General features: G+C 66.6%; 54 protein-coding genes (1 of these 54 only partly in view). 24 read left to right on the forward strand and 30 right to left on the reverse strand.

Translation table 11 applies throughout. The annotated features are described in order from the left end of the window. Window positions 1-140 precede the first annotated feature (140 nt). Window positions 141-890, forward strand: coding sequence for a hypothetical protein (locus P2G67_RS06175; RefSeq protein WP_275821103.1), 750 nt, complete (start codon window positions 141-143; stop codon window positions 888-890). A 3-nt stretch (window positions 891-893) separates the two neighbouring features. Here the strand turns inward: P2G67_RS06175 and hisI are convergent, their stop codons facing one another. Further along, window positions 894-1,301, reverse strand: a complete 408-nt coding sequence (gene hisI, locus P2G67_RS06180) for a phosphoribosyl-AMP cyclohydrolase (protein ID WP_275821105.1) — start codon at window positions 1,299-1,301, stop codon at window positions 894-896. 112 nt (window positions 1,302-1,413) lie between these two features. On the opposite strand from hisI, the gene P2G67_RS06185 reads away from it, so the two are divergent. The 3 genes from P2G67_RS06185 to P2G67_RS06195 are packed head-to-tail and all read left to right on the forward strand — an operon-like array spanning window position 1,414 to window position 3,519. Further along, window positions 1,414-2,145: a hypothetical protein gene (locus P2G67_RS06185; protein WP_275821107.1), complete on the forward strand. Its 732-nt coding sequence runs from the start codon at window positions 1,414-1,416 to the stop codon at window positions 2,143-2,145. Between the two features lie 22 nt (window positions 2,146-2,167). Then, window positions 2,168-2,887, forward strand: coding sequence for a TIGR04283 family arsenosugar biosynthesis glycosyltransferase (locus tag P2G67_RS06190; RefSeq protein ID WP_275821109.1), 720 nt, complete (start codon window positions 2,168-2,170; stop codon window positions 2,885-2,887). After that, window positions 2,884-3,519, forward strand: a complete 636-nt coding sequence (locus tag P2G67_RS06195) for a TIGR04282 family arsenosugar biosynthesis glycosyltransferase (RefSeq protein ID WP_275821111.1) — start codon at window positions 2,884-2,886, stop codon at window positions 3,517-3,519. The genes P2G67_RS06190 and P2G67_RS06195 overlap by 4 nt, the downstream gene beginning before the upstream one ends. Here the strand turns inward: P2G67_RS06195 and P2G67_RS06200 are convergent. Continuing rightward, window positions 3,491-5,479 carry an acetoacetate--CoA ligase gene (locus tag P2G67_RS06200; RefSeq protein ID WP_322099648.1) on the reverse strand — a complete coding sequence of 663 codons (1,989 nt, stop codon included), beginning with the start codon at window positions 5,477-5,479 and terminating at the stop codon, window positions 3,491-3,493. The genes P2G67_RS06195 and P2G67_RS06200 overlap by 29 nt on opposite strands. Before the next feature lie 147 nt (window positions 5,480-5,626). Here P2G67_RS06200 and P2G67_RS06205 point away from each other — a divergent pair, with 147 nt between their 5' ends. The 3 genes from P2G67_RS06205 (at window position 5,627) to phbB (ending at window position 8,345) form a co-directional block, all read left to right on the forward strand. Continuing rightward, window positions 5,627-6,577 (forward strand): DMT family transporter, encoded by a 951-nt coding sequence (locus P2G67_RS06205; RefSeq protein WP_275821113.1) that lies wholly within the window; start codon window positions 5,627-5,629, stop codon window positions 6,575-6,577. Then, window positions 6,570-7,523, forward strand: coding sequence for a DMT family transporter (locus tag P2G67_RS06210; protein ID WP_275821115.1), 954 nt, complete (start codon window positions 6,570-6,572; stop codon window positions 7,521-7,523). The genes P2G67_RS06205 and P2G67_RS06210 overlap by 8 nt, the downstream gene beginning before the upstream one ends. A 99-nt stretch (window positions 7,524-7,622) precedes the next feature. Beyond that, entirely contained in the window at window positions 7,623-8,345 is a 723-nt protein-coding gene (gene phbB, locus P2G67_RS06215) for an acetoacetyl-CoA reductase (RefSeq protein ID WP_275821116.1), read from the forward strand. 174 nt (window positions 8,346-8,519) lie between these two features. Here phbB and uvrB read toward each other — a convergent pair whose 3' ends face one another. Further along, window positions 8,520-10,715, reverse strand: a complete 2,196-nt coding sequence (gene uvrB / locus P2G67_RS06220; protein WP_275821118.1) for an excinuclease ABC subunit UvrB — start codon at window positions 10,713-10,715, stop codon at window positions 8,520-8,522. A gap of 282 nt (window positions 10,716-10,997) precedes the next feature. On the opposite strand from uvrB, the gene P2G67_RS06225 reads away from it, so the two are divergent. Then, window positions 10,998-11,546: a peroxiredoxin gene (locus P2G67_RS06225; protein ID WP_275821120.1), complete on the forward strand. Its 549-nt coding sequence runs from the start codon at window positions 10,998-11,000 to the stop codon at window positions 11,544-11,546. A gap of 94 nt (window positions 11,547-11,640) precedes the next feature. Beyond that, entirely contained in the window at window positions 11,641-12,192 is a 552-nt protein-coding gene (gene ahpD / locus P2G67_RS06230) for an alkylhydroperoxidase, AhpD family (protein WP_275821122.1), read from the forward strand. Between the two features lie 82 nt (window positions 12,193-12,274). Here ahpD and P2G67_RS06235 read toward each other — a convergent pair whose 3' ends face one another. The 15 genes from P2G67_RS06235 to P2G67_RS06305 all read right to left on the reverse strand — a co-directional run bounded on the left by P2G67_RS06235 (window position 12,275) and on the right by P2G67_RS06305 (window position 24,793). Continuing rightward, window positions 12,275-13,009 (reverse strand): ABC transporter permease, encoded by a 735-nt coding sequence (locus tag P2G67_RS06235; protein WP_275821124.1) that lies wholly within the window; start codon window positions 13,007-13,009, stop codon window positions 12,275-12,277. Window positions 13,010-13,013: 4 nt separating this feature from the next. Then, window positions 13,014-13,706: an ABC transporter permease gene (locus tag P2G67_RS06240; RefSeq protein WP_275821126.1), complete on the reverse strand. Its 693-nt coding sequence runs from the start codon at window positions 13,704-13,706 to the stop codon at window positions 13,014-13,016. A 111-nt stretch (window positions 13,707-13,817) separates the two neighbouring features. Beyond that, entirely contained in the window at window positions 13,818-14,609 is a 792-nt protein-coding gene (locus tag P2G67_RS06245) for an ABC transporter substrate-binding protein (protein WP_275821128.1), read from the reverse strand. Window positions 14,610-14,636: 27 nt separating this feature from the next. Continuing rightward, window positions 14,637-15,473, reverse strand: coding sequence for an ABC transporter ATP-binding protein (locus tag P2G67_RS06250; RefSeq protein ID WP_275821130.1), 837 nt, complete (start codon window positions 15,471-15,473; stop codon window positions 14,637-14,639). Between the two features lie 160 nt (window positions 15,474-15,633). Continuing rightward, window positions 15,634-16,845, reverse strand: coding sequence for a c-type cytochrome biogenesis protein CcmI (ccmI, locus tag P2G67_RS06255; protein WP_275821132.1), 1,212 nt, complete (start codon window positions 16,843-16,845; stop codon window positions 15,634-15,636). Beyond that, complete coding sequence (locus P2G67_RS06260) at window positions 16,842-17,315, reverse strand: cytochrome c-type biogenesis protein (protein ID WP_275821135.1); 474 nt, start codon at window positions 17,313-17,315, stop codon at window positions 16,842-16,844. The genes ccmI and P2G67_RS06260 overlap by 4 nt, the downstream gene beginning before the upstream one ends. Beyond that, on the reverse strand, window positions 17,312-17,854 hold the full coding sequence (locus tag P2G67_RS06265) for a DsbE family thiol:disulfide interchange protein (RefSeq protein WP_275821136.1): 543 nt from the start codon (window positions 17,852-17,854) through the stop codon (window positions 17,312-17,314). The genes P2G67_RS06260 and P2G67_RS06265 overlap by 4 nt, the downstream gene beginning before the upstream one ends. A gap of 9 nt (window positions 17,855-17,863) precedes the next feature. Then, on the reverse strand, window positions 17,864-19,849 hold the full coding sequence (locus P2G67_RS06270) for a heme lyase CcmF/NrfE family subunit (RefSeq protein ID WP_275821138.1): 1,986 nt from the start codon (window positions 19,847-19,849) through the stop codon (window positions 17,864-17,866). Window positions 19,850-19,852: 3 nt separating this feature from the next. Further along, window positions 19,853-20,320 carry a cytochrome c maturation protein CcmE gene (ccmE, locus tag P2G67_RS06275; RefSeq protein WP_275821140.1) on the reverse strand — a complete coding sequence of 156 codons (468 nt, stop codon included), beginning with the start codon at window positions 20,318-20,320 and terminating at the stop codon, window positions 19,853-19,855. Continuing rightward, window positions 20,317-20,514, reverse strand: coding sequence for a heme exporter protein CcmD (ccmD, locus tag P2G67_RS06280; protein WP_275821142.1), 198 nt, complete (start codon window positions 20,512-20,514; stop codon window positions 20,317-20,319). The genes ccmE and ccmD overlap by 4 nt, the downstream gene beginning before the upstream one ends. After that, window positions 20,514-21,236 carry a heme ABC transporter permease gene (locus P2G67_RS06285; RefSeq protein ID WP_322099660.1) on the reverse strand — a complete coding sequence of 241 codons (723 nt, stop codon included), beginning with the start codon at window positions 21,234-21,236 and terminating at the stop codon, window positions 20,514-20,516. The genes ccmD and P2G67_RS06285 overlap by 1 nt, the downstream gene beginning before the upstream one ends. Window positions 21,237-21,432: 196 nt before the next feature. After that, window positions 21,433-22,098, reverse strand: coding sequence for a heme exporter protein CcmB (gene ccmB / locus P2G67_RS06290; protein WP_275821146.1), 666 nt, complete (start codon window positions 22,096-22,098; stop codon window positions 21,433-21,435). Next, window positions 22,095-22,751, reverse strand: coding sequence for a heme ABC exporter ATP-binding protein CcmA (gene ccmA / locus P2G67_RS06295; protein WP_275821148.1), 657 nt, complete (start codon window positions 22,749-22,751; stop codon window positions 22,095-22,097). Before ccmA ends, ccmB begins: the two co-directional genes overlap by 4 nt. 355 nt (window positions 22,752-23,106) lie before the next feature. Next, a complete protein-coding gene (mnmE, locus tag P2G67_RS06300; protein ID WP_275821150.1) occupies window positions 23,107-24,459 on the reverse strand; it encodes a tRNA uridine-5-carboxymethylaminomethyl(34) synthesis GTPase MnmE in 1,353 nt (450 codons plus the stop codon). Window positions 24,460-24,514: 55 nt separating this feature from the next. Beyond that, window positions 24,515-24,793, reverse strand: a complete 279-nt coding sequence (locus P2G67_RS06305; protein ID WP_275821152.1) for a DUF6489 family protein — start codon at window positions 24,791-24,793, stop codon at window positions 24,515-24,517. Between the two features lie 113 nt (window positions 24,794-24,906). Here P2G67_RS06305 and P2G67_RS06310 point away from each other — a divergent pair, with 113 nt between their 5' ends. The 3 genes from P2G67_RS06310 to P2G67_RS06320 all read left to right on the forward strand — a co-directional run bounded on the left by P2G67_RS06310 (window position 24,907) and on the right by P2G67_RS06320 (window position 28,767). Further along, window positions 24,907-26,967 carry a thioredoxin domain-containing protein gene (locus tag P2G67_RS06310; protein ID WP_275821154.1) on the forward strand — a complete coding sequence of 687 codons (2,061 nt, stop codon included), beginning with the start codon at window positions 24,907-24,909 and terminating at the stop codon, window positions 26,965-26,967. A gap of 109 nt (window positions 26,968-27,076) precedes the next feature. Then, on the forward strand, window positions 27,077-27,778 hold the full coding sequence (locus P2G67_RS06315; RefSeq protein WP_275821156.1) for a dienelactone hydrolase family protein: 702 nt from the start codon (window positions 27,077-27,079) through the stop codon (window positions 27,776-27,778). Between the two features lie 14 nt (window positions 27,779-27,792). Next, entirely contained in the window at window positions 27,793-28,767 is a 975-nt protein-coding gene (locus P2G67_RS06320; RefSeq protein ID WP_275821158.1) for a quinone oxidoreductase family protein, read from the forward strand. 102 nt (window positions 28,768-28,869) lie between these two features. Here P2G67_RS06320 and rho read toward each other — a convergent pair whose 3' ends face one another. The 4 genes from rho to hemE all read right to left on the reverse strand — a co-directional run bounded on the left by rho (window position 28,870) and on the right by hemE (window position 33,033). Beyond that, entirely contained in the window at window positions 28,870-30,126 is a 1,257-nt protein-coding gene (gene rho, locus P2G67_RS06325) for a transcription termination factor Rho (RefSeq protein WP_275821160.1), read from the reverse strand. Between the two features lie 250 nt (window positions 30,127-30,376). Next, a complete protein-coding gene (hemJ, locus tag P2G67_RS06330; RefSeq protein WP_275821162.1) occupies window positions 30,377-30,817 on the reverse strand; it encodes a protoporphyrinogen oxidase HemJ in 441 nt (146 codons plus the stop codon). A 51-nt stretch (window positions 30,818-30,868) separates the two neighbouring features. Next, a complete protein-coding gene (hemH, locus tag P2G67_RS06335; protein WP_275821164.1) occupies window positions 30,869-31,921 on the reverse strand; it encodes a ferrochelatase in 1,053 nt (350 codons plus the stop codon). 17 nt (window positions 31,922-31,938) lie between these two features. Continuing rightward, window positions 31,939-33,033 carry a uroporphyrinogen decarboxylase gene (gene hemE, locus P2G67_RS06340; RefSeq protein ID WP_275821165.1) on the reverse strand — a complete coding sequence of 365 codons (1,095 nt, stop codon included), beginning with the start codon at window positions 33,031-33,033 and terminating at the stop codon, window positions 31,939-31,941. A gap of 392 nt (window positions 33,034-33,425) precedes the next feature. Between hemE and P2G67_RS06345 the strand changes: the two genes are divergently transcribed. The 5 genes from P2G67_RS06345 to dnaQ are packed head-to-tail and all read left to right on the forward strand — an operon-like array spanning window position 33,426 to window position 37,019. Continuing rightward, window positions 33,426-34,271: a pyruvate, water dikinase regulatory protein gene (locus P2G67_RS06345; protein ID WP_275821166.1), complete on the forward strand. Its 846-nt coding sequence runs from the start codon at window positions 33,426-33,428 to the stop codon at window positions 34,269-34,271. Continuing rightward, the gene (locus P2G67_RS06350; protein WP_275821168.1) at window positions 34,268-34,888 is read left to right on the forward strand and encodes a Maf family protein; all 621 of its coding nucleotides are present in this window, start codon (window positions 34,268-34,270) and stop codon (window positions 34,886-34,888) included. The genes P2G67_RS06345 and P2G67_RS06350 overlap by 4 nt, the downstream gene beginning before the upstream one ends. Beyond that, window positions 34,885-35,721, forward strand: coding sequence for a shikimate dehydrogenase (locus P2G67_RS06355; protein ID WP_275821170.1), 837 nt, complete (start codon window positions 34,885-34,887; stop codon window positions 35,719-35,721). The genes P2G67_RS06350 and P2G67_RS06355 overlap by 4 nt, the downstream gene beginning before the upstream one ends. Window position 35,722: 1 nt before the next feature. Beyond that, window positions 35,723-36,352 carry a dephospho-CoA kinase gene (gene coaE / locus P2G67_RS06360; protein WP_275821172.1) on the forward strand — a complete coding sequence of 210 codons (630 nt, stop codon included), beginning with the start codon at window positions 35,723-35,725 and terminating at the stop codon, window positions 36,350-36,352. Next, window positions 36,345-37,019 carry a DNA polymerase III subunit epsilon gene (dnaQ, locus tag P2G67_RS06365; RefSeq protein ID WP_275821174.1) on the forward strand — a complete coding sequence of 225 codons (675 nt, stop codon included), beginning with the start codon at window positions 36,345-36,347 and terminating at the stop codon, window positions 37,017-37,019. The genes coaE and dnaQ overlap by 8 nt, the downstream gene beginning before the upstream one ends. Before the next feature lie 15 nt (window positions 37,020-37,034). Here the strand turns inward: dnaQ and moaB are convergent, their stop codons facing one another. The 3 genes from moaB to P2G67_RS06380 form a co-directional block, all read right to left on the reverse strand. Further along, window positions 37,035-37,580: a molybdenum cofactor biosynthesis protein B gene (moaB, locus tag P2G67_RS06370; protein ID WP_275821176.1), complete on the reverse strand. Its 546-nt coding sequence runs from the start codon at window positions 37,578-37,580 to the stop codon at window positions 37,035-37,037. A gap of 108 nt (window positions 37,581-37,688) precedes the next feature. Beyond that, window positions 37,689-39,398 (reverse strand): lytic transglycosylase domain-containing protein, encoded by a 1,710-nt coding sequence (locus tag P2G67_RS06375; RefSeq protein WP_275821178.1) that lies wholly within the window; start codon window positions 39,396-39,398, stop codon window positions 37,689-37,691. Window positions 39,399-39,626: 228 nt separating this feature from the next. After that, the gene (locus P2G67_RS06380) at window positions 39,627-40,514 is read right to left on the reverse strand and encodes a uracil-DNA glycosylase (RefSeq protein WP_275821180.1); all 888 of its coding nucleotides are present in this window, start codon (window positions 40,512-40,514) and stop codon (window positions 39,627-39,629) included. A 211-nt stretch (window positions 40,515-40,725) separates the two neighbouring features. Here P2G67_RS06380 and P2G67_RS06385 point away from each other — a divergent pair, with 211 nt between their 5' ends. The 3 genes from P2G67_RS06385 (at window position 40,726) to P2G67_RS06395 (ending at window position 45,203) form a co-directional block, all read left to right on the forward strand. Next, window positions 40,726-42,378: an electron transfer flavoprotein-ubiquinone oxidoreductase gene (locus tag P2G67_RS06385; protein WP_275821182.1), complete on the forward strand. Its 1,653-nt coding sequence runs from the start codon at window positions 40,726-40,728 to the stop codon at window positions 42,376-42,378. Between the two features lie 201 nt (window positions 42,379-42,579). Beyond that, a complete protein-coding gene (locus tag P2G67_RS06390; RefSeq protein WP_275821184.1) occupies window positions 42,580-44,322 on the forward strand; it encodes a tetratricopeptide repeat protein in 1,743 nt (580 codons plus the stop codon). Continuing rightward, on the forward strand, window positions 44,319-45,203 hold the full coding sequence (locus tag P2G67_RS06395) for a 4-(cytidine 5'-diphospho)-2-C-methyl-D-erythritol kinase (protein WP_322099649.1): 885 nt from the start codon (window positions 44,319-44,321) through the stop codon (window positions 45,201-45,203). Before P2G67_RS06390 ends, P2G67_RS06395 begins: the two co-directional genes overlap by 4 nt. An 18-nt stretch (window positions 45,204-45,221) precedes the next feature. Here P2G67_RS06395 and P2G67_RS06400 read toward each other — a convergent pair whose 3' ends face one another. Next, window positions 45,222-45,770 carry a TlpA disulfide reductase family protein gene (locus tag P2G67_RS06400; protein WP_275821186.1) on the reverse strand — a complete coding sequence of 183 codons (549 nt, stop codon included), beginning with the start codon at window positions 45,768-45,770 and terminating at the stop codon, window positions 45,222-45,224. Between the two features lie 25 nt (window positions 45,771-45,795). Between P2G67_RS06400 and argH the strand changes: the two genes are divergently transcribed. The 4 genes from argH (at window position 45,796) to P2G67_RS06420 (ending at window position 51,243) form a co-directional block, all read left to right on the forward strand. After that, entirely contained in the window at window positions 45,796-47,211 is a 1,416-nt protein-coding gene (gene argH / locus P2G67_RS06405) for an argininosuccinate lyase (protein ID WP_275821188.1), read from the forward strand. Beyond that, complete coding sequence (locus P2G67_RS06410) at window positions 47,208-47,390, forward strand: lipoprotein (protein ID WP_275821191.1); 183 nt, start codon at window positions 47,208-47,210, stop codon at window positions 47,388-47,390. Before argH ends, P2G67_RS06410 begins: the two co-directional genes overlap by 4 nt. After that, entirely contained in the window at window positions 47,387-48,673 is a 1,287-nt protein-coding gene (gene lysA / locus P2G67_RS06415) for a diaminopimelate decarboxylase (RefSeq protein ID WP_275821193.1), read from the forward strand. The genes P2G67_RS06410 and lysA overlap by 4 nt, the downstream gene beginning before the upstream one ends. Before the next feature lie 83 nt (window positions 48,674-48,756). Continuing rightward, window positions 48,757-51,243: a TIGR02302 family protein gene (locus tag P2G67_RS06420; RefSeq protein WP_275821195.1), complete on the forward strand. Its 2,487-nt coding sequence runs from the start codon at window positions 48,757-48,759 to the stop codon at window positions 51,241-51,243. Between the two features lie 9 nt (window positions 51,244-51,252). Here P2G67_RS06420 and P2G67_RS06425 read toward each other — a convergent pair whose 3' ends face one another. The 4 genes in view from P2G67_RS06425 to mnmG are tightly spaced (at most 31 nt apart) and all read right to left on the reverse strand, a layout consistent with a single transcriptional unit that may run on beyond the window. Next, a complete protein-coding gene (locus P2G67_RS06425; RefSeq protein ID WP_275821197.1) occupies window positions 51,253-52,182 on the reverse strand; it encodes a ParB/RepB/Spo0J family partition protein in 930 nt (309 codons plus the stop codon). A gap of 31 nt (window positions 52,183-52,213) precedes the next feature. Then, entirely contained in the window at window positions 52,214-53,068 is an 855-nt protein-coding gene (locus P2G67_RS06430) for a ParA family protein (RefSeq protein WP_275821199.1), read from the reverse strand. Next, window positions 53,065-53,700 carry a 16S rRNA (guanine(527)-N(7))-methyltransferase RsmG gene (rsmG, locus tag P2G67_RS06435; RefSeq protein ID WP_275821201.1) on the reverse strand — a complete coding sequence of 212 codons (636 nt, stop codon included), beginning with the start codon at window positions 53,698-53,700 and terminating at the stop codon, window positions 53,065-53,067. Before rsmG ends, P2G67_RS06430 begins: the two co-directional genes overlap by 4 nt. 4 nt (window positions 53,701-53,704) lie before the next feature. Continuing rightward, a protein-coding gene (gene mnmG, locus P2G67_RS06440; protein ID WP_275821203.1) for a tRNA uridine-5-carboxymethylaminomethyl(34) synthesis enzyme MnmG crosses the window boundary here: on the reverse strand, window positions 53,705-54,933 show its 3' portion. The gene runs 655 nt beyond the window's last position; only the last 1,229 of its 1,884 coding nucleotides appear in the window; the start codon falls outside the window, past its right edge — the gene reads right to left on this strand; the stop codon is at window positions 53,705-53,707.

Below are 54,933 nucleotides of genomic sequence, written 5' to 3' on the forward strand. Positions count from 1 at the left end.
GGCATCTCCTTCCTGTCCTCACTCATAGCATGCGTCGGAAAGGCGCGCAGCAGCCGTGCAACCACTTTGCCTTGCTTTGGCACTCTCCGTTATTCTACGGCATGTTTAGGCTATTTCTGATTGCTTGTCTGTTTGGCGGGATGACGGGTGCGCCGGAGGCCGCTGCGCCGAACTGGCAGGAGGCCGAGACTGCCCAGGTCGCAGCGGTCCTTTCCGCCACCGAACTGCGCCTGGAAGATGGACGCACGCTGCGGCTGGCCGGCGTGCGGGGCCCAAAGCCCCCGCTCGCCTATGACGATCATAGCCCCTGGCGGCAGGCTGAAGCGGCGCGCGCCTGGCTGGAACGGCTGGCACCGCCCGGCAGCGCGCTCAGTTTCCTGGCAGTCGCGCCAGGCAGCGACCGGCACCGGCGCCTGCTAGTCCAGGGCGCAGCCGAAGGCGCTTGGCTGCAGGAACGTCTGCTGCGTGAGGGGGCGCTGCTGCTCGACCTGCGCGGAGCCGAGTCGCCAGCGCCGGCCCTGGCTGCGGCGGAGCGGCTGGCGCGCGACGAGCAGCGCGGCCTCTGGGCCGATCCGGCGCACCAGCCGCTGCATCACAGTGAGGCGCGGCGCGCGCTGGGGCGTTTCGCGCTCATCGAGGGCCGGGTGCTGGCGGCCGAGGACGTGCGCGGCACCGGCTACCTAAACTTTGAAGTGGACTGGCGCCAGGATTTCACCATCCGATTGCCCAGCACCGTTATGCGCCGCCTGACGCACCAGGGACAGCTCCTGTCCTCCTTCGAGGGCCGACGCGTACGCGTACGCGGGTGGGTGTTCTTCAGCGGCGGCGCGATGATTGAGCTGGCGTCCCCGCAGGAGATCGAGCTCCTGGAACGCGCTCCACTGCCGTGACCCTCAGGCGCCAGTCTCAGGCTCAGTGATCACCGTCGGCGCGCCACCGCGCAACGCGTTGTAAAAACAGCTGCGCCGGTTGGTGTGGCAGGCCTGGCCCGTCTGCTCCACCAGCAGCAGCAGGCAGTCGGCATCGCAGTCCCAGCGAAAATCGACCAGCTGCTGTACGTGGCCGGAACTTTCCCCCTTGCGCCAGAGCGCGGCACGCGAACGCGACCAATAGCACACCCGGCCGCTGCTAAGCGTTTGGCGCAACGAGTCCGCCGACATCCAGGCCAGCATCAGCACTTCACCGCTGTCATGCTGTTGCGCAATGGCGGGAATCAGTCCGCGCTCGTCGAAACGCAAAGCCGCCAGAACGCTTTCGATGCTCTGCGGGCGCTCTACCTGCCATTGCATTTTCTTGACCATAGCTTGATCTCCTGTGCAGCGGTGCTTGCCCTATCGTCCAACAGCGGGCAAAAGTCCGGGCAACTGTGTCCTGCGGACAGGCTCACGGACGAGGAAAACGGACCAACTCGCCATGTCACTCGGATTAAGGGACCCTCTCGAAAGGCGCAAGCGTGAGCGCCGCTGGGCCCTCATCAAGACACTGCTGGTGCTGGGCAGCATCGCTGTGGCGGCCTGGATGGCCTATGGCGCCGGGCGCCAGGTGGGCCAGGCTCAGATCGACGCCCTCGCGCATCAGCTTGAAGAAACCCGCGGACGACTCGATTCGATCCAGGCCGAGAACGGCCAGCTGGCCGCCGACGCGGCAAGCGCCCGTCAGGCGGAAGCCGAGGTGCGGGAGCGCTATGAGCAGGACGTTCCTACCGGCGAGATGGCCGAACTGCTCGACCAGGCGCAATCCCGGCTGGCAGACGGGGTGGAGCTTTCCCGCCTGACCTTCGTGATTTCTGCGGTCGAGCCCGAGCGCGAATGCCGCGGCGAGCCGGTCACCCGGCGCTTCCTGGTGCGCACGCCGCTTCATCGCGGCGGCAACGATGTCGCCTCCTTCGGGGATGGCCTCTTCACCGTTACGGCATCCGGCCCGACGGCCATGAACGCCGATGGCAACCCGGAGGCCTGGTTCGACCCCGGAGCGGTGCTGCGGCTGACCGTCACGCGCCTGGGCGGAGAGACGCAGGAGTTCGAAGGCGAGCTGCCGCTGCATTTCTCGGTCGTGCATGATGGCAGCGAACATCTCTTCGCCGCGCAGCAGGGTGAGAACCGGGGCTTCCTGCAGGTCACCCACGACCTCTGCGCCTTTCCCTGAGGCAGTGGCGGGGCCTGAGGCGGTGGCGAGGAACGCGCCGCGGCTGGCAGTGGTCATCCCGGCGCTGAACGCTGCCGCCTGCCTTCCCGCCACGCTCGCGGCCCTGCGCGCCGACTGGCTAGCGCTTGAAATCTTCGTGGTCGACGGCGGCTCCAGCGATGACACAGCTGGCATTGCCGAGCGCTTCGGCTGTCGTTCTTTGACCAGCCCCGCCGGCCGCGGCCGGCAGCTCGCCGCCGGGGCCGAAGCCGCGATCGCGTCCGGCGCCGAGTGGCTCTTCTTCCTGCACGCGGACAGCTTCCCCGCCGGCCCCTGGGTCGAGGCGTTGCGAAGCTTCATCGACGATCCGGCCAATCGCCGGCGCGCCGGCTACCTGCGCCTGCGCTTTATCAGCCCGGCGCCGCAGGCCCGGCGGGTCGAGCGGCTGGCCGCCTGGCGTGCGGCTTGGTTCGGTCTGCCCTATGGCGATCAGGGCATGGTGATAGCCGCCGCCTTCTACCAGGACCTGGGCGGCTACCCGGACTGGCCCCTGATGGAGGATGTGGCGCTGGTGCGGCGCATCGGCCGCAAGCGCTTGTTCGCCCTTCCGGCCACGGTCTGCACCAGTGCGCAGCGCTATGAGCGCGAGGGCTGGTGGCGCCGGCCCTGGCGTAATCTCACCTGCCTCGGGCTCTACCATCTCGGCGTGCCGCCCGAGCGACTGGTCCGCCGCTATGAAGGCCGCCGCAGCGCGCCGCCATGATGGGCAGCCGCAACCGCCTGATCGTAATGTGCCGGCAGCCCCGCTTCGGGCAGGGCAAGCAGCGACTGGCGCGCGAAGCAGGCCAGCTTGCGGCCTGGCGCTTCCAGAAGATCGCCCTGGCGGAGCTGCTGCACCGCCTGCAGGCACCGCGGGAGTGGAGGCTGGTGGTGGCGGTGACGCCGGATGCCGCGGCGCGGGGTTCGGGCCGCTGGGCATCCAACCACCCGCGACGCCCGCAAGGGCACGGCGACCTGGGCCAGCGCATGCTGAACCTGCTGGCACCGCCACCGGGGCGAAAGGGCGCGGCGCTGCTGGTCGGCTCAGATGTTCCTGGCATCGACCCGGCCACGGTGCGCCGGGCCTTCTTCCTGCTGCGCCGCCACGACTGGGTGCTGGGACCAGCCGACGACGGCGGTTTCTGGGCCATCGGCGCCCGCTGCCGGCCCTGGCGGCGCCCCGATTTCAGCGGTGTCGCCTGGGGCAGCAAGAGCGTGCTGCAGGATACCCGGGCACGATTGCCCGAGAGCCTGGTGCTGCTGGAGCAACGCTATGACGTGGACGACGCCCCGGCGCTGCAGCGCTGGCAGGCGGAGCGGCTGAAGATCAGCTCTGCAGTTCGTCACGCCCCTTGAAGTGATCCAGCGCCTCGGGGTTGGCCAGGGCTTCCTGGTTTTTCACCACCCGGCCGTGGACCACGTCGCGCACGGCCAATTCGACGATCTTGCCGGACTTGGTGCGCGGGATGTCCGGCACCGCCAGCACCCTGGCCGGCACGTGGCGCGGGCTGGCGCCCTGGCGGATGGTGGTCTTGATGCGCTTGGTCAGCTCCTCGTCCAGCACCGCACCCTCGGCGAGGCGCACGAAGAGCACGACACGCACGTCGTTGTCCCAGTCCTGGCCGACGACGATTGACTCCAGAACCTCGGGCAGCTGCTCCACCTGGCGGTAGATCTCCGCGGTGCCGATGCGCACCCCGCCGGGGTTGAGCGTGGCGTCGGAGCGCCCATAGACGATGATACCGCCGTGGCGGGTCAGTTCCACATAGTCGCCGTGGCACCAGACGCCGGGGAAACGCTCGAAATAGGCGCTGCGGTAGCGGCTGCCGTCGGGATCATTCCAGAAATAGATCGGCATGCAGGGAAAAGGCTTCACGCAGACCAGTTCGCCCTTCTCCTCGATCACTGGCTCGCCGGCATCGTTCCAGACTTCCACCGCCAGCCCCAGGCCGCGGCACTGAATCTCGCCACGCCACACCGGGTTGATCGGATTGCCCAGCACGAAACAGGAGACGATGTCGGTGCCGCCGGAAATCGACGCGAGGCAGAGATCCTCCATCACGTTCTCATAAACCCAGTCGAAGCTCTCCGGCACCAGCGGCGAGCCGGTGGAGGTCATGACCTTCATGGCCGAGAGGTCGTGGGTGTCCTTGGGCCGGAGGTCTGCCTTCTTCAAGGCGTCGATGTACTTGGCCGAGGTGCCGAAGAGCGTCGCGCGCTCGGCTTGCGCATAGTCGAAGAGCACATTGCCGTCGGGATGGAAGGGCGAGCCGTCGTAGAGCAGCAGTGTGCACTCGCTCGCCAGGGCCGAGACCTGCCAGTTCCACATCATCCAGCCGCAAGTGGTGAAGTAGAAGACCCGGTCGTCCGGCTTCAGATCGCAGTGCAGCTTGTGCTCTTTGAGGTGCTGGATCAGCGTGCCGCCGGCGCCGTGCACGATGCACTTGGGTTTCCCGGTCGTGCCGGAGGAGAACATAATATAGAGCGGTGCATTGAAGGGCATGCGCTCATATTCGATCTCGCCCACCGGCGGCAGCGGTAGATAATCCTCCAGCCAGACACCGCGCTCGTCGAAGTTCAGCGGCCCACTGCCGTCGCCCAGCAGCGGGCAGACCACGATGCGCTGCACCGTGGGCAGTTCGGCGGCGAAAGCCTTTACTCGGTCGAGCACCGGCAAGGTCTTGCCGGCGTAGTAGTAGCCATCCGGCACGAAAAGCACCTTGGGCTCGATCTGCCCGAAGCGGTCGAGCACGCCCTGATGCCCGAAGTCCGGGGAGCAGGAGGACCAGATGGCGCCCAGGGCGGCGGTAGCCAGCATGGCGATGACCGTTTCCGGCATGTTGGGCAAGAAGCCGGCCACCCGATCGCCGGGCTCCACGCCCTCCTCGCGCAGCGCGATCACCAGGCGCGCCACCTGTTCGTGCAGTTCGCGGTGGCTGAGCCGCCGTTCCACCTTGTCCTCCGCACGGAACACAATGGCATCGGCCCCGTCGCGGCGGCGCAGCAGGTTCTCGGCGAAGTTCAGCTTCGCATCCGGGAAGAACTGGGCCCCGGGCATCTGGTCAGCGTTGACCAGGGTCACCTCGCCCGGGCCGTCCGCGATGATGCCGCTCCACTCCCAGAAGGCGCGCCAGAAGGTCTCGGACTGGTCGACGGACCAGCCATAAAAGGAGGCGTAATCCGCCAGGTCCAGGCTTTCCCGCTCCCCGACCCAGGCCATGAAAGCCGTCATGTTAGCCTCGGCGATCCGCTCCGCCGAGGGTTCCCAGAGTGGCTTTGCAACAGGCATGTCGGCTTCGGTCCCGGTGGTCGGCATGGCTCGACGGCTCCCTTGTGCTCCAGTCCTTATCCCCGCCTGGCAGCGGGGCGCCAAACACTATGGCGAAGGCCCCGTAGCGCGCAAGGCAGGCTTGCACGCCTGAGCGTAGCGGCGGCTTGCAGGGCTGCCTATGCTGCGTGCCCCATGGGAATTTTCGATCGTTTTCCCCCGGCAGCCTTGCGCCCCAGCGCCCCCATTGCCGCTGCGCTCTACATGAGTGCCGCCGCCTTCGGCTTCTCTTTGATGAACGTGGCGATCCGCGAGGCGGCCCAGGAACTCTCGCCGCTGCAAGTCGCCTTCCTGCGCAACTTCTTCGCCGCGCTCACCCTGATGCCCTGGCTGGTGGCCGGCGGCTTTTCCGCCCTGCGCACCACCCGGCTCAAGACCTATTTCTGGCGCGCCGCCGTCGGGCTCTGCGCCATGATGATGTGGTTCACCTCGCTGGCACTGCTGCCCCTGGCCGACGCGGTGGCCCTCAACTTCACCGTCCCGCTTTTTGCCACCGTCGGCGCTGCTCTCTTCTTGGACGAGATCGTGCGTGCGCGACGCTGGATGGCGACCCTTGTGGGCTTTGCCGGCGTGCTGGTGATCCTGCGGCCGGGCTTCACCGATCTCAGCCTGATCATGCTGCTGCCCATCGCTGCCGCCCTTTTCCAGGCCATGGGCGCCCTGATGGTCAAGTCCCTGAGCCGCACCGAGGGCGCCGGCACGGTGGTCGCCTACATGAACCTGCTGCTCACGCCCCTGTCGCTGGTGCCGGCGCTCTTCGTCTGGCAGTGGCCCAGTGGCTATGCGCTGGCGCTCTGCGCCTTCGTCGGCTTCACCGGGGCCATCTCCCACGTCGCCTTCACCCGCGCCTATGCCCTGGCCGATGCCAGCGCGGTCATGCCCTTCGACTACATGCGCCTGCCCTTCTCGGCTGCGCTGGCCTACCTGCTCTATACCGAGTTGCCCGACCTCTGGACCTGGGTCGGTGCCGGCATCATCGCAGCCTCGGCAATCTACATCGGTCAGCGCGAGGCCAAACTGGCCCGCGAGCGTGAACGCGCGGTTCTGCGGGCCGCCTCCACCTCACCCGGCAGCCGCGATGTCTGACGGGCTACGCCACACCTATGCGGCATTGCGTGCGGGCCGCGCACCCGCGGGTTGGGTGCGACTGGGCGGCAATGAGCGTGGTGCGCTCTGGATGCTGCTGGCCGCCCTTGGCTTCACCCTGAACGCGGCCTTCGCCAAGACCTTGGCACAGGGCGGCATGCCTGTGTTCCAAATCGCCTTTGCCCGCGCCTTTTTCGCCTTGGCACCGCTGCTGCCCTTCCTGCTGGCCGGCGGCCTTGTCGCCTTCCGCACCCGTCATCCCGGAACCCATCTTCTGCGCGCGCTTTTCGGCGCGGGCGCCATGATCAGCGGCTTCTACGCGCTCTCGACCCTGCCGCTGGCCACGGTGACGGTGCTGACCTTCACCGTGCCGCTTTTTGCCGTGGTGCTTTCGGTGCTGCTGCTGGGCGAGCAGGTGCGCTGGCGACGCTGGACGGCCACGCTCACCGGTTTTGGCGGCGTGGTGATCATGACCTTGCCCAGCCTGCTGCAGGACGGCGGCTTCGTGCTCGAATGGGCATTGCTGGCAGGTCTGGGCCAAGCCTTCGGCATCGCCATGTCCGTGGTGCTGGTGAAGCGCGTTCCGGCCAGCGAGAGCCAGCCAGTGATGGTCTTCTGGTTCTGCCTGGCCTCGATCATTCTGACAGCACCCCTGGCGCTGATGCAGTGGATCACACCCAGCCAGGAGCAGTGGATCCTGCTCGCGGCGGTGGGCGTGACCGGTTTCGTTTCCCAATCGCTCATCATCAAGGCCTACCGCAGCGGCGAGGCCTCCTTCGTCGCGCCCTTCGACTACGCCAAGCTGCCGATCGCCGTGCTGGCCGGTTGGCTAGCTTTCGCCGAGCTGCCGGACTGGGCCACCTATCTGGGCGGCGCCATTGTGGTGGGCTCCACCCTCTATATCGCTCGCCGTGAAGCGCGACCGGCCGAGGGCTCGCGCTTTTGATCCGTCGCAACAAGGCTTCCGTTGCCGACCGATAAAATGCTTTCATATCGGGAACCCACCCGGAAAGGCCGGGCGGCGAAAAGGAACGAGGAGGCTTTGATGGCACGACTGGCACTGGTCACCGGCGGCACCCGCGGTATCGGCGAGGCAATCTGCGTCGCCTTGAAGGACGCCGGCTACAAGGTGGTCGCCAACTACGGCGGCAATGACGAGGCGGCCCAGGCCTTCACCGACCGGACCGGCATCCCCGCGGTCAAATTCGACGTATCCGACTTCGAGGCGGTGAAGAGTGGTATCGAAAAGATCACCGCCGAACACGGCCCGGTTGAGGTGCTGGTCAACAACGCCGGCATCACCCGCGACACCACGATCCACAAGATGACGCCGGAGCAGTGGCAGGCGGTTATCGACACCAATCTGACCTCCTGCTTCAACCTCTCGCGCTGCGTGATCGAAGCCATGCGCGCCAAGGGCTTCGGGCGCATCGTCAACATCGGCTCGATCAACGGCCAGGCCGGACAGTATGGCCAGGTGAACTACGCCGCCGCCAAGTCAGGCATCCACGGCTTCACCAAGGCGCTGGCCCAGGAAGGCGCGGGCAAGGGCATCACCGTCAACGCCATCGCCCCCGGCTACATCGCGACCGACATGGTGCGCGCCGTGCCGGCCAATGTGCTGGAAAAGATCGTGGCGCGGATCCCGGTCGGGCGTCTGGGTGAGGCGGAGGAGATTGCGCGCGGCGTGGTCTTCCTGGTGGCCGACGACGCCGGATTCGTCACCGGCTCCACCCTGTCGATCAACGGCGGCCAGCACATGTATTGATCCGCCCGCCGGCAAGAGCCGGCGCGGCCAACCAGGCCTTAGTGCAGATCGCGTCCAACGGGAATCGCTTTGCGATCCAAGTAGAACGCGTGAATCTGCACTATCTTTTTGGTGTTAGACCGGATTCACGCATTCAATCTGAAACCTTGTGGTTCAGATTGAATGCGATCCGGTCTAAGGCCCTCGGCGCCGGCGAGCACCGCCCTTACGCTGGGGGCCTTTGCCTGTGCGGGACTTCTGCTGTGCGTCGGCCTTGGCGACGCGGGCTGCGAAGCCGCCCGCACCCTCCGCAAGCCCAGCAGCGCTACCGGGCAACTCCAGTTCTGCGGCTTCCAGGCGCTTGATCTCGTCGCGCAGGCGGGCCGCCTCCTCGAACTCTAGGTCGGCGGCGGCGCTGCGCATGCGCTCCTCGAGCTCGGCGATGTAGGCTTTGAGGTTGTGCCCCACCAGTTCGCCGCGCCCCGCATCGCCGGTGTCCACGTTGACATGATCGCGCTCGTAGACCGACCCAAGTATGTCGGCGATCTGCTTGCGGATGGTTTGGGGCGTGATGCCGTGTTCCGCGTTGTACGCGAGCTGCTTTTCCCGCCGCCGGCCTGTTTCATCCAGAGCGCGCTGCATCGAGTCCGTGATCTTGTCAGCGAAGAGCAGCACCCGCCCATCGACGTTGCGCGCGGCGCGGCCGATGGTCTGGATCAGCGAGGTGGTGGAGCGCAGATAGCCTTCCTTGTCGGCATCGAGAATGCAGACCAGCGCGCACTCGGGAATGTCCAGACCCTCGCGCAGCAGGTTGATGCCCACCAGCACGTCGAACACGCCCAGCCGCAGATCGCGGATGATCTCGATCCGCTCCAGGGTGTCCACGTCGGAGTGGATGTAGCGCACCTTCAGTCCGGCTTCGTGCAGGTACTCGGTCAGATCCTCGGCCATGCGTTTGGTCAGCGTGGTGACCAGCACCCGCGCGCCCTGCTCGATGGTGGCGCGGCACTCGGCGATGACCTCGTCCACCTGATGCTCCGTCGGCCGAATCTCGCAGGGCGGATCGATCAGGCCAGTGGGGCGGATAACCTGCTCGACGAAGACGCCGTCGGTGCGCTCCAGCTCCCAGCGCCCAGGCGTGGCAGAGACATAGATCGTCGGCGGGCGCATCAAGTCCCATTCCTCGAACTTGAGCGGTCGGTTGTCGATGCACGAGGGCAACCGGAAGCCATACTCCGATAGAGTGGATTTGCGCGCATAGTCCCCGCGGTACATGCCGCCCAGCTGCGGCACGGTGACGTGGCTCTCATCGACGATGAGCAGGGCGTCCTCGGGCAGATACTCGAAGAGCGTCGGCGGCGGCTCCCCTGGTTTACGGCCCGAGAGATAGCGGGAGTAGTTCTCGATCCCGGCGCAGGAACCGGTGGCCTCGATCATTTCGAGATCGAACTGGGTGCGCTGCTGCAGCCGCTCGGCTTCCAGCAGCTTGCCCCCCTCGACGAATTCCTCCAGGCGCAGCTTGAGGTCGCGTTTGATCTGCTCCGCCGCCTGGATCAGCGTCGGACGGGGGGTGACGTAGTGGCTGTTGGCGTAGACCTTGATGGCTTCCAGGGTCTGGGTCTTCTCGCCGGTCAAGGGGTCGAACTCGAAGATCCCCTCCACCTCATCGCCGAACAGCGAAACGCGCCATGCGCGATCCTCGTAGTGGGCCGGGAAGATTTCCAGGGTGTCGCCCCTCACCCGGAAGGTGCCTCGGACGAAGTTGATATCGTTGCGCTTGTACTGCAGCTCTGTGAGCTCGCGCTGGAGCTTCTTGCGGTCGAGCAGATCACCCTGCCGGATGGTCCGGGTCATCGTGGCATAGGTTTCCGGCGAGCCGATGCCGTAGATGCACGACACCGAAGCCACGATGATCACGTCGCGCCGTTCGAACAGCGCCCGCGTGGCGGAGTGACGCATCCGATCGATCTGCTCGTTGATCGAGGATTCCTTCTCCACGTAGGTGTCGGTGCGCGGCACGTAGGCTTCAGGCTGATAGTAGTCGTAGTAGGAGACGAAGTACTCCACCGCGTTTTCCGGGAAGAAGGCCTTCATCTCCGCATAGAGCTGTGCCGCCAAAGTCTTGTTCGGCGCCAGCACCAGCGTCGGCCGCTGCTGGTTTTGAATCACCTGAGCGATGGTGAAGGTCTTGCCGGAGCCGGTGACGCCCAGAAGCACCTGGTCACGCTCACCCTGCTGCAAGCCGCCGGTGAGATCGACAATGGCCTGGGGCTGATCGCCGGCCGGTTCGTACTCGGAGTGAATGCGCAGCGGCGACGCCCCGTCGTGGCCGTCGGGCAACGCGGGACGACTGGCCCCGCCGAGGGGGTGGAAAGTGGCGGTTTCGGACATAACTGAAGTGTAGTGCCGCGGGCAGCGCTCTGCCAGGGGCCAGGATGAGGCAAGGGGGACTGCATCGGCTGCATCGGTTCTACCCCACTATCAGGCGGCCTGCGCGAGGGCCTGCGAGCGCTTCTTAAAGAATTTCTAAAATAGCCTTGACCGCAGCGGACCCCCACACTACATCAGCAATCAACGCAGATTAGACGCGTTCCAAACAATGGGCTTACGAGCCTAACCCAGCGGGCGCCGACCATGTGCCCAACTTGACGCAGTACAAAGGGAAACTCTCATATGCTTACCGTTGGTCAGAAACTCCCCTCCTTCAATCTCCAGGCCGTTCCCGCCGGTCAGCCGAAGTCGCCGAGCGAGGCTTTTGTCGAGATCAGCGACCAGTCCAACCAGGGCAAGTGGCTGGTGCTCTTTGCTTGGCCGAAGGACTTCACCTTCGTTTGCCCGACGGAGATCGCGGCCTTCTCCGCGCTGAACGAGGAGTTCGAGGATCGCGATGCGCAGATCCTGGGCCTCTCCACCGACAGCGAGTTCGTGCATCTGGCCTGGAAGCGCGACCATGAAGACTTGCGCGACCTGAAGTTCCCGATGCTCTCCGACATCAAGCGAGAGCTCTCCGAGGCGCTCGGCATCCTCGACGTCAATGAGGGCGTGTGCCTGCGCGCCACCTTCATCGTCGACCCCGAGGGCATCATCCGCCACGTGTCGGTCAACGATCTGAGCGTCGGCCGCAACCCGCAGGAGACCCTGCGCATCCTCGATGCGCTGCAGACCGACGAACTCTGCCCCTGCAACTGGCAGCAGGGCGAAGAGGTCCTGAAGGTCGCCTAAGGCGGACTGCCTTTCACACTCAGCCCCGGGGGCAGCGCCCCTGCCCCCGGTTGCTTACCGCTTTCCCCAGATCGCTCACGAAAGGAGGCGCGCTATGGCTGTCGACGCCCTCAAGGCCCGCATCCCGGCCTACGCCAAGGATATCAAGCTCAACCTCTCCAACATCTTCCAGTCCACCGCGCTCAGCGAATCGCAGGTCTGGGGCGCGGCCCTGGCTGCCGCGCTGGCGACCCGCAACGCCGAGGTGATCGGTGCCGTGGCCGAGGACGCTGCCGGCAAGCTGAGTGCCGAGGAGCAGCAGGCCGCCAAGGCCGCTGCCGCCATCATGGCGATGAACAACATCTACTATCGCTCGGTGCACCTGCTCTCCAATAAGGAGTACGGCAAGATGCCGGCGCGCCTGCGCATGAACATCATTGCCAACCCCGGCGCCGACAAGGTCGACTTCGAGCTTTGGTCGCTCGCCGTTTCCGCCATCAATGGCTGCGGCATGTGCCTGGATGCCCATGAGCGCGAAGTGCTGGCCAAGGGTGTGTCCAAGGAAGGCGTGCAGGATGCCCTGCGCATCGCCGGCGTGATCCATGCGGTCGCCGCGGTGCTCGACGGCGAGGCCGCGCTTCCGGCGGAGCAGCAGGCCGCCGCCTGACCCAGTCTTCAGAGCCTCTCCCTGCGCAGGCGCCTCGTCATCATTCGTGATGGCGGGGCGTTTGCGTTTCTGCGGCTTGTGCTCAGGGCAGGCCCGCGGGCGAGAGGTCCGGCCGGGCCGGCTCCGCCTCGCGCGGGCGCAGGTGCCCGGAGAGGCGATATTCGACCTTCCGCAAGACCCAGAGGATCAGGTAGGTGCAGGCGAGATAGAGCAGGCCGGCCGCGATGTAGAGCTCGTAGACTGCGAAAGTGCGTGCCACCATCACCCGCGCCACGCCCGTCAGGTCCAGCAGCGTGATTATCGAGACCAGCGAGGTGGCCTGGAAGAGGAAAACCACCTCGTTGGAATAGGCCGGCAGCGCCAGGCGGAAGGCTTTGGGCAGGATGATGCGGCGATAGAGCAGACCGCGGCTCATGCCACAGGCGCGCGCCGCCTCGATCTCGCCGAAGGGCACGGCCTGGATTGAGCCCCGGAGAATCTCCGCCGTATAGGCCGCGGTGTTGAGCGTGAGGGTCAGGACGGCGCAGAAGTAGGGCTCGCGGAAGTAGACCCACAGCCCCAGCGCCTCCAGCTCGGGGCGGAACTGTCCCGAACCGTAGTAGATCAGGAAAAGCTGCACCAGAAGCGGCGTCCCGCGAAAATAGAAGATAAAGCCGAAGACCGGCAGGCGCAGCACGGGGTTGGTGGAAACGCGCATCAGCGCCAGCGGGATGGAAGCAGCAAGGCCAAGCGCCAGCGCCCAGGCCGTGATCTCCAGGGTCACGAGCAGGCCCGAGAGCAGCTGCGGCAGGGAATCGAGCACCAGCGCCAGGTTCATTGCCTCAGGCCCTCCGCACGCCGCGATTGGCCATGGCCTCGAAACGCTGCTGCAACAGCATGGAGGCCACGGTGATGCCGAGGTACATGAGCGAGGCTACGAAGTAGAAGGTAAAGGGCAGCTTGGTGGCGCCCACGGCGATCTGCGTCTTGCGCATCAGTTCGTCGAGCTGGATGACCGAGATCAGTGCCGTTGCCTTGATCAGCACCATCCAGACATTGCCCAGCCCTGGCAGGGCAAAGCGCCAGACCTGCGGCAGCACGATGCGCCGGAAGGTCAGGTGCCGGCTCATGCCACAGGCGCGCGCCGCCTCGATCTGCCCCGGCGGCACGGCAAGAAAGGCGCCGCGGAAGACCTCGGTGGCGAAGGCGCCGTAGATGAAGCCCAGAGTCAGGACCCCGGACACGAAGGGATCAAGGTTGATATAGACTGGGGTGCCCCAGCGCGCCGCCGTGTTCTGGATCAGCGTCGGTGTGCCGTAGAAGACCAGCAGGATGAGCAGCAGCTCCGGCACGCCACGCACCACGGTGGTGTAGGTGCCGGCAATGCCGCGGGCGATCCGCGAGGCACCCAGCTTGGCCCAGGCGCCGAGCAGGCCGAGGAGGATGGCCAGCAGCAGCGATGCCAGCCCAACCAGAAGGGTGAGCTGCAGCCCTTCCCAGAGCATCCAGCCATAGCCGCGCAGGTCGGGCAACATTCAGGCCCCCCCGCTGAGCACGGTCGGTGATTGCTGTGGCTGCAGGCCCCACGAGTGCCGGGCCGCACCGGCTGTGACAAGAAACACACCCACGGCCCGGCCTCGCGTCACTCAATCGCCGTAGACGTCGAAGTCGAAGTACTTGGCGTTGATTTCCTGATAGGTGCCTGTCTCGCGGATCTCCTCAATTGCCGCGTTCAGCGCCTCACGCAGGTCATCCTCGCCCTTGCGCACCGCTATGCCAATACCCTCGCCGTGCCACTGCTCCTCAATGTAGTCCGGGCCGACAAAGCTGTAGCCCTCGCCTTCCTCGGTCTCCAGGAAGCCTTCCAGCAACACCACGGAATCGGCCATCACCAGATCGACGCGGCCATTGACCAGATCGAGATTGGCTTCGTCCTGGGTGGCGTAGACCCGGATGTCCGCATCGCCGAAGTTGTCGCGCAGGAAGTTCTCGTGAACCGTGGCACGCTGCACGCCGATCGCCATGCCGGAGAGGGTGTCATTCGCTTCAGAAATGTCGTCGGGAATATCCAGATCGCGATCGTCCGCTTTCACGAACTTCGCTGGCGTGGCGTAGTACTTCTCGGTGAAGTCGACCACTTCCTTGCGCTCTTCGGTGATCGACATGGAGGCGATGATGGCGTCGTAGCGGCGCGCCAGCAGGCCGGGGATGATGCCGTCCCAATCCTGCACCACCAACTCGCACTCGAAGCCCGCCGCATCGCAGAGCGCATTGGCGACATCGATATCGAAGCCGACGAGGTTGCCTTCCGCGTCGATGTAGTTGAACGGCGGGTAGGCCCCTTCCGTGCCGATGCGCACCACATGCTCTTCGGCCGAAGCCGACACGGCAGCGAAACCGAAAGCCGCCGCCGCGAAACCCAGAACCAGTTTCTTCATTGTCCTACTCCCCCTTCTTGGGCGCCTTTACGACGCCGTTGGTTGATCGACCGCCGCCACTGCAGCGGCCGTGGGACCATTTCGGTCCCGGCTCAAATGCGATGCCAGGAACTGCCGGCAGCGTTCGGATCGCGGCGATCCGAAGACCTGTTCCGGTGGGCCCTGTTCCTCGATGCGACCCTGGTGAAGATAGATCACCTCGCTGGAAACCTCCCGCGCAAAGCCCATCTCGTGCGTAACGATGATCATGGTCCGGCCTTCCTCGGCCAGTTGGCGCATCACCCGCAGCACGTCGCCCACCAACTCCGGATCGAGGGCCGAGGTCGGCTCGTCGAACAGCATTACCTCCGGCTCCATCGCCAGAGCCCGGGCGATGGCGGCACGCTGCTGCTGGCCGCCGGACAGGTGTGCCGGATAGGCACTCGCCTTATCGGCGATGCCAACCTTTTCCAACAGGGCCATGGCCTGCTCGCTCACCTCGCGTTTGGGTTTGCCGAGTACGTGTACCGGCGCCTCGATGACATTCTGCAGCACGGTCATGTGGGTCCAGAGATTGAAGGACTGGAAAACCATGCCCAGGCGGCTGCGTATGCGATCGACCTGTCGCCAGTTGGCCGGCCGCGACTGCCCGCGCCGATCCCGGGTCATCTCCAGCGGCTCGCCGCGCAGCCGAATGCGTCCGGAATCGGGAATTTCGAGGAGGTTGATGCAGCGTAGAAGGGTGGACTTGCCGGAGCCACTGGCGCCAATCAAGGCGATCACGTCGCCTTCCGCAGCGGAAAGCGACACGCCCTTCAGCACCTCCAGCGGACCGAAGGCCTTGTGAATGTCCTCGACGACCAACGCCGGCGCTGTCTGCGCCATTCTCTAAGTCCCCTCGTCAATCCAGAGTGCAAGCTCCGGCTGCTTTGATGTCCGCATTGTGCGCCACTGCACCTGCGCGCAGGCATCAAGCCGACGGTAGTCGCCCGGGACGGCCGGCGACAAGGGAAAAGCGCGCCGCTGCACAGCCTCCGCGTCCCGCCTAGGAGCCATCGCCCAAGAGACGCAAGCCTTCTTCCACGGCCTGGCGCCGTCGGTCGTCTGCCGGCAGTTCTGCCACCAGGGGTTCGGCCCGCTCCAGCGCCGCAAGAGCCGCATCGGTTTCCCCCAACACCAGCCGGGCCTGAACCAGGCGCAGCCAGCCGTCGATATCATCGGGATCCTCCTCGAGGCGGTCGGCCAGGCCTTCGACCATGGAGCGGATGAAGGCTTCGCGCTCCTCGGGGCTCATGTCCTCCACCGCGGCTTCCTGCTCCGCCATGGGACCGCCGCGCGGCTCGGGACCGGCCGGGATGCTCAGCTCCGCCAGCGGCAGCCCCAGGTCCTCCGCCGCCATGACAATCTGCTCGCGCAGCAGCGGGCGCCAGCCGGCATCGCGGGGCGTGGTTTCCGCCAGTTCCAGCCAGAGATCCAGCGCCTCGCGCACCTGTCCGCCCTGTTTCAGGGCAAGGGCGGTGTAGTAGCGCGCCCTGGGCTCCTGCGGATCGGCCTCCAGGGCAGCGGCAAAGGCCGCAGCAGCGCGCGGTGAGACCGTACCGCCGGCCGCAGCGGTCAGGGCCTCGCCCAGCGCCGATTGCAGGCTCGCCTCTTCGGCACCGCCGCGGGCAACGGCCTCCTGGTAGGCCTCCGCTGCCGCCTCCCAGTCGCCCATCTCGGCGCGTGCGCGTCCCAGCAACTGCCAGCCACGCGCATCATCGGGATTCTCGGCCAGGCGGCGCTGCAGGTCGGCGACCATCTCGCGCATCTCTCCCTCGCGCTCCACCTCGGCACTGCGCTCGGCGCGTGGCAGGCTCGGCAGATCTGGTTCGCCGATGGAAAGATAGGTGGCGAGCGCACCCAAAGGCACCACAACGACCACCGCCAGGGCTGCCATTCGCGATGCGGTGCTGCGGCGCCGGGTGACCTCACCGGCAGCCTGGACCGCCCCGCCCACGCGTCGTCGGTCAGCCGCCAGCAAGCGACGCTGAACTTCCAAACGCGCGGCGTCGGCCTCGCGCTCGGTCAGCACACCGCGGGCAAGGTCGCGGTCGATCTCGGCAAGTTGGTCGCGATAGATGTGCAGGTCGTAGGCTTCGCGGTCCTCCGGCGCAGTCTCCCCAGCGGCCCCGGCCGGCCGGCGCAGCAAGGGGTGCAGCAGAGCACCGACGCTCAGCGCCGTGAGCACGGCAGCCACCGCCCAGAAGAGCCAAGTCATGCGGGCCCGCCCTTTTCGGAATCTTCTTGCAGCAGCCGCTTCAGGCGCGTGCGTTCCTCATCGCTCAAGGCTGCGGGGCCACCCTCGGCCCGGCGGCGCCGGCGCACCACGGCCAGCGCCACCCCCCCGCCGGCCAGGACGAGGGTCACCGCCGGCCCGAACCAGAGCAGCCAAGTCTCCGGGCGCATCGGCGGGCGGAAGAGCACATAGTCGCCGTAGCGGGCCACGAGATAGGCCTTGATCTCCTCGTCGCTGTCACCGGCCTGCAGGCGCTCGCGCACCAGCACCCGCAGGTCCCGCGCAATGCCGGCCTGGGAGGAATCGATGGACTCGTTCTGGCATACGACACAACGGATCTCGCGCTGCAGGTCCCGGGCCCGCTCCTCCAGCTCCGGATCCTCGAGCCGCAGCTCCTGAGCCAGCGCCGGCAGGGAGAAACAGACCAGCAGCAGAGTCAGCAGACGCTTCACTGCAGCCGCTCCAGGATCGGCAGAATCAACTCTTCCAGCTCAACCGGATGGATCGGCCCCACGTGGCGGTAGCGGATGGTGCCCTCGCGGTCGACCACGAAGGTCTCCGGCACGCCGGAGATGCCCCACTCGATGCCCACACGCCCCTCCTCGTCGGCGCCAATGCGCTCATAGGGGTTTCCCAGTTCCTCCAGCCAGGCCAGAGCTTCCTCCGGCTCATCCTTGTAGTTGATCCCGAGTATGCGCACGCGCTCTTCGGCAGCCAGGTCCATGAACAGGGGGTGCTCGGCGCGGCAGGGCAGGCACCAGGAGGCGAAGACGTTGACCAGGGTAACCTCACCATTGCCCAAATCTCCGGTGGAGAAGCCAGGCTGGTCCCCGCCGGTGATCGCCGGCAACTCGAAGGCCGGCGCCGGCTGATCGATCAGCACGGAGGGAATGGTCGAGGGATCACGGGCGGGATCGAGCCCCAGATAGAAGAAGTAGGCGCCGACGGCGAAGATCAGCAGCGGGAAAAGAAAAAGCAGTCGTAGCAGCATGTCAGACCCTCACTCGGCCGGCGCCGGCTGAGCCGCTGCCTTGGCTGCCTTGCGCGGCGCCCCGACCCGCAGGCGGCGATCGCTGAGCGACACCAGGCCTCCGAGCGCCATGAAGGCGGCTCCGAACCAGATCCAGGGCACCAGCGGCTCGAGATAGAGCCGCAGGGTCCAGGCACCACCCGGCTGCGGGTCGCCGATGACGGCATAGAGATCATAGAGGCCGTTGGTGCGGATGGCAGCCTGGGTGGTGTGCATTTCCTGCACAGGATAAAAGCGGCGTTCTGGATAGAGCGTGCCGAGCTCGCGCCCATCGCGCAGCAGGGTGAGCGGCGCGGTGTCACTCAGGTAGTTGGGGCCCTGGATGCGCTGGGCGCCGTCGAAACGGAAGCTGTAACCGCCCAGCGCCACCTCGTCGCCCGGGCGCACCACCCGCACCTCCTCCTGTTTCCAGGCCGAGGAGCCGATCATCCCGGCCATGGCCACGGCAAGCCCGGCGTGGGCCAGGCTCATGCCCCAGGCGGCGCGCGGCAGACCACGCGCCCGGCGCCAAGAGTCACCGGCAGGCACCCGGAAGAGACGCACCCGCTCACCCAGTTCCCACAGCGTGCCGAGAAAGAGCCAGACCGCCAGCCCCATGGCCAGGGCGGCCAGAACGGGCCCGCCCTCCTGAATGTACCAGGTGGCGGCCGCGGCCAGCACGGCGGCCAGCGCCACAAACTTGAGCCGCCCGAGCACCCCGGCCAGATCGGCCCGCTTCCAGGCCATCATCGGCCCGACCGCCATCACCGCCACGAGCGGCAGCATGATCGGCAGGAAAGTGGCGTTGAAGTAGGGCGGCCCCACGGAGAGCCGCCCGCCTGTGAAGGCTTCGACGAAGAGCGGATAGAAGGTGCCAAGCAGCACGGTCGCCGTAGCCGTGGCGAGCAGCAGGTTGTTCAGCACCAGCCCGCCTTCCCGGCTGACCGGCGCAAAAAGGCCGCCGGCCTTCAGGCTGGGTGCCCGCCAGGCGAAGAGCGCCAGAGAGCCACCTGCAGCGATCACGAGCAGCAGCAGGATGTAGAGCCCGCGCGTGGGATCGACGGCAAAGGCATGCACCGAGGTGAGCAAGCCCGAGCGCACCACGAAGGTGCCAAGCAGGGAGAGTGAGAAGGTGAGGATGGCCAGGAGGATGGTCCAGACCTTCAAGGCGTCGCGCTTTTCCACCACGATGGCCGAGTGCAGCAGCGCCGTGCCCAATAGCCAGGGCATGAAGGAGACATTCTCCACCGGGTCCCAGAACCACCAGCCGCCCCAGCCCAGTTCGTAGTAAGCCCACCAGCTGCCCAGCGCGATTCCGCCGGTCAGGAAGGTCCAAGCCGCGAGCGTCCAGGGCCGCACCCAGCGCGCCCAGGCCGGATCGACCCGCCCCTCGAGCAGGGCGGCGATGGCAAAGGAGAAGGCGATGGAGAAGCCAACGTAACCCAGGTAGAGCAGCGGCGGATGGAAGGCGAGGCCAGGGTCCTGTAGCAGCGGATTGAGGTCGTTGCCGTCCAGCGGCGCCGGCCAGATCCGCTCGAAGGGGTTTGAGGTGAAGAGCATGAAGGTGAAGAAGCCGATGGCGACCCACGCCTGCACGCCCAGCACCCGCGCCTTCAGGCTGGGCGGCAGATTGCGCCCGAAGCCTGCCACCGCCGCCCCGAAGATGGTGAGGATCAGCACCCAGAGCAGCAGGGAACCCTCGTGGTTGCCCCACACGCCGGTGACCTTGTAGAGCATCGGCTTGGCCGAGTGTGAGTTCTGGACCACGTTCAGCACGGTGAAGTCGCTGACCACATAGGCCCAGGTCAGTGCCGCGAAGGCCAGCACCGTGGCCGCGCACTGCAGGAAGGCAGCCGGACGGGCCACTGCCATCCAGTCGGCGCGACCGCGCGCAGCCCCGAGCATGGGCAGGCTGCCCTGCACCAGCGCCACCAGCAGCGCCAACACCAGGGTGAAGTGACCCAGCTCAGGAATCACCGCTCAGCCCCCGCTGCCCCGGGGTGGGCCTTCGCCGGACTCCGGGCGCCAGACCCCAGCGCGCTCCAGCGCATCGGCGACCTCGGAGGGCATGTAGTTCTCATCGTGGCGCGCCAGCACCTCTTCCGCCTGGAACAGGCCGGCATCGGTCAGGCGCCCCTGGGCCACCACGCCCTGCCCTTCCCGGAAAAGATCCGGCAGGATGCCGCGGTAGGTGACCGGAACGGTGCTGGCAAAGTCGGTGACCCGGAAGGCCACACTGCCCTCCCCGTCCCGCTCGAGCGATCCCTCCTCCACGATGCCGCCGATGCGCAGCATGCGGCCGGGAGGCGGCGCCTCGCTGTGCAGGTCGGAGGGCGAGTAGAAGAAGAGCAGGTTGTCCTCGAAGGCGGTCAGCGCGAGCGCCGCGGCGGCGCCAAGGCACAACAGCCCCAGGCCAACGACCATCATGCGGCGGCGCTTGCGGGTCATGTGCTTTCCCCCTTCTTGCTGCCCGCCCGCTGCCGGCGGTGGGGCGCGAGGGCGCGCAGGGAGTCCAACTCCCGCTCCCGCCGCTTCAATCCCTGACGCGCGCCAAAGAACAGCAGCCCGAGCACAAGCGCCGTCAGGGCGTAGCTGCCCCAAACGTAGAGCGCATAGCCGCCCATGGCGAGGTAGCCGCTCATCAGCGTCCCTCCACGGCCAGGCGGCCCAGTGCACGCAGCCGTGCGGCGAGCAGTTCACTGCGCATGCGCAGGATCAGCACCACCACGTAGAACAGCGTGAACGCCAAGGCCATGACCAGCAGCGGCCAGAGCATGGAACTGTGAATGGCGGGCGTGCCGATCCGGCTGACACTGGCCGGCTGATGCAAGGTGTTCCACCAGTCGACCGAAAACTTGATGATTGGCAAGTTGACCACACCCACCAGGGCCAGCACGGCCCCGGCCCGGCGGCCGCGTTCCTCATTCTCAAAGGCGTTGGAGAGCGCCATGTAGCCCAAATAGAGGAAAAAGAGGATCAGCACCGAGGTGAGCCGTGCGTCCCAGACCCACCAGGTGCCCCACATGGGCTTGCCCCAGAGCGAGCCGGTGGCGAGCGCCAGGAAGGTGAAGGCCGCACCGATGGGCGCGCTGGCCTGGGCTGCCACCCCGGCCAAAGGATGACGCCAGATCAACAAGGACGCGCTGGCCAATGCAAGATTGAGATAGACGAAGAGTGCCATCCAGGCCGCGGGTACGTGCACGTACATGATGCGTACGGACTGGCCCTGCTGATAGTCAGCGGGAGAGAGCGCGAGCGCGCCGACCAATCCAGCAGTCAAGGCAAGCAGCATGGTCCCGAAACACCAGGGATAGATGCGGTCAGCAAAGCGCAAAAAGCGCCCCGGATTGGCGAGGCGGTGCAGATTGGCGCTTCTGGCGGTGGTGGTGTCGGTCACTGCTTCTCAGCCGAAGTCCTGCAGGCGCGTGGCGGCAGCCGGCCCGATCGCAGGCTCCGCAGAGGAGCCATCCGGGCCAACCGGGGTTCGGGCTTTGCATTCGGGGCGTAAAATGGCCTGTTGTACCCCTCAGGTCCAGCCAAATGCCGCAGGAAAGGCCGCGTCATTCCGCCGCTTGACGCAACCCTGCCCCCCCGGCAACGGCAGCCACCGGCAGGGCGATCAGCAAGAGCGCTCCCAGCAGAAGCAGGTGGGGACGCGCCGGCAGCCCCGCAAGCGTGGCATCCACCGCTGCTGTGCCGAATATCAGCACCGGCACGGCCAGTGGCAGCACCAGCAGCGGCAGCAGCACGCCGCCGCGCCGCGCGCCCAGGCAGAGCGCAGCCCCGGTGGCGCCGAAGAGCGAGAGCGCCGGCGTGCCCAGGAGCAGGCTGGCCAGGAGCACGAGATAGCCTCCCGGCGGCAGGGTGTAGAGCAGCCCCACCAGCGGTGCCGCCAGCACGAGCGGCAGCCCCGTTGTCAGCCAGTGGGCCGTGGCCTTGGCCAGCACCAGAGCTTCCGCCGGCAGCGGCGAGAGCAGCAGCAGGTCGAGGCTGCCATCCTCCTGCTCCAGGGCAAAAAGACGCTCCAGGGAGAGCAGCAGCGCCAGCAGCGCAGCCACCCAGACCACGCCCGGCCCGATGCGCAGCAATAGGTTGGGCTCGGGCCCCAAAGCGAAGGGAAAGAGTGCCGCCACCAGCAGAAAAAAGGACACGGCGAGGAAGAGATCGCCACGCTGCCGCCAGGCAAGCTGCAGATCGCGGGCGACGAGCGCAAACCAGGGGCTCATGCCAGCAGCGCCTCGGCGTCAGGGGCCCGGGGTCGATAATGGGCGAGATCCAGGCGCTGCGCCCGGTCGGTCACACCCGGCAGGGCTTGGTGCGTCGCCATCACGAGATTGCCGCCGGCCGCCCGATGCCGGGCGATGGCCGCCACCAGCGCCTTCTGGGAGGCCGTGTCGAGGCCCACGGTCGGTTCGTCCAGCAGCCACAGGGGTCCGGGCGATACGGTGAGGCGCGCCAGTGCCAGACGGCGGCGCTGCCCGGCCGATAGCAGGCGTCCTGGCCGATCGGCCAGGGCCTCCAGGGCAAAGGCTTTCAAGGCCTCCTCCACCAGGCGGTGTGGCTGTGCATGAAGCTTCGTCCAGAAGGCAAGGTCTTCGCGCGGGGTGAGCGGTGCCTTGATGGCATCCTGATGCCCGAGATAGCGCGTGCGGGCACGATGCAGGTCGGGATCCTTGGCCACGGGAACACCCTGCCAGCGCAGCTCGCCAACCGCCGGCGGAATGTAACCGGCCAGAAGTCGCAGCAGACTCGACTTGCCCGACCCGTTGGGCCCGACGAGCAGCAGCGCGTCACCCGCGTCGAGGGTGAAATCGAGATGTGCAAAAACCGGCCAGCCTCCCCGCAGGCAGCCAAGGTCATAGCCTTCGAACTGGCTCACTTCGGGCTCCTTGCTGCATTGGCCAGAACGCTCTGGCCGCGCGTCGGCGCCTGATAACAGATCACAAGCCCAGGCCAAAGGGGCGAAGGCTCCGTTGTCGGGGGCAGCGCAAGGCAAGTTGCAGCAGGAAAGGGAGAAGGCGCGAAAGAAAAAAGCGGCCGCCGGGGGTCGGAGCCGGCGGCCGCTCGAGCCGATCTATGCTTGGGGGGCATTTCGAGGTCGACCGGCAAACCTCTGACAGAGAGGGGAAGTCTCCGTAGGATTGAAGTTAAGCCTCGATTGTGGTGCCCATTTGCTCCGAATAAGGCGGAATTGTGATTCCGGCGAGCGGTGCGTACGCCTGTGAGTGCGGGCATCACTTGCCGATGCAGAAATCGCGAAAGATGATGTCGAGCAAGGCCTCGACATCAACCCGGCCCACGATGCGGCCCAGCGCGCGCAGGGCCAGGCGCAGATCCTCGGCAAACAGCGCGGTTTCGCCAGCTTGCGCCGCCCTGGCCAAAGCCTCGGCACAGTCTGCTACCGCCGCACGCTGGCGCGCCCGTGTGAGCAGAGGCGCCTCGCCGGCATGCTCGAAACGAGCCTCAACCAGAGTCAGTAGGCGGCGCTCCAGTTCGGCCAGGCCAGCGCCGCTGCGTGCCGACAGCGAGAGCGCGGGAACGCCGTCCAGACTGTCCGGCAGATTCCCCTCGACCAGATCGACCTTGTTCCAGAGCACCAGGCTGTCGCGATCGAGCAGCGCAAAGCTAGCCGGATCCGGTGCCGCAGCCTCGGCGGCGTCGAAAACCAGCAGCTTGATGTCTGCGGCTTCGGCCCGGGCCAGGCTGCGGCGGATGCCCTCGGCTTCCACGGGATCCAAGTTGCTCTCTTCCGGCGCGGCCCGCAGGCCGGCGGTGTCGGCTAGCAGGAGGGGATAGCCGCCCAGATCCAGCGCCACTTCCACCACGTCCCGGGTGGTGCCGGCCCGCTCGGAGACGATGGCGGCATCGCGGCGGGCCAGGGCGTTGAGCAGGCTCGACTTGCCGGCGTTGGGCGGACCCAGCAGGGCGACGCGCAGCCCCTCGCGCAATCGCTCGCCCGTCGGCGGCGACTCCAACAGCGCGACCAGTTCGCTCCGCAGCATCTCAGCATCGCGCGCGGCTTCCGGCAGCAGCTCGTCCGGCAGTTCCTCGTCAGCGAAGTCGATGGCCGCTTCCACCCGGGCCAGGATGCGGGTTAAGCGCGCGGACCAGTCGGCCACCGCCCGGCCTAGCAGCCCTTCGGCCTGCGCCAGCGCCTGGCGGCGCTGGGCTTCCGTGTCGGCATCTATGAGATCGGCCAGACCCTCCACCGCCGCCAGGTCGAGCCGGCCGTTGTCGAAGGCCCGGCGGGTGAACTCACCCGCCTCTGCCAGCCGCAAGCCTGGCAGGCTCGCCAGAGCCTCAAGCAGCGCAGTGAGAACGGCGCGGCCACCGTGGACCTGAAACTCCGCCATATCCTCGCCGGTGAAGGAACCCGGCCCCGGAAACCAGAGCACCAGACCATGATCGATCACCCGCCCGTCGCCCGGGTGGCGCAGCGCCCGCAGGCTCGCGCGTCGGGGTTCGGGCAGATCGCCAGCCAACGCGCGGACAGCAGCCGCGGTGGCGGGTCCTGAGCAACGTACCACCGCCACCCCAGCGCGCCCCTGCCCGCTCGACAGCGCAAAGAGTGTGTCCTCAGCGCTCACGGCACTTCACACAAGTGGTACAGCATGAAACTAGGCGCAGGAGAGAAAGACGCAATCACTCCCCGCTCTTGCCGCTCTTGCCACCCTTCCCGCCACCGCCGGTGGCCGCCGCGGCCATCTGGTTCCAGAAGTTCTTTTGCAGCTCTTCCCATCCCTGCAAAGAGGCCGGCAGCCAGGTTTTGAGCAAGGTTTCCGGCTCACTGGCCTGCAGGGCCTTGCGCATGCGCTGCTGGATTTCCTCCATCAAGGCCTCCTGCATCGGCGCCACGTCCGGCAGACCGAGAAAGGAGCGGGCCTCTTGGGCGGTGCAGTCGATATCGATGGTGATCTTCATGACCAGATGCCTCCCGGGCTTGAGAGCGGGCGGTGCCGCCCCTCATATAACCCTCACGCGATCCGTCGGCAAAGCCCGGCGACCCAATCACCAGCCGCCGAAGGGATGTCGCCATGAGCCGCAACCGCCTCGCATGGGAAAGCAGCCCCTATCTGCAGCAGCACGCCGACAATCCTGTGGACTGGTATCCCTGGGGCGAGGAGGCCCTGGCGCTGGCCCGCAAGGAGAACAAACCGATCCTGCTCTCAGTGGGCTATGCCGCCTGCCACTGGTGCCACGTCATGGCGCACGAAAGCTTCGAGAACCCCGAGATCGCAGAGCTGATGAATGCCCACTTCGTCAACATCAAGCTCGATCGTGAGGAGCGGCCGGATCTCGACCACCTCTATCAGCAGGCGCTGGCGCTGCTTGGTGAGCAGGGCGGCTGGCCGCTCACCATGTTCCTGACGCCGAGCGCCGCGCCCTTCTGGGGCGGGACCTACTTCCCGCGCGAGCCGCGCTACGGCCGTCCGGGCTTCGCCCAGGTGCTGAACGCCGTCTCCGAGGCCTTTCACCAGAGACCGGAGGCCGTGGGCCAGAACGTCGAGGCGCTCACCGAGGCGCTGGAGCGCCTGGCACAGCCGGAAGGCGGGTCCGAAATCACCGCCGAGCAGCGCATGGCGCAGGCCCGGCGGCTGCTGCGCGAGATCGACCCCTTCGAAGGCGGCTTCGGTCGGGCGCCTAAGTTTCCCCAGCCGATGATCCTCAAGCTGCTCTGGTACGCCTGGCACGCCAGCGGCGACCCTGCCTTCCGCCAGGCGGTAGAGCTTTCCCTGCGCAAGATGAGCCAGGGTGGGATCTACGATCACCTGGGCGGCGGCTTTGCCCGCTACAGCACGGACAATCGCTGGCTGGTGCCACACTTCGAGAAGATGCTCTACGACAATGCGCAGCTGCTCGATCTGCTGAACTGGGCCTGGCAGGCCGGCCGGGATCCACTGTTCGAGCAGCGGGCTAAGGAGACCGTGGCCTGGATGCTGCGCGAGATGCAGGCAGAAGACCGGCCCGGCGGGGTGCCCTGTGGCGGCTTTGCCGCCAGCCTGGATGCCGACAGTGAGGGGGAAGAGGGCCGCTTCTACGTCTGGAGCGAGGCGGAGATCGACGCCCTACTCGGCGATAAGGCCGCCTTCTTCAAGGATCACTACGACGTGAGCGCGGCAGGCAACTGGGAGGGCAAGGTCATCCTGAACCGCTCCCACCGCCCCGACCTGCTGGATCCGGCCGCAGAAGCGGTGCTGGCCGAATGCCGCGCGCGCCTGTTCGAGGCCCGCGAGAGCCGACCGCACCCGGGCTGGGACGACAAGGTCTTGGCGGACTGGAACGGCCTGACCATCGCCGCGCTTGCCCGCGCCGCCGGTCCCTTCCAGCAGCCGGAATGGCTGCAGGCGGCGCAAGCAGCTTTCGACTTCGTGGTGAGCGAAATGGATGAAGGCGGACGGCTGTTTCATGCCTGGCGCCACGGGCAGCGCAAGCATGCGGCCACCCTGGACGACTACGCCCAGATGGCCGAAGCCGCCCTGGCACTGGAAGAGGCCACCGGCGAGGCGCGCTATCGCCAGCAGGCACTGGTCTGGGTCGAGACGGCGCTGGCCCACTTCTGGGATGAGGAAAAGGGAGGCTTCTTCCTGACCGCCGACGATGCGCGCGATCTCGTCGTGCGGCCCAAGCATGCCCAGGACAACGCGACGCCGGCGGGCAACGGCACGATGGCCGCGGTGCTGGCGCGTCTCTGGCACCTGTCGGGCGAGCCGCGCTGGCGCGAGGCGGCCGAGCGCAGCCTTGCCGCCTTCTCCGGCGAGATGGAACGCAGCCTGTTTGCCTTTCCCGGCATCATCCTGTCCAGCGCGATGCTGGAGGACGCGCTTCAGCTGGTCATTGTCGGCCGGCGCGAGGACGAGGAGACGCGAATCCTGATCCAGGCTGCTCAGTGCGGTCGTCCCGACCTGGTGCTTCAGGTGGTGGAGGACACCAGTGTCCTTCCCGCCGGACATCCAGCTGCCGGAAAGGGCGCACTTGCCGGCCAGGCCACGGCCTTTCTCTGTCGCGGGGTCACCTGTTCGCTGCCCATGACGGAGGCGGAGGCGCTGAACCGGGCGCTGGCTGAACCGGCGGCGGAAGCCCAGGCCGGCGGATGACAGTGCAACACCGCAGCGGCTAGACTTCGTCCTGAAACCCCACCTGCAGTCCGCTGCCTCAAAGGCCGCAGCATGCGGGAAGGATAAACCCGATGACAACAGGAGGTTCATGACCATGCCCGAACTGACGATCCAGGCTCCGGACGGCGGCAGCTTTTCGTCCTACCTCGCCCTGCCCGCCAAGACGCCCGCGCCGGCGATCCTGGTGATCCAGGAGATTTTCGGCGTAAACCAGGTGATGCGCGACACCTGCGACTGGCTGGCGCGCGAAGGCTATGTCGCCTGCTGCCCGGACATCTTCTGGCGCATCGAACCCGGTATCGACATCACCGACAAGACGGACGAGGAGTGGAAGCGGGCCTTCGAGCTCTTCCAGGCCTTCGATGTGGACAAGGGCATTGAGGACCTGAAGGCCACGCTGACCGCACTGCGCAGCCACGACGCCAGCACCGGCAAGGTCGGCTCGGTGGGCTACTGCCTGGGCGGTAAGCTGGCCTACCTGATGGCGACGCGCAGCGATGTGGACGCCAGCGTCGGCTATTACGGCGTGGGGCTGGACGAGCTCATGGGCGAAGCCGGCAAGATTTCCAAGCCGCTGATGCTGCACATTCCCACCGAGGACGGCTTCGTACCCAAGGAGGCCCAGGCGAAGGTGCACGCCACCCTGGATGACAACCCGCAGGTCACCCTGCACGACTATCAGGGCAACGACCATGCCTTCGCCCGCGAGGGTGGGCAGCACTACGACCCCAAGGCTGCAGAGCAGGCGAACCGCCGCAGCCTCGACTTCTTCAAACAGCACCTCTCATAAGGAGCCGCCAATCCATGTCCAAAGCCATTGTTATCCACGAGTTCGGTGGCGCCGACGTCCTGAAGTGGGAAGATTTCCCCGTTGGTGAGCCGGGTCCCGGCGAAGCCCGGGTCAAGCACACCGCGGTGGGGCTCAACTACATCGACGTCTATCACCGCACCGGCCTTTATCCGCTGCAGTTGCCCCACCCCATCGGCATGGAAGGTGCCGGGGTCGTGGAGGCCGTGGGCGAGGGTGTGAGCGAGGTTGCCCCCGGCGACCGCGTGGCCTATGCGGCCAACCCGCCGGGTTCCTATTCCGAGGTGCGCCTGATGCCCGCGCATCGCCTGGTGAAGCTGCCCGATGCCATCGACGATCGGACGGCCGCGGGCATGATGCTCCAGGGCATGACGGTTCAGTATCTGGTCCGCCGCACCTACCAGGTGCAGCCGGGCGAAACTGTGCTCTGGCACGCCGCGGCCGGTGGCGTCGGGCTGATCGCCTGCCAGTGGCTCTCCTCCATGGGCGTCACGGTCATCGGCACGGTTGGCAGCGACGAGAAGGCCGCGCTGGCCAAGGCCCATGGCTGCACCCACACCGTCAATTACCAGACGGAAAACTTCGTCGAGCGCGTCAAGGAGATCACCGACGGAAAGGGCGTGCCGGTGGTCTATGATTCCGTGGGCAAGGACACCTGGGAGGGCTCGCTCGACTGTCTGCAGCCCCTGGGCCTGATGGTGAGCTTCGGCAATGCCTCCGGCGCGGTGCCGCCCTTCAACGTCACCTCGCTGGCGCCCAAGGGCTCGCTCTACGTCACCCGGCCGACGCTGATGACCTATACCGCCAAGCGCGAGGACCTCGTGGCCAGCGCTACGGAGCTCTTCGACATGGTGGGCACCGGCAAGGTCAAGATCGAGATCAACCAGACCTATCCGTTGTCGGAAACGGCACAGGCCCACCGCGACCTGGAAGCGCGTAAGACCACGGGTTCGACGCTGTTGCTGCCTTGAAGTCAGTCACATCATCCTGAACGAACGGGATGAAGACACAGAACTGAAAAACCCGCCGGAATATATATCCCGGCGGGTTTTTCTCATTCTGGCGACTTGCCGTTACTGATTCATCGAAGCGAAGAAATCGGCGTTGGTCTTGCTTTGCTTGAGCTTGTCGGTGAGGAACTCCATGGAGTCCACCACGCCCATCGGCATGAGGATGCGGCGCAGGACCCACATCTTCGACAGCGTCGCCTTGTCCACCAGCAGCTCCTCCTTGCGGGTGCCGGACTTGCCGATGTCGATGGCCGGGAAGGTGCGCTTGTCAGCGAGCTTGCGGTCCAGGACGATTTCCGAGTTACCGGTGCCCTTGAACTCCTCGAAGATCACCTCGTCCATGCGGCTGCCGGTATCGATCAGCGCCGTGCCGATGATGGTGAGGCTGCCGCCCTCCTCGATGTTGCGTGCGGCACCGAAGAAGCGCTTGGGACGCTGCAGCGCATTGGCGTCGACACCACCCGTCAGCACCTTGCCGGACGAGGGCACGACGGTGTTGTAGGCGCGGGCCAGGCGGGTGATGGAATCCAGTAGGATCACCACGTCCTTCTTGTGCTCGACGAGACGCTTGGCCTTCTCGATCACCATCTCGGCGACTTGCACGTGGCGCTGGGCCGGCTCGTCGAAGGTGGAGGAGACCACCTCGCCTTTCACAGAGCGATCCATGTCGGTCACCTCCTCCGGCCGCTCGTCGATCAGCAGCACGATCAGGTAGACGTCCGGGTGGTTTGCCGCGATGGAACGCGCCAGGTTCTGCAGGATCATGGTCTTGCCGGTGCGCGGCGGAGCCACGATCAAGGCGCGCTGCCCCTTGCCCAGCGGCGCGGTCAGGTCGATGACGCGGCTGGTCTGGTCGCGGATGGTCGGATCCTCGACCTCGAGCTGCAGCCGCTCATCCGGGTAGAGCGGGGTCAGGTTGTCGAAGTTGATGCGATGCCGCGTGGCTTCCGGCGGATCGAAATTGATGGTGTTGACCTTGAGGAGGGCGAAATAGCGCTCGCCGTCCTTGGGCGAGCGGATCTGCCCCTCCACCGTATCGCCGGTGCGCAGGCCAAAGCGTCGCACCTGGCTCGGGCTGACGTAAATGTCGTCCGGTCCCGGGAGATAGTTCGCTTCCGGGCTGCGCAGGAAGCCGAAACCGTCGGGCAGGACCTCGAGCACGCCGCCGCCGAAGATTGCGATGTCGTTCTCGGCGAGCTGCTTGAGGATCGCGAACATCATATCCTGCTTGCGCAGGGTGCTGGCGTTCTCGATCTCAAGCTCCTCGGCGTAGGCGAGGAGATCGGCCGGGGTTTTGGCTTTGAGTTCTGCGAGATTCATTGAAGTGCTCTGACAGCGGCTGGGGGATTGGCTGAAAGACCGGCGCGAGGGCCGGTGAAAAACGTCGGGAAGCGGGAAGCCGGGCTACGGTGAGCGCTTGGTCGGCGGCTGCGACCCTCTGGCCCCGCGACCTTGTTCAGGCCGAGCTACCCGTAAAGGTGGGAAACGGAAAAGGCCCCGGCAAGAGCCGGGCTGCTTCCTAGGTAGCCTTTTCCTGCGGCACGCGTCAAGGAAAGTTGAGCGTACTAAGTCAGAAAGGCTTGGCCACCGCCAGCAACACGATCCCCACCATCAGCAAGGCCGGCACCTCGTTCATCCAGCGATAAAAGCGCGCGGACCGACGATTGTGGTCGGCTTCGAAGTCCTTGCGACAGCGGGCAAAGAAGCCATGCAGACCAAACATTCCCAGCAACAACAGGAACTTGACGTGCAACCAACCTTGCGCCAGCACCCCGGGGACCAACAGTAACAGCAGGCCAAAGAGCAGCGAGGCGATCATGGCCGGGGTCATGATGCCGCGCAGCAGGCGACGCTCCATGACCTTGAAGGTTTCGCTCATATCGGAGCCCGGCGGGGCATCGACGTGATAGACGAAAAGCCGTGGCAGGTAGAGCATCGCCGCCATCCAGGCGATGATTGACATCACGTGCAGGGCCTTGATCCAGGGATAGAGCGTGCTCAGAAGGGACATGATTACCTTGTTCGGGTCGCCAGCGCGGTCATCGGTTCACACCACCCCAGCCTATAACCAACCTGCGAGCTCCTGTTCAACCAGGTCTTGGAGCAGATCAAGGCCGCCGGGACTGTCGTTGAGGCAGGGAAGATAGGCAAAATCGCTGCCGCCGCCCCTAAGAAAACTTTCCTTGAGGCCGATCGCCAACTCCTCGAGCGTTTCCAGGCAATCGGCAGCAAAGCCCGGACTGACGATGGCCAGCCGCTTAACGCCCTCGGCGGCCAAGGCGGCGACGGTGGCGTCCGCATAGGGCTGCAGCCACTCCTTTGGGCCAAAGCGCGACTGAAAGACCACCTGGAACCGCTCTTCCGGCCAATCGAGCCAGTCTCGCAGCAAGCGCCCGGTCTTCTGGCAGTGGCAGTGGTAGGGATCGCCCTTGTCCAGGGTCTCCCGCGGCATGCCGTGAAAGGACACCAGCAGGCGCTCCGGCTCCCACGCCAGCGTCTCCAGCGAGGCCAGCATGGACCTGCCCAGCGCCTCGATGTAGCGCGGGTCGTCGTAGTAAGGCGCACCCACGCGCAGGCTGGGCTGCCAGCGCTGGCGCATGGCCCAGCGGAAGGCCTCGTCACAGGCGGTGGCGGTGGTGGCCGCGCTGTACTGCGGATAGAGCGGCAGAAGCAAAATACGCTCGCAGCCACACTCCTGCAGGGCCTGCAGACGTGCCGGGATGGAGGGCTGGCCGTAGCGCATGGCCCAGTCGACCTCGAGGTCAGGGTGGATCTCGGCGAAACGCGCAGCCAAGCCTTCTGCCTGGCGCCGGGTGATGGCGCGCAGGGGCGATTCGTTTCGCTCCTTGTCCCAGATCGACGCATAGGCCTCACCGGATTTGGTCGGCCGCCGGGACAGAACGATCCCCTGCAGGATGGGCTGCCACAGGAGCGGCGTGAGTTCGACGACACGCCGGTCGCTGAGGAACTGCGAGAGGTAGCGCCGCACCGACCAGTAGTCCGTGCCCTCTGGCGTGCCCAGGTTGATCAGCAGCACCCCCACGCGCCGCGGCGCCAGCACCGGATGATCAGCCGGCAAGGCGCGCGGTGCTCGGACCGGAACATCCCTGCGCATGGCGCCGTTCCCCTTGGCTAGACTGGCGTTGAATGCTGCGCGCGCACCCGCTCCATGAGCCGCGCAACATGCTCCGGCGGGGTGTGCTTGTCGATGCCATGGCCAAGATTGAAGATGAAGCGCCCCTGGCCAAGTTGCTTCAGGATGCGGTCCACCGCTGCGTCCTGCGCCGCGCCGCCAACCAGCAGGAGTGCGGGATCTAGATTGCCTTGCACCGCCACCTTCGGCTGCAGGTGGCGCGCTGCCCAGTCCAGCGGCACGGTGGTGTCGAGCGAAAGCGCATCGGCACCCACCTCCTCGGCCACAGCGACATAGAGCGGCCCAGCGCCGCGTGGGAAGACGATGATCGGCACCTGCGGATGCGCTGCCTTCACGCGGCGGACGATCTCACGCTGTGGCGCCAGGCACCAGCGCCGGAACTCCGGCTCCGGCCAGACACCCGACCAGGAATCGAAGATCTGTAGGACCTCGGCCCCCGCTTCCACCTGGGCGATGAGATAGCCGGCCGTCGCCTCCACCAGCAAGCCGATCAAGCGGGCGAAGCCCTCGGGGTCGCTGTAGGCCCAGCGCTTGGACTTGAGGAAGTCGCGGCTCGACCCGCCCTCGATCATGTAGCTGGCAACGGTCCAGGGTGCGCCGGCAAAGCCGATCAGCGTGGTTTCCGCCGGCAGAGACTTTTGCAAAAGGCCCAGAGTCGCAAACACCGGCTGCAGGCGCTCCTCAATGCGGCCGGGGTCGAGTGCTGCCAGATCCCCCGCCCCTTGCAAGGGTTCAAGGCGCGGTCCCCTGCCCTCCTCGAACCAGAGCTTCTGTCCCAGAGCGTGGGGAATGACCAGAATGTCGGAAAAGAGGATCGCCGCGTCGAACCCGAAGCGCCGGATCGGCTGCAGGGTTACCTCGCAGGCCAACTCTGGATTGTAGCAGAGATCGAGAAAGCTGCCGGCTTCCGCGCGCACCGTCCGGTATTCGGCCAGATAGCGCCCGGCCTGGCGCATGAGCCAGATCGGCGGGGGCTGCTGGCGCTCCCCGCGCAGGACGCGCAGCAGGCGCTTTTCGTCGGCGGCGGGAAGGGATGCGTCCAGCATCTGCGTGTCGCTCGGTTTTTTGTTCATGCCCCCTCTTACCCTGAGTCAGGGTTAAAAATAAGAGTAGGTTTTTGTTGTAGTAGGGCGGTGAGTCCTGTGGATGGCGCCGCCATGCCCAGATTCATGCTCAGGATGCGCCGTGGCGTAACGGATGACAGTGATCTCTTGATATTTCCTGGGACTGATCATTGGAAAGCGCAGAAAGCCTGCTGCTTGCGTCGGCCTGTGGATTAGGAGGATAAAAGTGGCTGGCAGTGCCGGCGGGCAGAGTTATCCCCAGGTCTGTACAAATCCATCCCGAAGTGGATGAGGTCTGTGTGTCAGCAGGTGCAGCGGGGACGGAATCATCAGCGCGGTGGACAGTCACCCGGAACACAGAGGTTATCCACCGATGGGTGGGGAAAGGTTGAAGGGCGAGCGTGAACGAGGGCAATGACCCGGTGCATCAGCACCATCTGCACCTGATTTCCGACGCCACCGGCGAAACGGTGAACTCCGTGGCGCGGGCCTGTCTGGTGCAGTTCGATGCCATCGAACCCATCGAGCACATCTGGACCCTGGTGCGCACGCGCGGTCAGCTCGACAAGGCGATCGCCGCGATCGAGGCCAACCCGGGGCCGGTGCTCTACACAATGGTGGACGACAGCCTGCGCGGGACGCTGATCGATGCCTGCCACCGCCTGAATGTGGCGGCGGTGGACATTCTCGATCCCGTGATGCACGCCCTGGCGGGGCATTTCCGACTTGCCGGCAGCCGGCGCCCCGGGCGTCAGCACACCCTGGATTCGGTCTACTTCGACCGAATCGAGGCCATGGACTTCGCCATTGCCCACGACGACGGCCAGGGTGTCGACAGGCTGGAGCATGCGGATGTGGTGCTGGTGGGCGTTTCGCGCACCTCCAAGACCCCGACCTGCATCTATCTCGCCCAGCGCGGCGTGCGTGCCGCCAATGTGCCGATCGTTCCCAACCTCCCCCTGCCCCAGGCGCTCTTCCGCACCCGGGCACCTCTCATCGTCGGCTTGACCAAGGACCCGGCGCGCCTGGTGGACGTGCGCCGCACCCGCTTGCGGGCCATGGGCGAGCGCAATGAGGCGGGCAGCTATGCCGATCTGGAAACCGTAGCCGCCGAAGTGCAGCAGGCCCGGCGGCTCTGCGCCCAGCGCGGCTGGCCGGTGATCGATGTCACCCGGCGCTCCATCGAGGAAACGGCGGCGGCGATCTTCACGCTGCTGCAAGAGCATCGCAAGGTGGTGGCGCAATGACGGGCCTGCAGCAGGCTGACGCAGCCCCGGTGGTGCTGGCCTCGGCGAGCGACGTGAGGCGCAGGTTGCTGGCGGATGCCGGACTGACGGTGGAAGTCTTGGCCGCACCGGTCGACGAGGCCGAGGTCAAGGCCTCGCTGGCTGCAGAAGGCGCATCGGCGGCACAGGCCGCTGAAACCCTGGCCGAACTGAAGGCGCTGGCAATCTCTCGCCGTCGGCCGGGGGCACTGGTGATCGGCGCCGACCAAATGCTGGCCTGCGAGGGACGCTGGTTCGACAAGCCGGAAAGTCTCGAGGCGGCGGCTGAGCAATTGCGGGCGCTCTGTGGGCGGCGACACAGCCTGTTCAGCGGCGTGTGCCTGCTGCGAGATGGCCAGCGCCTCTGGCACCACACCGCCGAGGTGCGGCTGACCATGCGCCCCTTTTCGGAGGATTTCCTGCAGGCCTATCTGCAAGCAGCGGGGACGGCCGTTTTGAGCTCGGTCGGGGCGTATCACCTGGAGGGTTTGGGCGCTCAGCTCTTCCAGCGGGTCGAAGGGGATTATTTCAGCGTGCTCGGGCTGCCGCTGCTCCCGCTGCTCGACATCCTGCGGGCGCAGGGAGTGCTCCTGTCATGAGCATCAGCGGTGCGGCAGGTCTTGCTGGGGTTCTGGGCTGGCCGGTGGCGCATTCACGCTCGCCGCAGCTGCACGGCCACTGGCTAACGCACTATGGTATTGACGGTGCCTATGTCCCGCTGGCGGTGCGACCGGAGAACCTGGAGACGGCGGTGCGCGGCCTGGTGGCGCTGGGCTTTCGCGGCGCCAACGTGACCATCCCGCACAAGGAAGCGGTACTGGCGCTCTGCGACAGTCTCTCACCCCGTGCCGAGCGGATCGGAGCGGTGAACACACTGGTGTTCGGCGCCGAGGGCATTGCCGGCGACAACACTGACGGTTTCGGTTTCCTGGCCAATCTGCGCCAGGAGGCTGCGGCATGGAAGCCGGCCGCCGGCCCGGCCGTGGTTCTGGGTGCTGGCGGGGCGGCGCGAGCCATCCTCGTGGCCTTGCTGGATGCGGGCGTGCCGGTGGTACGCCTGCTCAACCGCTCGCGGGCACGAGCCGAGACCTTGGCGGCGGAGCTGGGCGGCGCAATCGAGGTGGTCGATTGGGAGGCGCGTTCCGTAGCGCTGGATGGCGCCAATCTGCTCGCGAACACCACGGCGCTGGGTATGACCGGCAAGGCGCCGCTGGAGCTCGACCTGACGCAGCTCCCGGCGACAGCCCTGGTCACCGATATCGTCTATGCGCCGCTGGAAACACCCCTCCTGGCGGACGCCAAGCAGCGGGGAAATTGCACGGTTGATGGCCTGGGCATGCTGTTGCACCAAGCGCGGCCGGGTTTCCAGGCTTGGTTCGGGGTGGAACCGGAGGTCACTCCTGCCTTGCGCCAGGCGGTGCTGGAGGCCTGAGGTGCGCGTGCTTGGCCTTACGGGCTCCATCGGCATGGGCAAGTCGACTGCGGCCAACATGCTGCGACGCATGAAGTTGCCGGTCCACGACGCCGATGCGGCGGTGCATCGGCTCTTTGCCACCGGCGGAGCTGCCGTTCCGGCGATTGAGGCGGCTTTTCCCGACAGCGTGGTCGAGGGCGCCGTCGATCGCCGTCGCTTGGGATCGGCCGTGTTTAGTGATCCTGCTGCCTTGCGGCGGCTGGAGGCGATCGTCCATCCCCTGGTGAGGGCCGAGGCCCTGGCCTTTTTGCGCCGGCACCGCAGGGCGCGCCGGCCGTTGGTGGTGCTGGACATCCCCCTGCTCTACGAGACCGGCGGCGACAGGCTCTGCGACGCTGTTGTCCTGGTGACGGCACCGGCCTTTTTGCAGGAGCAACGGGTGCTGCGCCGGCCTGGCATGACGCGCGAGCGCCTGGACGCCGTGCGAGCGCAGCAGATGCCGGATCGGGAAAAACGGCGACGCGCCGAGTTCCTGGTGCTGACCGGCCGCGGCAAAGGCGATACCTTCCGACAGCTCCGACGGATCGTGCGCCGCCTGCGCCCGACCGTTGCGACCTGCGCGGACGAAGGGACTGACTTGGATGCGTGAGATCGTGCTGGATACTGAAACCACCGGACTGGACCCGCTGAGCGGCGACCGAGTGGTGGAAATCGGCTGTGTCGAGCTCTTGAATCATGTGCCCACCGGGCAGATGCGGCAGTATTACATCAACCCCGATCGCGACATGCCGGAAGAAGCCTTCAAGGTTCACGGACTGTCGTCGGAGTTTCTTGCCGGACAGCCGCGCTTTGCGGACATCGTAGAGGATTTTCTGTCCTTTGTCCGTGAGGACAGGCTGGTGATCCACAATGCGGAGTTCGATGTCAGGTTTTTGAACGCGGAACTGGCGCGCTTGGGGCACTCGCCCATCCCAATGTCCCGGGCGGTCGATACGGTGGCGATGGCCCGGCGGCGCTTTCCGGGGGCCCAGGCCAGCCTGGATGCGCTCTGCCGTCGCTTTGATATCGACCTCAGCGCCCGCAGCCTGCACGGCGCCCTGCTCGACTGCCAGCTTTTGGCGGCGGTCTATCTGGAACTGCGCGGCGGACGCCAGCCTGGCCTCACGCTCGACAGTCAGGCTGCTGCAGGCACGAGCCGCGTCGTAGGTGTCACCCGGCGCTACCGGGAGCCCCGGCCGCATGCGCCGAGCGAAGCCGAGACCGCAGCGCACGAGCGCATGCTGGACAGTCTGAAAGAGCCGCTCTGGCGACAGTGACGCCGCAGTCGCGCCCTACTCGGCCGCGCGGAGGTGCTCATTCAGCCGCGGCATCAACTCCACGAGATTGCAGGGCCGATAGCGGGCGTCGAGCTGCCAGCGGAGAATGTCCTGCCAGCCGTCCTTGCAGGCGCCCGGCGAACCCGGCAGCGCGAAGAGATAGGTGCCGCCGGCAACGCCGCCCAGAGCGCGCGACTGCATCGTCGAGGTGCCGATCTTCTGGTAGGAGAGCATGCGGAAGAGCTCGCCGAAGCCTTCGATGCGTTTTTCCAACACGGCGTCAAAGGCCTCCGGCGTCACGTCGCGGCCGGTCACGCCGGTGCCGCCGGTGCTGATCACCACGTCGATCTCGGGGTCCTCGATGCAGCCGCGCAGGAAGGCGGCGATGTCGCTGACCTCGTCGCGGCAAATTTCCCGACGGGCCACCTCATGCCCGTCGCCTTCGATCATGCGCTGCAGGCTGTCGCCGGAGCGATCCTCGGCGGCGCTGCGGCTATCGGAAACGGTCAGGATGGCAATGCGCACCGGCAGGAAAGGCCGGCTTTCGTCGATCCGGTTCATGGGCTGCTCCCGCGACCTGTTTGTGCCCGACCGATGCCGGGATCACGCAGACTGGATATACGCTTCCCAAGCGCGAGGGACCAGGGGGCGTGCTGCCGCAGGTCGGAGTCAGTCGAGTGCCTCGTAGTAGGGCCATTCGCCGGCCGCGAGCGTGGCCAGGGAGGGCGTCGGCTGCTCGAGGCGCATGCGGTAGATCCAGAAGTTCGTCAGGACGCGGCGAATGAAGCTGCGCGTTTCGCCCGAGGGCAGACTCTCGATGAAAAGCAGCGGATCGTTGGTGTCGATGCCGGCGCTCTCCATGGACGCCAGCCAGCGCTGCAGGTTGCCGGGCCCGGCGTTGTAGGCCACCGCCAGGTGCAGCAGGTTGTTGTCCACGCCGTCGTAGTCGAGGAGATAGCTGACGTAGCGCTGGGCCAGCTCCAGATTGAAGGCCGGGTCCAGCAGGAGATGCCGGTTGGCGCCGGCGAGGCTGTTGTCCCCGGACACATAGCTGGCGGTGCGCGGCATGAGCTGCATCAGGCCGCTGGCTCCCATGGGGCTGCGGGCCGTGGGGTCGAAGGCGGATTCCTGACGCATCAGGGCGTAGAGCAGCGCCCGATCGAGGGTGAAACCCCCGTTGGGCTCCCAGGGCGGCAGGGGAAAGAGCCCCACGTCGAGGGTGCCCAGGCCGTTGCCGGCGCCGACGATCTGCTCCATGCGGCTGGCCAGATCGAAGGCCTTGGCCGGGAGACCGGCGCGGTCGATGAGCGCGAGCAGCGCTTCGGCCTCGCGATAATTGAAGGTCCCGCCCAGGCTTTCGATCTCGTCCGCCGCCCGGGAAGGCTGCCCCGCCTGGGCCAGGGCCAGGGCGCGCTTGACCGCCGGCTGGGCGAGCAGGCGGTTCATGGCCTTGGGATCGTATGCGACCTCGGTGAAATCGAAGGCCGGTGCCGTGCCCAGCGCCTGCTGGGCCAGCAGGCCGTAGAAGCTGCGCGGCTCGGACAGGGCTTCACGCAGCCAGCGGCTCATCTCCTGGGGCTGCCCGAGACGCAATGCCGCGCGCGCGGCCCAATAGGCGCCGGCCGAGCGGATCCAACCGCTGGCCTGGTCGTCGATCACGATGGCTTGGAAGTAGGCAGCGGCCGCCTCGGTGTCCCCGCGGCGCCAGGCCTCCAGACCCTTGTTCCAATGCTGCTGCGGCGCCTGGGCTGTCGCCAGCTCCGCGGCCTTGTCGGAAACATCCTGCGCGCGCTCCCGGTCGCCCGGCAGGATCCAGCTTCCCGCCGTGCCGCGCCCAACGGTGAAGGCGGGCAGGCCTTCGCTGTCCTGGGTCGTCGGCGTGCTGGCCGATACGGTCATCAGGGGCGAGTGATCCGTTGTCTCGGTTTCCATCATCGGCGCAACGGAGAGATCGACCCGGAAGCCACTGCTGGACCTGGGCGCCCGCAGATCCGGTGCGCCCGATGGCTTGCGCTGGAGGGCGAGGCGATGGATGCGGTGGGCGCCGGGATGGTCGGCGTACTGGGCCAGCCAATTGCGCAGTTCACTGTATTCGGAGCGGTAGGCCGTGGGGTGCATGTAGCGCTGGAAGAGCACATGGCCCATGAGGCGCTGATCGGCCAGACGGGCGATCAGGCGATCGGCTTCATCCCAGCGCCCCTCCCCCTGCAGATCGAAGATGCGGCGGTAGCGCAGCGCATCGGCACGAGAGAGAATCTCCGGCATGGCGGTCGGCCGAGCGGTACCGAGGCTCGGCAGTGCGGCGGTTTCCGCTTGTACTTCCGGGCCGCTGGCGGGTCCGCTTGCTTCGGCGGCCACGCCTGAGCCAAACGGAAGCATGCAGATCACTGCTCCGCACAGCACCGCGCATGCCTTTTGAACACTCACGGGAAAACTTCTCCTCTTGCCCGACGGAGAACCACACTTGCCCCACATCATTTTAGACTCATTTTTGGCGTCGGCGCCAGAGCGGAGTGAAACCTTTTGCACCTGAGACCCTTTTGTGTAGTTCACTGCGTGCCAGAAAAGCCTGCTGCATGATGGCTGGAAGGCTCTTGTGCTCAGGACTCAGGTGCTGCCTGAGGATCCGGCCAGAGGATCCAGATTGCCCGCAACGGCCGCACGGAAGGCCAGCATGTTTCGCCACGCGATGCGCTTCTGTGCCGGCTGGCGCAGAAGAAAAGCCGGGTGCAGCGATGCCATGGCTGGCAGGGGCGATGACAGGCCCGCTTGCTCATAAGGGAACCAGGATCCGCGCAGCTTGGTGATGCCCTCGCTGCGCGCCAGCAGGGACTTGGTGGCGACATTGCCGATCAGCAAGAGGTGGCTTGGTTGCAAGAGAGCGATCTGTCGTTCGATGAAGGGCAGACACACCGCGATCTCGCGTTGCTCCGGTGTGCGATTACCCGGCGGACGCCAGAACAGCACGTTGGTGATGAAGACCTCATCGAGGCTGAAGCCCGCCCAACGCAGCATGTCATCGAGCAGACGACCGGCCGCCCCGACGAAGGGCTGGCCCTGAAGGTCTTCGTCGCGGCCCGGCGCTTCGCCGATCAGCATGACGCGGGCGGCGGGGTTGCCGCGAAAGATCACCGTGTTGGTGGCCGACTGCTTCAGGGCGCAGCCCTCGAAGGCGCGAATGGCGGCGTGCAGGCTATCCAGGTCCTGGGCCGCATTGGCCTGGGCGCGGGCCTCCTCGATGACAGCTTGGGGCGCGCTCGGCGGCTTAATCTTGGGGGCCCAGGTGCCAGGGGCATCGCTGGAGAGATCGGGTGGCGGACTGCGCCGACCAGGGGCGGGCGGGGCTTGTTGGGGCGCCGCGAGTTGGGCTGTTGCCGGGGGGACCGCCTGCGCATAGCGATCCTGCGGCGTGTCGGCCAGGGCCTCGTCGGCCCCGGCGTCGACCAGCCAGCGCAGCGCTGCCAGCGCGTCCTGCTCCTGCCCACTCTCCGTCATGATGCCAAAAGTGACTTGCTGCTGACCTCACGGCAAGCCCGTGCGCGACTCGCCCCGCCGTTCCTTGCGGGCGCGGGTTGCAAAGAGGCGGTCGCCGTGGTGGTTTCCTTTACCATCAGGGCGCCGTTGATATGGCCTTCACGGCTGAGGCGCTCGGCGCAGCGCAGGATACTTCCAACCGGAAGCAGCAAGGCCTAGACGGGAGAGAACGATGGAACGGGAGTCGATGGAGTTCGACGTTGTGATCGTGGGCGCCGGCCCGGCGGGTCTGGCAGCGGCGATCCGTTTGCGCCAGCTGGCGGAGGAAAGCGGGCAGGACATCAGCGTCTGCGTGCTGGAGAAGGGTTCGGAAGTGGGCGCGCACATCCTCTCCGGCGCCGTGCTGGAGCCGCGCGCGCTCAACGAGTTGCTCCCGGACTGGAAGGAGCGCGGCGCGCCGCTCAACACGCCGGTCGAGGACGAACGCTTCCTGCTGCTGAGCGAAAAGGGCAGCCGGAACATTCCCGTCTCCCTGCTGCCGAAGCAAACGCACAACCACGGCAACTACATCGTCTCACTGGGCAATGTCTGCCGCTGGCTGGCCGAGCAGGCCGAAGCGCTCGGGGCCGAGGTCTATCCCGGCTTCGCCGCCGCGGAAATCCTCTACGACGAGTCCGGCCGGGTGCGCGGCGTGGCAACCGGCGACATGGGCCTGGATCGCAGCGGCGAGAAGAAGCCGAGCTGGGAACCGGGTATGGAACTCCTGGCCAAGTATACGCTTTTTGCCGAGGGCTGCCGCGGCTCACTGACCAAGGGCCTGGAGCAGCGCTTCGGACTGCGCGACGGGCGCGATCCGCAGACCTACGGCATCGGCATCAAGGAACTCTGGGAACTGGACCCGGCCCAGCACAAGCAGGGCACGGTGATCCACACCGCCGGCTGGCCCATGGATGACAAGACCTGGGGCGGCTCCTTCATCTACCACCTGGAGGGCAATCAGGCTTACATCGGCTACGTGATCGGGCTCGACTACCAGAACCCGCACCTCTTTCCCTTCGAGGAGTTCCAGCGCTTCAAGACCCATCCGGCGATCCGGCCGATGCTCGAAGGCGGGCGGCGCATCTCCTATGGCGCGCGGGCGCTGAACGAAGGCGGCTGGCAATCGGTGCCGAAGCTGGCTTTTCCGGGAGGCCTGTTGCTGGGCTGTGCGGCCGGCTTCCTCAACGTGCCCAAGATCAAGGGCAGCCACACCGCCATGAAGACCGGCATGTTGGCCGCGGAGAGTGTGGCCGAGGCGCTGGCCGGGGGCGACGAGGGTTATGGCACGCTGGAGAGCTACGAGGAGAAGTATCGTGGCTCCTGGGTGCATGAGGAGCTCTATCACGCCCGCAATTTCCGGCCGGCGGCAGCGCGCTGGGGCAACCGCCTGGGCTTCCTCTACGGCGGCATCGACCTCAAGCTCTTCGGCGGCAAGCTGCCCTGGACCCTGCATCACAAGCATCAGGACCACGAAACGCTGAAGCCGGCGGCCGAGATGCCGAAGATCGACTATCCCAAGCCGGACGGGGTGATCACCTTCGACCGCCTCTCGAGCGTCTATATCTCCAACACCAATCACGAGGAAGACCAGCCGGTGCATCTGCGCCTGGCCGATCCTTCGATCCCCATCGACAAGAACCTGCCGCTCTATGACGAGCCGGCCCAGCGCTACTGTCCGGCCGGGGTCTACGAGGTGGTGCGCGACGACGACGGCTCTAATCCGCGCTTCGTGATCAACGCGCAGAACTGCGTCCACTGCAAGACCTGCGACATCAAGGATCCGGCCCAAAACATCAACTGGACGGTGCCTGAGGGCGGCGGCGGTCCGAACTATCCGAACATGTGAGCCTCGCCCACAAGGAAAGCCGGCACGCATGCGGAGGCCTCGGCAGTGCAGGCGGCCAAGACCTGTGCCGCCGATCTGCACCCCATTTCGGACTCTCGAGCGGGTATGCGTCTTCACTCTCAAACCTTGTGGTTCAGATTGAACGCGATCCGGTCTAGTTTGGGGGTAAGGGCTCACCGGCAGAAAGGGTGCGTGACGCGCATGGCCTATCGACTGCGCCGCAGCAGCGGCCTGAAACTTCCGCTGATCGCAGCGGCACTGGCCGCCGGATTGGGGTTGATCGCGCCGCCGGCACAGGCCACAGCCTCGCCCGACAGTGCGCCGAACGGACTTCTACCAGACGCCGTCTGGTCGCAAGAGAGCATCTATGGCAGCTACCTTGCCGGCCTGGTTGCGGAAGGCCGGGGCGACTACGGCGCAGCAGCGGAATTCCTGGTGCATGCGCTCTCCGGCGACCCGGAGAATCCGGCCCTGCTGCAGCAAACCTTCATGCTGAACGCCGCAGAAGGGCGGATGGACCGGGCCTACAATCTGGCCGAGCGCCTGCTGGAGCAGGACCGGGCGGATGCGGCGGCGCTGCTGCTGCTCGCCGGCCAGGCTCTGGAGCAGGATGATCCGGCCCGCGCCCGCAGCCTGCTGGCCGAGCAGCCCGCCTCGGGCCTGGTGGAGATCACGAGACCTCTGCTGGATGCCTGGCTCGCCGTCGCGCAGGGCAAGGGCGAGGAAGCCCTGGAGTCCCTGGAAACGCTCGAGCGCGATGGTGGGCTCAGCGCCCTGACTGGGCTGCATCGGGTGCTGCTGCTGGATGTGCTGGGACGCGATGATGAGGCGCTTGAGGCAGCGCAGACCATGGCGGAGGCGAGCGAGCGCCTGTCCATGCGCCTGGTCTGGTACCTGGGCAACGTGCTGGAGCGCGGCGGCGAAGCGGCCGAAGCCGAGGCGCTCTACGAGGCTTTTGCCGAACAGAACCCTGATAATCTGCTGGTGGAACGGCTGCGCGAAGACAGCGGCGAGCCGGAACCCCTGGTGGTCGACCCGCTCCGTGGATTTGCCGAAGCCCTGTTCGACTTTGCCAGCCTGATGGCGCAGGAACAGGTGCCAATCCCCGGCCTGATCCATGCCCGCCTGGCGCTGCATCTGGCGCCGGAGATGGAAGCTGCCCGCCTTCTCATCGGCGAGATCCTGCAGTATCAGCAACGCTCCAATGCCGCGCTCGCGGTCTACGAGGCGATCCCCGAAGACTCGCCTTTCGCCTGGAATGCCGGCCTGCGCATGGTCGAGGAGTTGCAGCAACTGGGCGAAACCGAAGCGGCCGAGGCGCGGCTGCGCGCCCTGGCGGAGCAGCGGCCGGAGCGCTATGAGCCGCCATACCGGCTGGGCAATCTCCTGCGCAGCCAGGAGGATTTCCAGGCCGCCGCCGAGGCTTACAGCGAAGCACTAGAGCGCGTGGGAGAAATCAGTCGGCAACAATGGGTGCTCTTCTACTTCCGCGGCATTGCCTATGAACGCAGCGAAAAGTGGGACCAAGCAGAAGCCGATTTCCTGCGCGCCCTGGAGCTGGAGCCGGACCAGCCCTACGTCCTCAACTATCTCGCCTATTCCTGGATCGAGCAGGAGCAGAACTTCGAGGAAGCGGCGGACATGCTGGAGCGTGCGGTTGAGCGAGAACCCAACGACGGCCACATCGTCGACTCCCTGGGCTGGCTCTACTATCGCCTTGGAGAATACGAGGAGGCGGTGGAGCAGCTCGAGCGGGCTGTGGAGCTGCAGCCCCAGGACCCGGTGATTAACGATCACCTGGGCGACGCCTACTGGAAGACCGGGCGTACGCGCGAGGCGGTGGTTCAATGGAGTCGGGCCCTCTCCCTCGATCCCGAGGACAAGGACATACCGGCGATCGAGCGCAAGCTGGAGGACGGGCTGCCGGAAGAGGCGGCGCAGTGATCACGGGGGCAGGGGCCGTCGTCGAGACGGCGCCGGCCAAGCTCAATCTCACCTTGAGAGTCGTGGGTCGGCGCGCCGACGGCTATCACGAACTGGAAAGCCTAGTCGCCTTTGCCGACTGCGGGGACCGTCTGAGCGCGCACCCTTCAGGGGAGCTGACGCTGGAGGTGACTGGCCCCTTTGCCGCCGCGCTGCACGACGCGGGTGCGGGCAATCTGGTGCTGCGCGCGGCGCGCCTCTTAGCGCAGGCCGCCGGTGTGGGGCGGGGTGCCGTTCTGACGCTCGACAAGCGCCTGCCGGTGGCGGCGGGCCTGGGTGGTGGCTCGGCCGATGCCGCCGCCACTTTGCGCCTGCTGCAGCGCCTTTGGTCGATCAGCCTGCCGGAACCCGGCCTGCAGGCCTTAGCCGCCGAACTGGGGGCGGACGTTCCGGTCTGCTTGCTCGGGCGGCCGGCCTTGATGCGTGGGGTGGGCGAGCGTCTGGAGCCGCTGCCGGCGCTGCCGCCAACCTGGATCGTGCTGGCCAATCCGGGCGTGGCTCTGGGAACGCCGGAGGTGTTCCGGGCGCGCAGCGGCCCCTTCTCCGCCGCCGCTCCGCTTTGGGCAACGCCGCCGCGCACGGCGGCGGAACTGGCGGGTTGCCTGCGCCGCAGCGCCAACGACCTGGAGCCGGCCGCGCGCGCACTTCGCCCGCAGATTGACGTCGTGCTGAGCGCCCTGGCGCGGGAAGCCGGCTGCCTGCTGGCGCGCATGAGCGGCAGCGGCGCAAGCTGCTTCGGGCTGTTCGCCACACCTGAGGAAGCGGAGGCGGCGGTCCGGCGCCTGAAGGCAGCGCAGCCTGCCTGGTGGGTTCAGGCGACGCCGCTGCTCACCGGCGCCTGAAGCCGAGGTCTCGTGCCTCTACTCCATATACCAGCGCAGCAGTTCAATGGCCTCAGCGCTGTCCCAGGGTGCGGCGCCTTCCACGCGGCCCACAATTCGTCCGTCTCGATCGATGACGAAGCTGGTGGGCAGGCCGCGGGTTTCCATGGCGCGCATCAGTTCGCCGCGCGGGTCGAGCCAGACGCCCAGGTTCTCCAAGCCGTGCTCTTCGTAGAAGGGCAGGACTTGCTCGGCGCCGCGGCGGTCGTTGGAGACGACAAGCACGCGGAAATCCTCATCGCCCAGTTCGGCCTCCAGGGCATCGAGGGCGGGCATTTCTTCGACGCAGGGGGCGCACCAGGTGGCCCAGAAGTTGAGCAGCAGCACCTCGCCCTCGTAGTCGGCCAGGGTGACCGGCTGCTCTTCGCCATCGTTCAGCCTGGTGAAGGGGATGTCCGGGGCGCTGGTCTCGACGGTCTGGTAGCCCTCGGCGAACCAGCCATCGAGCGGCGGCTCACTCGCCGAAAGGGCACTTGCCGCTGCCGTCAGGGGAAGCAAGAGTGCTGCAAGGAAAAGCTTTTTCTTCATCGCCTCCATCCGCTACACCACAGTCATGACCAATCAGCAACCCAAGAACGCGCCGGACAAAGCCGCCAACGCCATGTGGGGCGGGCGCTTTGCCGCCGGCCCCGCCGCCATCATGGAGCGCATCAATGCCTCCATCGATGTGGACCGCCGCCTCTACACCCAGGACATCGCCGCCAGCCGCGCCCATGCCGCCATGCTGGTGGCCACGGGCATCATCACTGCGGAAGATGGCGATGCCATCGACCGGGGTCTAGAGACGATCCTGGGTGAAATCGACGCAGGGCAGTTCAAATTCTCCGCGGCGCTGGAGGACATCCACATGAATGTAGAGGCCCGGCTGCGCGAACTGATCGGGCCGGCGGCAGGGCGGCTGCACACGGCGCGCTCGCGCAACGACCAGGTGGCGACGGACTTCCGGCTCTGGGTGCGCGATGCCATCGATCAGGTCGATGCTGGCCTGGCGGAGCTGCAAGCGGCGCTGCTGGACACGGCCGAGGCCGAAGCCGACACGGTGATGCCCGGCTACACCCACTTGCAGGCGGCGCAGCCGGTGACCTTCGGCCATCATCTGCTGGCCTACGTGGAGATGATCGGCCGCGATCGCGGCCGCTTTGCCGACTGCCGCGCACGGCTGAACGAAAGCCCCCTGGGTGCGGCCGCGCTGGCAGGCACCTCCTTTCCCATTGACCGGAGCATGACCGCCCGGGCGCTGGGTTTCGAACGGCCCATGGCCAACTCCATCGATGCAGTGTCCGACCGGGATTTCGCCCTGGAGTTTCTGGCCGCCGGTTCGATCCTGGCCGTGCATCTTTCGCGTTTTGCCGAGGAACTGGTGCTCTGGTGCGCGGAAGGTTTCCACTTTGTTCATCTTTCGGACGCCTTCACCACCGGTTCCTCCATCATGCCGCAGAAGAAGAACCCTGATGCGGCCGAGCTGGTGCGCGGAAAGGCCGGCCGGGTGATCGGCGGACTCAACACCCTGCTGATCGTGATGAAGGGCCTGCCGCTGACCTACGGCAAGGACATGCAGGAGGACAAGGAGCCGGTGTTCGACGCTTTTGACACCCTGGCCCTGTCCATTGCGGCCACCGCCGGCATGGTGCGCGACCTAGAGGCCAACCGTGAGGCCATGCGTGCGGCAACGGCCAAGGGCTTCCTGACCGCCACGGACCTGGCCGACTGGCTGGTGCGCGTGCTGGGGCTGCCTTTCCGCGACGCCCATCACGTGACCGGTACGCTTGTGGCCCGGGCCGAAGACCAAGGAGTCGATCTGGCCGACCTGCCGCTGGACGCGATGCAGGCGGTGGAGCCGCGGATCACTCAGGACATCTATTCCGTCCTGACCGTGGAGCGCTCCGTCTCCAGCCGCAGCGCCTTCGGCGGCACGGCGCCGGAAAACGTGCGCGCGGCGGTCAAGGCGGCGCGGGAGCGCTGGGCATGAGGGCGGCGGTTCTGAGCGCGTTGCTGGTGGGCTTGCTCGCCGCTTGCGGCGTCAAGGGCGATCCGGTGGTGCCGGAGGGAGAGGAAGCACTCTATCGCCTGGGCGAGCGGCAGTATCCCGCCCCCCACACGGTGGTGCCGCAGGCGCCGGCCCCGGAGGGACGCGAGGCACAACCGTGACCCAGCCCTTTGCCTATTCGGAAGGCCGCCTCCAGGCCGAAGGGGTGGCGGTGGAAGACATTGCCGCTGCGGTGGGCACGCCCTTCTACCTCTATTCCGCCAGCGCCATGCAGCAGGCCTACCGCCGTTTTGCCGGGGCCTTGCAGGGCGCGGGCCTCGATGCCCTGGTCTGCTACGCGGTCAAGGCCAATCCCCAGCTTGCGGTGATCGCGACCTTCGCAGCCGAAGGCGCGGGCGCGGATGTGGTATCCGAGGGCGAATTGCGCCGGGCTTTGGCGGTCGGCGTGCCGGCGGAAAAGATCGTCTTTGCCGGGGTGGGCAAGACCGCTGGAGAATTGGCCCTGGGCCTGGAAGCGGGCATCCTGCAGTTCAACGTGGAATCCCGCGAGGAACTGCGCCTGCTGGACCAGGTGGCGCGGGACAAGGGGGTGCAGGCACCGGTGGCCCTGCGCGTGAATCCCGATGTGGACGCCCGCACCCACGCCAAGATCACCACGGGCAAGTCCGAGAACAAATTCGGCATCGACTGTGACGATGCGGCCGCTGTCCTGCAGGAAGCGGTGGCCTTGCCGGGGATTCTTCCGGTGGGGCTGGCGACCCACATTGGCTCCCAGATCACCGATTTAGAGCCCTACGAAGCTGCTTTCCAGCGCGTGGCTGGTCTCTTTGCCGAGCAGCGGGAGGCCGGGGTGCCTTTGCAGCGGCTGGATCTCGGTGGCGGCCTGGGTATTGCCTATCAGCAGGAAGCCTTGCCGACACCGGAGGACTATGCCGCGGTGGTCGCGCGCACGGCCGGGCGGCTGGACGTGCCGCTGGTCTTTGAGCCGGGGCGGCATTTGGTGGGCGAGGCGGGGCTGCTGATCTCGCGGGTGGTCTACGTGAAGCAGGGGCGCAGCCGCCGCTTCCTCATCGTCGATGCCGGCATGAACGACCTGATGCGCCCGGCGCTCTATGAGGCCTGGCACGACATCGTGCCGCTGCGCGAGCCTGCCAGCGCGGCGCGGCTGCGCTATGATGTGGTGGGGCCGATCTGCGAAACCGGAGATCTCTTTGCCGAGGGACGTGAGCTGCCGGAGCTGGCAGCGGGCGATCTCGTGGCTTTCGGTGCCGCGGGCGCCTATGGCGCCACCATGGCCTCGACCTACAATTCCCGCCCGCCAGTGGCGGAAGTCATGGTGCAAGGCGACAGCTTCGAGGTCATCCGGGCACGGCCGAGCCATGACGCATTGATGCGGTCGGAAAGTCTGCCCAGTTGGTTGGGCAAGGTGCCGAAAAGCGGTTAGAGTACCAGCCCTGACGGCCCCTGCGTGAAAGGCAAGGCGTGTCGAACGGCAAACCCGCAAGCGAGACTTCCAGGTCTGGTCAAATGCTCCTGCCTGGGCTGGCCCGCAAACTCCGCCTGGCGCGGGCGGCGTTGCTGTGGGAGCGCCTCTGGCCGGCCTTGATGCCCGCGGGTCTGCTGCTCGGGCTGTTTCTGACCCTCGCCTTCCTTGATTTTCTGCCCCGGCTTGGCTTTTGGCTGCACAGTCTGGTGCTCGTCGCCTTGTCGCTGGCCTTTGTCGAACTGCTGCGGCGAAACCTGCACGGTCTGAGCCTGCCCCGCCAGGAGGCGGCCCAACGCCGCCTGGAGCAGGACAGCGGCGTGCCGCATCGTCCGCTGTCAGCACTGGAGGACCGCCCGCTTGCCGGTGGCGGGAGCGTGGAGGACCGGGCTGCCTATTGGGAGCTGCATCGCCAACGCCTGCTCGCCGGCGTGCAGCGCCTGCGCTTGGCTTGGCCGCGGGCCGGCTGGTCGCGTCGCGACACTGTGGGGCTGCGCGCCGTGGTGGGTCTGCCGCTGGTCATCGCCCTGGCGACCGCGGGCGATGCCTGGTGGCCACGTCTGGAGCGCGCGCTGGTGCCTGGGACCCCGGCGCCGGCGGAATCGGTACCGGCCCGCCTCGATGCCTGGATCAGTCCACCAGCCTACACCGGTGCAGCACCCCACTATCTCGAAGGCCGCAGCGGTGAGGAGCAGGCTGGCGGCCTACTGAGCGTGCCAGAGGGGAGCCGCTTGTTGGTGCAGCTTCAGGGCGGCTACGGCACACCTTGGCTCAGCCTGGACGACACGGCACTGGGCGAGCTCGAAGAGCGCAGGGACGGCGTGTTCCGCAGCGAGGCGGAGCTGCATGAGGGCGGCGTGCTGAGCATCGGCCGCGGACGGGAGCAAGTGGGCGACTGGACCCTGGAGGTGGTGCCCGACCAACCGCCCTGGGTCGAGTATTTGGCCTCGCCGGCGCGAGCCGCGCGCGGGGCAGTTCACTTTCGCTATCGCGTGGCCGACGACTATGGCGTGGAACGCCTGTCTGCAGTAGTGGAGCGCCAGGACGCGCAGGGCGCCGGGGAGCAATTGCAGATTTCCCTGCCCTTGCCTGGACGGCGGGGTGAGGCCGGACAGGGGGAACCCGCTGAAGCGGAGAGCTTTCAGGATCTCACCCCCCACCCCTGGGCGGGTATCGCGGTGACCATGACCCTGGAGGCCGTCGATGCGGCCGGGCAGAGCGGGCGCAGCGAGGCTTTCGAGACCGTGCTGCCGGCGCGCACCTTCAATCACCCTGTGGCCCGGGCCCTAGCCGACCTCCGGCGCGACCTGACGCTTGATCCAGGCGCGCGCGTGCCGGTTTCTCGTGGTCTTGACCGGCTGGCGGAGGAGCCGGACCACTATTTCAACGACCTCGTGGTGTCCCTGGGCATCATGTCCGCGGCGGAACGACTGCTGCGCGACCGCCGCGAGGCGGCGGTGCCGGAGGTGCAGGCGCTGCTCTGGGACCTGGCGTTGCGGATCGAGGAAGGCGAGGTGGCCATCGCCGAGCGCCGGCTGCGTGAGCTGCAGCAGGAACTGCAGGAAGCGCTGCAAGAGGACGCAAGCCAGGAGGAGGTCGAGCGCCTGATGAACGAGCTGCAGTCGGCGCTCGACCAGTTCCTGGAGAACCTGCTGGAACAGGCCATGGAAGGCCTGGAGGATCTGCCACCGCAGGAGCAGCCCCCGGGCGACGACAATTTCGAACGCCAGGAGCTGCAGGACCTGATTGAACAAGCGCGCGAACTGGCGCGCAGCGGGGCGCGGGAGGAGGCGCGCGAACTGCTGGCCCAGCTTCAGCGTATGCTGGAGAACCTGCAGGCACAGCCCATGCAGCAGAATGAGCTGAACGAGCGCCTGCAAGAATCGCGAGAGATGATGCAGGACCTGCAGGAGATGATGAGCCGGCAGCAGGAGCTGCTGGACCGCAGTTTTCAGCGCAATCAGCGCGGCGACATGCGCGGCGCCGAGGAAGGCGAGGCCGGTCGCGAGGGCGAGGAAGCCACCCCCGGCCGCGCCCCCGGCACCGAAGGCGCCGACGCCCAGACCCAAGAAGCACTTCGCCGGGAGCTGGGTGAGCTCATGCGCCGTTCGGGCGATATGACCGGATCGATTCCCTCACCTTTGGGCTCAGCGGAGCAGGCGATGCGCGCCGCGCGTGACGCCCTGCAGCAGGGTTCCTCCGGGCAGGCGCTGGGGCCGCAAGGCGAAGCTCTGGATCACCTGCAGCGGGGCATGGAAGCGCTGCTCGAGGACTTTGCGCAGCAGCTTGGTGAGGGGCAGGGGGGTGAAGGCAGCACCTTCGGACGGCCTGGCGACGAGGAGACAGATCCCCTGGGCCGGCGGCGCGGCCGGGGCGGCTACCTCCAGTCGGGCGAGGGGGTCGAGATTCCGGAAGAATCCGCGCTTCAGCGCTCGCGCGAGATCCTCAACGAGCTGCGGCGGCGCAGCAGTGAGCGCGAACGTCCTGAGATCGAGTTGGACTATCTGGAACGGCTGCTGCGTCAGTTCTGACCAACGCGCCTATCGCGCCGGGTCCTGATTGAGCCTGCGTAGTACTTCATCCAGCTGATCGAGATCATCGTAGTGCAGGGAGAGCACGCCGCCCTGCCCGCGCAGGTCTATCGTGACCTTCATGCCCAGCAAGGCTGCCAGATCCTGCTCCAGAGCGAGAGTGTCGGCATCCTTGTCCTGCCGCGGGGCCGCTTGGGACCGACGGGGGCGGCCGGCGCCGTTGTCGTCCCGTCCCTTGGCCACCAGGCGCTCGGTTTCGCGCACGGAGAGGCCGCGTTTGACCACCTCCCCGGCCAAGGCTTCCGGGTTGTCGGCACCGAGCAGTGCGCGAGCGTGCCCGGCAGAGAGGCTTCCCTCGCGCACCAGGTCCTTCACGGGATCGCCGAGGTTCAGCAGCCGCAGGGTATTGGCGATGTGCGGCCGGCTTTTGCCGATCAGGCGGGCCAGTTCCTCCTGGGAATGGCCGAATTCCTCGAGCAGGCGTCGGTATCCTTCAGCTTCCTCTATGGCATCGAGATCCTGACGCTGGACATTCTCCACCAGAGCCAGCTCAAGCGCCTGAACGTCGCTGAGTTCGCGAACCAGTACAGGGACTTCATAGAGCTGAGCGCGCTGGGCGGCGCGCCAGCGGCGTTCGCCGGCGACGATCTCGTACTCGCCGGGTCGATCCGGATGCGGACGCACGAGTATGGGTTGGAGCAGGCCCTGTGCGCGTACGGAGTCCGTGAGCGAATCCAGTTGGCTTTCATCGAAGCGGCGGCGCGGCTGCACGCGGCCGGGGTGGAGGTATTCGATGGGCACGCGATGGCCCGGCGGCGGGGCCGGCGTCTCGCCCTTCTCACCAAAGGTCGGCGTGAGGGTCGTTGCATCTTCGCCGAGAAGAGCGGCCAGACCGCGTCCCAAACCGCGCTTCGAAGCCGGAGTGCCAGAGTTGCTCATGGATGCATATCCTCAGGATCAGGAAGCAAAGTCAGGATGCGAGAGCCGGGATTGGGGGCAAGGGCCGCCCTTCCCGCTGCAATACTTCGCGCGCCAAGCCGAGATAAGCCTGGGAGCCACTGCAGCGCAGGTCGTAGAGCAGGACAGGTTTTCCGTGGGACGGCGCTTCAGAGACACGCACATTGCGGGGGATCATGGTGTCGTAAACCCGGTCGCCCAGGTGCAGGCGCACGTCGTTCGCGACCATCTCACAGAGATTGTTGCGGCGGTCGTACATGGTCAGCACGATGCCTTGGAGTTCCAGAACGCTGTTGAGCGCGCGGCGGATGCGGTCAATGGTCCGCAGGAGGTGGCTGAGCCCTTCCAGCGCATAAAACTCAGCCTGTAGCGGCACGATCACACCATGAGCGGCGACCAAGGCGTTGACGGTCAGCAGCCCCAGGGCGGGGGGACAGTCGATCAAGATGAAATCCCATCGTCCCTGATGCTTGCTCAAGGCCTCGCGCAAGCGACGTTCGCGGCGCGGTTCGTTGACCAGCTCAAGTTCGGCGCCGGACAGCTCCACCGAGGAGGGCAGCACATCCATGTTGGGCACGATTGAGGGCAGGGAAGCCTCGGCAAGGTCCACACCGCCCAGAAGCACGTCATAGACCGTGGTGCGGCCGGCCTCGCGATCAAGGCCCAGGCCGGTGCTGGCATTGGCCTGTGGGTCGAGATCGATCACCAGGACCCGGGCGCCGCAGGCAGCCAGGGCAGTGCCGAGGTTGATCGTGGTGGTCGTCTTACCCACGCCACCCTTCTGATTGGCGACGGCGAGGACCCGGGTGCGGGCCGGGAGTCGCTCGACGTTGGCCGACTCGCTTTGATCGCTCGGTGGGGCCGTCATGAGGCAAGGCTCCCTATTCTCAGGATGACGCTGTCGCTGGCGGCGCGGCTGGGAAAGGTTTCCATGCGCAGCGTGGGATCACGGGGCAGCTGGCTGATTTCGCGCTCCACGGCGCGGCCCTTGAGGAAAAGACAGACTCCCTCGTGCAGCAACAGGGGCCGCGCGTAGTCGAGCAGTCGGTCCAGCGGTGCCAAAGCGCGCGCGGTGACGACGTCGGCGCGCAGGCCCTCGATGTGCTCTACGCGCTGGGGGCGCACCAAGACCTGAGTCCCTGTGGTGCGCGCGACCTCGCGCAAAAAGGCACATTTGCGCCGATCGGATTCCACCAGGTGCATCTCGCCGGCCCCCAGCATCGCCAGCACCATTCCGGGAAAGCCGGCACCGCTGCCAAGATCGAGAATCCGCAGCGGCCGATCCGGCGGGGGCGGTGGCAGGAAGGCGAGGAGCTGAGCCGAGTCGAGGAAATGCCGGCGCCAGAGGTCGATCAGACTTTCGCGACTGACGAGATTGATGGAGCGATTCCATTTCTGCAACAGCCCGGCGTATGTCTCCAAGCGCTGCATCGTTTCACGTGAAACGCCCAATGCGCGGGCGAAATCCTCCGGCTTGAGGGGGGCAGGGGCGACGCTCATCGCCTCAGGCCGCGTCGCTGGATTTGGCTGGGCGCTTGGCCGGCGCTCGCAGATGGCGCAGCAGCACCAGGACCGCAGCGGGCGTCACGCCGGGAATGCGGCCTGCGGCGCCCAGGGTCGCTGGGCGGGCCGTGGTCAGCTTCTCCCGCACCTCGTTCGAGAGGGAGGGGATGGCATGGAAATCGAGGTCAGACGGTATCCGCAAGGCTTCGTCCTTGCGATAGGCGCGAATGTCGGCTTCCTGCCGCGAGATGTAGCCGGCGTAAACTGCTTCGATCTCCATCTGCTCGGCCACGGCCGGCGAGAGCGCGCCAAGTTCCGGCCAGATCGCCGCGAGGCGGGGCAGGGTGATATCCGGATAGCGCAGCAGGTCGAAGGCGGTGCGGCGCTGGCCGTCACGGTTCACCTCGATGCCTGCGCGCTGCAGGGCATCGGGGGTGGCGGAAAGGCCCGTGAGCTGATCCTTCGCCACTTTCAGCGCTTGCTGCTTGGCGCGGAAGGCTTCTTGGCGTGTTTGCCCGACGCAGCCCAGCGCGATGCCATGCTCCGTGAGGCGCTGGTCGGCATTGTCGGCGCGCAGCTGCAGGCGATACTCGGCCCGGCTGGTGAACATACGATAGGGTTCGGTCACGCCACGGGTGATCAGGTCGTCGATCATCACACCGATATAGGCCTCGGCGCGATCGAGCTGAAAAATGGCATCGCTCCCACCCACGGCCTTGGCCGCATTGAGGCCAGCGATCAGACCTTGCGCGCCGGCTTCTTCGTAGCCGGTGGTGCCGTTGATCTGGCCCGCGAGATAAAGGCCGGGCAGGCGGCGGGTTTCCAGGCTTGGTTCCAGTTCCCGCGGGTCCACGTGATCGTATTCAATGGCATAGCCCGGCTGCAGCATGACAACCTGCTCGAGCCCGGGGATCTGGTGCAGCAGGGCTTGCTGCACGTCACGTGGGAGGGAGGTGGAGATGCCGTTTGGGTAAACGGTGTGGTCGTCCAGGCCCTCGGGCTCGAGGAAGATCTGATGGCGTTCGCGCTCGGCAAAGCGCACCACCTTGTCCTCGATGGAGGGGCAATAGCGGGGGCCGACCGACTCGATCTGCCCGGAGTAGAGCGGCGCTTGGTGCAGATTTTCGCGAATCAGGGCGTGCACCGCCGGAGTGGTGGTGGTGATGTGGCAGTCGATCTGGGGCGTTTCGATCCGCTCGGTCAGGGTCGAGAAGGGCTGCGGTGGGTTAT

The organism is Aquibaculum arenosum, from assembly GCF_029222965.1.
In the GTDB taxonomy this organism is placed as follows: domain Bacteria; phylum Pseudomonadota; class Alphaproteobacteria; order Kiloniellales; family DSM-21159; genus Aquibaculum; species Aquibaculum arenosum.

What these genes read in the sequence shown, in the direction of transcription:
- P2G67_RS06175 (WP_275821103.1), top strand. Translation starts at nt 141, where the DNA reads ATGACGGGTGCGCCGGAGGCCGCTGCGCCGAACTGGCAGGAGGCCGAG.
- hisI (WP_275821105.1), bottom strand. Translation starts at nt 1,301, where the DNA reads ATGGTCAAGAAAATGCAATGGCAGGTAGAGCGCCCGCAGAGCATCGAA.
- P2G67_RS06185 (WP_275821107.1), top strand. Translation starts at nt 1,414, where the DNA reads ATGTCACTCGGATTAAGGGACCCTCTCGAAAGGCGCAAGCGTGAGCGC.
- P2G67_RS06195 (WP_275821111.1), top strand. Translation starts at nt 2,884, where the DNA reads ATGATGGGCAGCCGCAACCGCCTGATCGTAATGTGCCGGCAGCCCCGC.
- P2G67_RS06200 (WP_322099648.1), bottom strand. Translation starts at nt 5,479, where the DNA reads ATGCCGACCACCGGGACCGAAGCCGACATGCCTGTTGCAAAGCCACTC.
- P2G67_RS06205 (WP_275821113.1), top strand. Translation starts at nt 5,627, where the DNA reads ATGGGAATTTTCGATCGTTTTCCCCCGGCAGCCTTGCGCCCCAGCGCC.
- P2G67_RS06210 (WP_275821115.1), top strand. Translation starts at nt 6,570, where the DNA reads ATGTCTGACGGGCTACGCCACACCTATGCGGCATTGCGTGCGGGCCGC.
- phbB (WP_275821116.1), top strand. Translation starts at nt 7,623, where the DNA reads ATGGCACGACTGGCACTGGTCACCGGCGGCACCCGCGGTATCGGCGAG.
- uvrB (WP_275821118.1), bottom strand. Translation starts at nt 10,715, where the DNA reads ATGTCCGAAACCGCCACTTTCCACCCCCTCGGCGGGGCCAGTCGTCCC.
- P2G67_RS06225 (WP_275821120.1), top strand. Translation starts at nt 10,998, where the DNA reads ATGCTTACCGTTGGTCAGAAACTCCCCTCCTTCAATCTCCAGGCCGTT.
- ahpD (WP_275821122.1), top strand. Translation starts at nt 11,641, where the DNA reads ATGGCTGTCGACGCCCTCAAGGCCCGCATCCCGGCCTACGCCAAGGAT.
- P2G67_RS06235 (WP_275821124.1), bottom strand. Translation starts at nt 13,009, where the DNA reads ATGAACCTGGCGCTGGTGCTCGATTCCCTGCCGCAGCTGCTCTCGGGC.
- P2G67_RS06240 (WP_275821126.1), bottom strand. Translation starts at nt 13,706, where the DNA reads ATGTTGCCCGACCTGCGCGGCTATGGCTGGATGCTCTGGGAAGGGCTG.
- P2G67_RS06245 (WP_275821128.1), bottom strand. Translation starts at nt 14,609, where the DNA reads ATGAAGAAACTGGTTCTGGGTTTCGCGGCGGCGGCTTTCGGTTTCGCT.
- P2G67_RS06250 (WP_275821130.1), bottom strand. Translation starts at nt 15,473, where the DNA reads ATGGCGCAGACAGCGCCGGCGTTGGTCGTCGAGGACATTCACAAGGCC.
- ccmI (WP_275821132.1), bottom strand. Translation starts at nt 16,845, where the DNA reads ATGACTTGGCTCTTCTGGGCGGTGGCTGCCGTGCTCACGGCGCTGAGC.
- P2G67_RS06265 (WP_275821136.1), bottom strand. Translation starts at nt 17,854, where the DNA reads ATGCTGCTACGACTGCTTTTTCTTTTCCCGCTGCTGATCTTCGCCGTC.
- ccmE (WP_275821140.1), bottom strand. Translation starts at nt 20,320, where the DNA reads ATGACCCGCAAGCGCCGCCGCATGATGGTCGTTGGCCTGGGGCTGTTG.
- ccmD (WP_275821142.1), bottom strand. Translation starts at nt 20,514, where the DNA reads ATGAGCGGCTACCTCGCCATGGGCGGCTATGCGCTCTACGTTTGGGGC.
- ccmB (WP_275821146.1), bottom strand. Translation starts at nt 22,098, where the DNA reads ATGAGCCCCTGGTTTGCGCTCGTCGCCCGCGATCTGCAGCTTGCCTGG.
- P2G67_RS06305 (WP_275821152.1), bottom strand. Translation starts at nt 24,793, where the DNA reads ATGAAGATCACCATCGATATCGACTGCACCGCCCAAGAGGCCCGCTCC.
- P2G67_RS06310 (WP_275821154.1), top strand. Translation starts at nt 24,907, where the DNA reads ATGAGCCGCAACCGCCTCGCATGGGAAAGCAGCCCCTATCTGCAGCAG.
- P2G67_RS06315 (WP_275821156.1), top strand. Translation starts at nt 27,077, where the DNA reads ATGACCATGCCCGAACTGACGATCCAGGCTCCGGACGGCGGCAGCTTT.
- P2G67_RS06320 (WP_275821158.1), top strand. Translation starts at nt 27,793, where the DNA reads ATGTCCAAAGCCATTGTTATCCACGAGTTCGGTGGCGCCGACGTCCTG.
- rho (WP_275821160.1), bottom strand. Translation starts at nt 30,126, where the DNA reads ATGAATCTCGCAGAACTCAAAGCCAAAACCCCGGCCGATCTCCTCGCC.
- hemJ (WP_275821162.1), bottom strand. Translation starts at nt 30,817, where the DNA reads ATGTCCCTTCTGAGCACGCTCTATCCCTGGATCAAGGCCCTGCACGTG.
- hemH (WP_275821164.1), bottom strand. Translation starts at nt 31,921, where the DNA reads ATGCGCAGGGATGTTCCGGTCCGAGCACCGCGCGCCTTGCCGGCTGAT.
- hemE (WP_275821165.1), bottom strand. Translation starts at nt 33,033, where the DNA reads ATGAACAAAAAACCGAGCGACACGCAGATGCTGGACGCATCCCTTCCC.
- P2G67_RS06350 (WP_275821168.1), top strand. Translation starts at nt 34,268, where the DNA reads ATGACGGGCCTGCAGCAGGCTGACGCAGCCCCGGTGGTGCTGGCCTCG.
- P2G67_RS06355 (WP_275821170.1), top strand. Translation starts at nt 34,885, where the DNA reads ATGAGCATCAGCGGTGCGGCAGGTCTTGCTGGGGTTCTGGGCTGGCCG.
- dnaQ (WP_275821174.1), top strand. Translation starts at nt 36,345, where the DNA reads ATGCGTGAGATCGTGCTGGATACTGAAACCACCGGACTGGACCCGCTG.
- moaB (WP_275821176.1), bottom strand. Translation starts at nt 37,580, where the DNA reads ATGAACCGGATCGACGAAAGCCGGCCTTTCCTGCCGGTGCGCATTGCC.
- P2G67_RS06375 (WP_275821178.1), bottom strand. Translation starts at nt 39,398, where the DNA reads ATGCTTCCGTTTGGCTCAGGCGTGGCCGCCGAAGCAAGCGGACCCGCC.
- P2G67_RS06380 (WP_275821180.1), bottom strand. Translation starts at nt 40,514, where the DNA reads ATGACGGAGAGTGGGCAGGAGCAGGACGCGCTGGCAGCGCTGCGCTGG.
- P2G67_RS06385 (WP_275821182.1), top strand. Translation starts at nt 40,726, where the DNA reads ATGGAACGGGAGTCGATGGAGTTCGACGTTGTGATCGTGGGCGCCGGC.
- P2G67_RS06390 (WP_275821184.1), top strand. Translation starts at nt 42,580, where the DNA reads ATGGCCTATCGACTGCGCCGCAGCAGCGGCCTGAAACTTCCGCTGATC.
- P2G67_RS06400 (WP_275821186.1), bottom strand. Translation starts at nt 45,770, where the DNA reads ATGAAGAAAAAGCTTTTCCTTGCAGCACTCTTGCTTCCCCTGACGGCA.
- argH (WP_275821188.1), top strand. Translation starts at nt 45,796, where the DNA reads ATGACCAATCAGCAACCCAAGAACGCGCCGGACAAAGCCGCCAACGCC.
- P2G67_RS06410 (WP_275821191.1), top strand. Translation starts at nt 47,208, where the DNA reads ATGAGGGCGGCGGTTCTGAGCGCGTTGCTGGTGGGCTTGCTCGCCGCT.
- P2G67_RS06420 (WP_275821195.1), top strand. Translation starts at nt 48,757, where the DNA reads ATGCTCCTGCCTGGGCTGGCCCGCAAACTCCGCCTGGCGCGGGCGGCG.
- P2G67_RS06425 (WP_275821197.1), bottom strand. Translation starts at nt 52,182, where the DNA reads ATGAGCAACTCTGGCACTCCGGCTTCGAAGCGCGGTTTGGGACGCGGT.
- P2G67_RS06430 (WP_275821199.1), bottom strand. Translation starts at nt 53,068, where the DNA reads ATGACGGCCCCACCGAGCGATCAAAGCGAGTCGGCCAACGTCGAGCGA.
- rsmG (WP_275821201.1), bottom strand. Translation starts at nt 53,700, where the DNA reads ATGAGCGTCGCCCCTGCCCCCCTCAAGCCGGAGGATTTCGCCCGCGCA.